56 protein-coding genes (1 of these 56 cut by a window edge) are annotated in these 56677 nt (G+C 54.4%); 21 read left to right on the forward strand and 35 right to left on the reverse strand.

Features of this window, described 5'->3' with window-relative positions; genetic code table 11:
* The first annotated feature begins 917 nt into the window (after positions 1 to 917).
* On the forward strand, positions 918 to 1445 hold the full coding sequence (locus CLV58_RS28655) for a LytTR family DNA-binding domain-containing protein (RefSeq protein ID WP_211300856.1): 528 nt from the start codon (positions 918 to 920) through the stop codon (positions 1443 to 1445).
* Between the two features lie 338 nt (positions 1446 to 1783).
* Here CLV58_RS28655 and CLV58_RS12995 read toward each other — a convergent pair whose 3' ends face one another.
* Positions 1784 to 2827 (reverse strand): NAD(P)-dependent alcohol dehydrogenase, encoded by a 1044-nt coding sequence (locus CLV58_RS12995; protein ID WP_106138259.1) that lies wholly within the window; start codon positions 2825 to 2827, stop codon positions 1784 to 1786.
* Between the two features lie 97 nt (positions 2828 to 2924).
* A complete protein-coding gene (locus tag CLV58_RS13000) occupies positions 2925 to 3332 on the reverse strand; it encodes a winged helix-turn-helix transcriptional regulator (protein ID WP_106138260.1) in 408 nt (135 codons plus the stop codon).
* A gap of 197 nt (positions 3333 to 3529) precedes the next feature.
* On the opposite strand from CLV58_RS13000, the gene CLV58_RS13005 reads away from it, so the two are divergent.
* The 4 genes from CLV58_RS13005 to CLV58_RS13020 all read left to right on the forward strand — a co-directional run bounded on the left by CLV58_RS13005 (position 3530) and on the right by CLV58_RS13020 (position 7177).
* Positions 3530 to 4399, forward strand: a complete 870-nt coding sequence (locus CLV58_RS13005) for an SDR family oxidoreductase (protein ID WP_106138261.1) — start codon at positions 3530 to 3532, stop codon at positions 4397 to 4399.
* A gap of 174 nt (positions 4400 to 4573) precedes the next feature.
* Complete coding sequence (gene msrB / locus CLV58_RS13010; protein ID WP_245882312.1) at positions 4574 to 5020, forward strand: peptide-methionine (R)-S-oxide reductase MsrB; 447 nt, start codon at positions 4574 to 4576, stop codon at positions 5018 to 5020.
* Between the two features lie 151 nt (positions 5021 to 5171).
* On the forward strand, positions 5172 to 5990 hold the full coding sequence (locus tag CLV58_RS13015; RefSeq protein WP_106138263.1) for a helix-turn-helix domain-containing protein: 819 nt from the start codon (positions 5172 to 5174) through the stop codon (positions 5988 to 5990).
* A gap of 56 nt (positions 5991 to 6046) precedes the next feature.
* Complete coding sequence (locus tag CLV58_RS13020; protein WP_106138264.1) at positions 6047 to 7177, forward strand: FAD-dependent oxidoreductase; 1131 nt, start codon at positions 6047 to 6049, stop codon at positions 7175 to 7177.
* A 510-nt stretch (positions 7178 to 7687) separates the two neighbouring features.
* Here the strand turns inward: CLV58_RS13020 and CLV58_RS13025 are convergent.
* From CLV58_RS13025 to CLV58_RS13075, 11 genes are all read right to left on the reverse strand, one after another.
* Complete coding sequence (locus tag CLV58_RS13025) at positions 7688 to 8107, reverse strand: putative toxin-antitoxin system toxin component, PIN family (protein WP_106138265.1); 420 nt, start codon at positions 8105 to 8107, stop codon at positions 7688 to 7690.
* Positions 8094 to 8309 (reverse strand): hypothetical protein, encoded by a 216-nt coding sequence (locus CLV58_RS13030; RefSeq protein WP_106138266.1) that lies wholly within the window; start codon positions 8307 to 8309, stop codon positions 8094 to 8096. The genes CLV58_RS13025 and CLV58_RS13030 overlap by 14 nt, the downstream gene beginning before the upstream one ends.
* A 99-nt stretch (positions 8310 to 8408) precedes the next feature.
* A complete protein-coding gene (locus CLV58_RS13035) occupies positions 8409 to 10652 on the reverse strand; it encodes a xanthine dehydrogenase family protein molybdopterin-binding subunit (RefSeq protein ID WP_106138267.1) in 2244 nt (747 codons plus the stop codon).
* 2 nt (positions 10653 to 10654) lie between these two features.
* Positions 10655 to 11674 carry an FAD binding domain-containing protein gene (locus tag CLV58_RS13040; RefSeq protein WP_106138268.1) on the reverse strand — a complete coding sequence of 340 codons (1020 nt, stop codon included), beginning with the start codon at positions 11672 to 11674 and terminating at the stop codon, positions 10655 to 10657.
* The gene (locus CLV58_RS13045) at positions 11671 to 12306 is read right to left on the reverse strand and encodes a (2Fe-2S)-binding protein (RefSeq protein ID WP_106138269.1); all 636 of its coding nucleotides are present in this window, start codon (positions 12304 to 12306) and stop codon (positions 11671 to 11673) included. Before CLV58_RS13045 ends, CLV58_RS13040 begins: the two co-directional genes overlap by 4 nt.
* Positions 12307 to 12473: 167 nt before the next feature.
* Positions 12474 to 13049: a sugar O-acetyltransferase gene (locus CLV58_RS13050; RefSeq protein ID WP_106138270.1), complete on the reverse strand. Its 576-nt coding sequence runs from the start codon at positions 13047 to 13049 to the stop codon at positions 12474 to 12476.
* A complete protein-coding gene (locus CLV58_RS13055; protein ID WP_245882313.1) occupies positions 13046 to 13486 on the reverse strand; it encodes a putative quinol monooxygenase in 441 nt (146 codons plus the stop codon). The genes CLV58_RS13050 and CLV58_RS13055 overlap by 4 nt, the downstream gene beginning before the upstream one ends.
* A gap of 26 nt (positions 13487 to 13512) precedes the next feature.
* The gene (locus tag CLV58_RS13060; protein ID WP_106138271.1) at positions 13513 to 13968 is read right to left on the reverse strand and encodes a cupin domain-containing protein; all 456 of its coding nucleotides are present in this window, start codon (positions 13966 to 13968) and stop codon (positions 13513 to 13515) included.
* An 82-nt stretch (positions 13969 to 14050) separates the two neighbouring features.
* The gene (locus CLV58_RS13065; RefSeq protein ID WP_106138272.1) at positions 14051 to 16324 is read right to left on the reverse strand and encodes a xanthine dehydrogenase family protein molybdopterin-binding subunit; all 2274 of its coding nucleotides are present in this window, start codon (positions 16322 to 16324) and stop codon (positions 14051 to 14053) included.
* 15 nt (positions 16325 to 16339) lie between these two features.
* Positions 16340 to 16807, reverse strand: a complete 468-nt coding sequence (locus tag CLV58_RS13070; protein ID WP_106138273.1) for a (2Fe-2S)-binding protein — start codon at positions 16805 to 16807, stop codon at positions 16340 to 16342.
* A 350-nt stretch (positions 16808 to 17157) separates the two neighbouring features.
* Positions 17158 to 18144, reverse strand: a complete 987-nt coding sequence (locus CLV58_RS13075; RefSeq protein WP_106138443.1) for an aldo/keto reductase — start codon at positions 18142 to 18144, stop codon at positions 17158 to 17160.
* Positions 18145 to 18331: 187 nt separating this feature from the next.
* Here CLV58_RS13075 and CLV58_RS13080 point away from each other — a divergent pair, with 187 nt between their 5' ends.
* Positions 18332 to 19243 carry a helix-turn-helix domain-containing protein gene (locus CLV58_RS13080; protein WP_106138274.1) on the forward strand — a complete coding sequence of 304 codons (912 nt, stop codon included), beginning with the start codon at positions 18332 to 18334 and terminating at the stop codon, positions 19241 to 19243.
* 166 nt (positions 19244 to 19409) lie between these two features.
* Here CLV58_RS13080 and CLV58_RS13085 read toward each other — a convergent pair whose 3' ends face one another.
* From CLV58_RS13085 to CLV58_RS13095, 3 genes are all read right to left on the reverse strand, one after another.
* A complete protein-coding gene (locus CLV58_RS13085; protein ID WP_106138275.1) occupies positions 19410 to 20384 on the reverse strand; it encodes an aldo/keto reductase in 975 nt (324 codons plus the stop codon).
* 49 nt (positions 20385 to 20433) lie between these two features.
* Positions 20434 to 22176 (reverse strand): cryptochrome/deoxyribodipyrimidine photo-lyase family protein, encoded by a 1743-nt coding sequence (locus CLV58_RS13090; RefSeq protein ID WP_106138276.1) that lies wholly within the window; start codon positions 22174 to 22176, stop codon positions 20434 to 20436.
* Between the two features lie 272 nt (positions 22177 to 22448).
* Positions 22449 to 25397, reverse strand: a complete 2949-nt coding sequence (locus CLV58_RS13095; protein WP_106138277.1) for a glycosyltransferase family 117 protein — start codon at positions 25395 to 25397, stop codon at positions 22449 to 22451.
* A gap of 161 nt (positions 25398 to 25558) precedes the next feature.
* Between CLV58_RS13095 and CLV58_RS13100 the strand changes: the two genes are divergently transcribed.
* Entirely contained in the window at positions 25559 to 26026 is a 468-nt protein-coding gene (locus tag CLV58_RS13100; protein ID WP_106138278.1) for a hypothetical protein, read from the forward strand.
* A 429-nt stretch (positions 26027 to 26455) separates the two neighbouring features.
* Here CLV58_RS13100 and CLV58_RS13110 read toward each other — a convergent pair whose 3' ends face one another.
* The 5 genes from CLV58_RS13110 to CLV58_RS13130 all read right to left on the reverse strand — a co-directional run bounded on the left by CLV58_RS13110 (position 26456) and on the right by CLV58_RS13130 (position 30611).
* The gene (locus tag CLV58_RS13110) at positions 26456 to 27703 is read right to left on the reverse strand and encodes a glycoside hydrolase family 28 protein (protein ID WP_106138280.1); all 1248 of its coding nucleotides are present in this window, start codon (positions 27701 to 27703) and stop codon (positions 26456 to 26458) included.
* Between the two features lie 187 nt (positions 27704 to 27890).
* A complete protein-coding gene (locus tag CLV58_RS13115) occupies positions 27891 to 28148 on the reverse strand; it encodes a hypothetical protein (protein ID WP_106138281.1) in 258 nt (85 codons plus the stop codon).
* Positions 28149 to 28285: 137 nt separating this feature from the next.
* Positions 28286 to 28852 (reverse strand): hypothetical protein, encoded by a 567-nt coding sequence (locus CLV58_RS13120; protein WP_245882314.1) that lies wholly within the window; start codon positions 28850 to 28852, stop codon positions 28286 to 28288.
* Positions 28853 to 29167: 315 nt separating this feature from the next.
* A complete protein-coding gene (locus CLV58_RS13125) occupies positions 29168 to 30046 on the reverse strand; it encodes a bifunctional 5,10-methylenetetrahydrofolate dehydrogenase/5,10-methenyltetrahydrofolate cyclohydrolase (RefSeq protein WP_106138282.1) in 879 nt (292 codons plus the stop codon).
* 73 nt (positions 30047 to 30119) lie between these two features.
* On the reverse strand, positions 30120 to 30611 hold the full coding sequence (locus tag CLV58_RS13130) for a DUF4385 domain-containing protein (RefSeq protein ID WP_106138283.1): 492 nt from the start codon (positions 30609 to 30611) through the stop codon (positions 30120 to 30122).
* 124 nt (positions 30612 to 30735) lie between these two features.
* On the opposite strand from CLV58_RS13130, the gene CLV58_RS13135 reads away from it, so the two are divergent.
* Positions 30736 to 31455 carry a hypothetical protein gene (locus CLV58_RS13135; RefSeq protein WP_146141437.1) on the forward strand — a complete coding sequence of 240 codons (720 nt, stop codon included), beginning with the start codon at positions 30736 to 30738 and terminating at the stop codon, positions 31453 to 31455.
* A 2-nt stretch (positions 31456 to 31457) separates the two neighbouring features.
* Positions 31458 to 31676, forward strand: a complete 219-nt coding sequence (locus tag CLV58_RS13140; RefSeq protein ID WP_106138285.1) for a VF530 family protein — start codon at positions 31458 to 31460, stop codon at positions 31674 to 31676.
* Here CLV58_RS13140 and CLV58_RS13145 read toward each other — a convergent pair.
* Positions 31673 to 32305, reverse strand: a complete 633-nt coding sequence (locus CLV58_RS13145; RefSeq protein WP_106138286.1) for a PNPOx family protein — start codon at positions 32303 to 32305, stop codon at positions 31673 to 31675. The two genes, CLV58_RS13140 and CLV58_RS13145, sit on opposite strands and share 4 nt — an antisense overlap.
* Positions 32306 to 32385: 80 nt before the next feature.
* Here CLV58_RS13145 and CLV58_RS13150 point away from each other — a divergent pair, with 80 nt between their 5' ends.
* A complete protein-coding gene (locus CLV58_RS13150) occupies positions 32386 to 33129 on the forward strand; it encodes an SOS response-associated peptidase (RefSeq protein WP_106138287.1) in 744 nt (247 codons plus the stop codon).
* A 158-nt stretch (positions 33130 to 33287) separates the two neighbouring features.
* Positions 33288 to 35933 (forward strand): TonB-dependent receptor, encoded by a 2646-nt coding sequence (locus CLV58_RS13155; protein WP_106138288.1) that lies wholly within the window; start codon positions 33288 to 33290, stop codon positions 35931 to 35933.
* 125 nt (positions 35934 to 36058) lie between these two features.
* Here the strand turns inward: CLV58_RS13155 and CLV58_RS13160 are convergent, their stop codons facing one another.
* Positions 36059 to 36994, reverse strand: coding sequence for an ROK family protein (locus tag CLV58_RS13160; protein ID WP_106138289.1), 936 nt, complete (start codon positions 36992 to 36994; stop codon positions 36059 to 36061).
* 107 nt (positions 36995 to 37101) lie between these two features.
* On the opposite strand from CLV58_RS13160, the gene CLV58_RS13165 reads away from it, so the two are divergent.
* The 4 genes from CLV58_RS13165 to CLV58_RS13180 all read left to right on the forward strand — a co-directional run bounded on the left by CLV58_RS13165 (position 37102) and on the right by CLV58_RS13180 (position 40174).
* Positions 37102 to 37572 carry a redoxin domain-containing protein gene (locus CLV58_RS13165; RefSeq protein ID WP_106138290.1) on the forward strand — a complete coding sequence of 157 codons (471 nt, stop codon included), beginning with the start codon at positions 37102 to 37104 and terminating at the stop codon, positions 37570 to 37572.
* Between the two features lie 96 nt (positions 37573 to 37668).
* Positions 37669 to 38454 (forward strand): class I SAM-dependent methyltransferase, encoded by a 786-nt coding sequence (locus CLV58_RS13170; protein ID WP_106138291.1) that lies wholly within the window; start codon positions 37669 to 37671, stop codon positions 38452 to 38454.
* Between the two features lie 177 nt (positions 38455 to 38631).
* Positions 38632 to 39225 carry a TetR/AcrR family transcriptional regulator gene (locus CLV58_RS13175; protein WP_106138292.1) on the forward strand — a complete coding sequence of 198 codons (594 nt, stop codon included), beginning with the start codon at positions 38632 to 38634 and terminating at the stop codon, positions 39223 to 39225.
* 88 nt (positions 39226 to 39313) lie between these two features.
* Complete coding sequence (locus tag CLV58_RS13180; protein WP_106138293.1) at positions 39314 to 40174, forward strand: bestrophin-like domain; 861 nt, start codon at positions 39314 to 39316, stop codon at positions 40172 to 40174.
* 41 nt (positions 40175 to 40215) lie between these two features.
* Here the strand turns inward: CLV58_RS13180 and CLV58_RS13185 are convergent, their stop codons facing one another.
* From CLV58_RS13185 to epsC, 3 genes are all read right to left on the reverse strand, one after another.
* Positions 40216 to 41085: a YitT family protein gene (locus tag CLV58_RS13185; RefSeq protein WP_106138294.1), complete on the reverse strand. Its 870-nt coding sequence runs from the start codon at positions 41083 to 41085 to the stop codon at positions 40216 to 40218.
* Between the two features lie 81 nt (positions 41086 to 41166).
* Complete coding sequence (gene cysK, locus CLV58_RS13190; RefSeq protein WP_106138295.1) at positions 41167 to 42075, reverse strand: cysteine synthase A; 909 nt, start codon at positions 42073 to 42075, stop codon at positions 41167 to 41169.
* 154 nt (positions 42076 to 42229) lie between these two features.
* The gene (gene epsC, locus CLV58_RS13195) at positions 42230 to 43075 is read right to left on the reverse strand and encodes a serine O-acetyltransferase EpsC (RefSeq protein WP_106138296.1); all 846 of its coding nucleotides are present in this window, start codon (positions 43073 to 43075) and stop codon (positions 42230 to 42232) included.
* A 209-nt stretch (positions 43076 to 43284) separates the two neighbouring features.
* On the opposite strand from epsC, the gene CLV58_RS13200 reads away from it, so the two are divergent.
* Together CLV58_RS13200 and CLV58_RS13205 are read left to right on the forward strand one after the other, a co-directional pair.
* A complete protein-coding gene (locus tag CLV58_RS13200; RefSeq protein WP_106138297.1) occupies positions 43285 to 44517 on the forward strand; it encodes a PQQ-dependent sugar dehydrogenase in 1233 nt (410 codons plus the stop codon).
* A 495-nt stretch (positions 44518 to 45012) separates the two neighbouring features.
* On the forward strand, positions 45013 to 46005 hold the full coding sequence (locus tag CLV58_RS13205) for a ComEA family DNA-binding protein (RefSeq protein WP_106138298.1): 993 nt from the start codon (positions 45013 to 45015) through the stop codon (positions 46003 to 46005).
* A gap of 80 nt (positions 46006 to 46085) precedes the next feature.
* Here CLV58_RS13205 and CLV58_RS13210 read toward each other — a convergent pair whose 3' ends face one another.
* Positions 46086 to 46886: an LOG family protein gene (locus tag CLV58_RS13210; RefSeq protein WP_106138299.1), complete on the reverse strand. Its 801-nt coding sequence runs from the start codon at positions 46884 to 46886 to the stop codon at positions 46086 to 46088.
* 183 nt (positions 46887 to 47069) lie between these two features.
* On the opposite strand from CLV58_RS13210, the gene rpiB reads away from it, so the two are divergent.
* Positions 47070 to 47504, forward strand: a complete 435-nt coding sequence (rpiB, locus tag CLV58_RS13215; protein ID WP_106138300.1) for a ribose 5-phosphate isomerase B — start codon at positions 47070 to 47072, stop codon at positions 47502 to 47504.
* Between the two features lie 38 nt (positions 47505 to 47542).
* Here rpiB and CLV58_RS13220 read toward each other — a convergent pair whose 3' ends face one another.
* The 3 genes from CLV58_RS13220 to CLV58_RS13230 are packed head-to-tail and all read right to left on the reverse strand — an operon-like array spanning position 47543 to position 50119.
* Entirely contained in the window at positions 47543 to 48769 is a 1227-nt protein-coding gene (locus tag CLV58_RS13220; RefSeq protein ID WP_106138301.1) for a pyridoxal phosphate-dependent aminotransferase, read from the reverse strand.
* A 21-nt stretch (positions 48770 to 48790) separates the two neighbouring features.
* A complete protein-coding gene (locus tag CLV58_RS13225) occupies positions 48791 to 49825 on the reverse strand; it encodes an MBL fold metallo-hydrolase (protein ID WP_106138302.1) in 1035 nt (344 codons plus the stop codon).
* Between the two features lie 54 nt (positions 49826 to 49879).
* Complete coding sequence (locus CLV58_RS13230; RefSeq protein ID WP_106138303.1) at positions 49880 to 50119, reverse strand: hypothetical protein; 240 nt, start codon at positions 50117 to 50119, stop codon at positions 49880 to 49882.
* A gap of 113 nt (positions 50120 to 50232) precedes the next feature.
* On the opposite strand from CLV58_RS13230, the gene CLV58_RS13235 reads away from it, so the two are divergent.
* Positions 50233 to 50646, forward strand: coding sequence for a pyridoxamine 5'-phosphate oxidase family protein (locus tag CLV58_RS13235; protein WP_106138304.1), 414 nt, complete (start codon positions 50233 to 50235; stop codon positions 50644 to 50646).
* Here CLV58_RS13235 and CLV58_RS13240 read toward each other — a convergent pair whose 3' ends face one another.
* Positions 50647 to 51534, reverse strand: coding sequence for an EamA family transporter (locus CLV58_RS13240; RefSeq protein ID WP_106138305.1), 888 nt, complete (start codon positions 51532 to 51534; stop codon positions 50647 to 50649). It lies immediately after the preceding gene.
* Between the two features lie 126 nt (positions 51535 to 51660).
* Between CLV58_RS13240 and CLV58_RS28975 the strand changes: the two genes are divergently transcribed.
* Positions 51661 to 51789, forward strand: a complete 129-nt coding sequence (locus CLV58_RS28975) for a hypothetical protein (RefSeq protein WP_281257908.1) — start codon at positions 51661 to 51663, stop codon at positions 51787 to 51789.
* 16 nt (positions 51790 to 51805) lie between these two features.
* On the opposite strand, the gene CLV58_RS13245 is transcribed toward CLV58_RS28975, so the two are convergent.
* From CLV58_RS13245 to CLV58_RS13260, 4 genes are all read right to left on the reverse strand, one after another.
* A complete protein-coding gene (locus CLV58_RS13245) occupies positions 51806 to 53365 on the reverse strand; it encodes a DEAD/DEAH box helicase (protein WP_106138444.1) in 1560 nt (519 codons plus the stop codon).
* Between the two features lie 266 nt (positions 53366 to 53631).
* The gene (locus tag CLV58_RS13250; RefSeq protein ID WP_106138306.1) at positions 53632 to 54405 is read right to left on the reverse strand and encodes an SDR family NAD(P)-dependent oxidoreductase; all 774 of its coding nucleotides are present in this window, start codon (positions 54403 to 54405) and stop codon (positions 53632 to 53634) included.
* A gap of 156 nt (positions 54406 to 54561) precedes the next feature.
* Entirely contained in the window at positions 54562 to 55377 is an 816-nt protein-coding gene (locus CLV58_RS13255) for a phytanoyl-CoA dioxygenase family protein (RefSeq protein ID WP_106138307.1), read from the reverse strand.
* A gap of 308 nt (positions 55378 to 55685) precedes the next feature.
* Entirely contained in the window at positions 55686 to 56354 is a 669-nt protein-coding gene (locus CLV58_RS13260; protein WP_106138308.1) for a phosphatase PAP2-related protein, read from the reverse strand.
* A 187-nt stretch (positions 56355 to 56541) separates the two neighbouring features.
* Here CLV58_RS13260 and CLV58_RS13265 point away from each other — a divergent pair, with 187 nt between their 5' ends.
* Positions 56542 to 56677, forward strand: the 5' portion of a protein-coding gene (locus CLV58_RS13265; protein ID WP_106138309.1) for a hypothetical protein. 71 nt of this gene lie beyond the right edge of the window; only the first 136 of its 207 coding nucleotides appear in the window; the start codon lies at positions 56542 to 56544; its stop codon lies off the right edge, out of view.

A 56677-nucleotide genomic window follows, 5' to 3' on the forward strand; every position in this document is an offset into this window, starting at 1 on the left:
CTGGCAGGAGTTTTACCAGTCTTGGCGGGGCCAGGCTGATGAGGCTACAGAGGGAGCCCAGCAGCAGCAGGCTCGCCAGCCAGCGTAGCGGGGGCCGGGATCGGAAAGGTTGGGTCATAGCTAGTCGAGTGAATCAGTTTGTAAACTATTTAATTGAATTGTAAATATTTGACAGTCAATTAATATGCGAGAAAGAGTAAACAGCGAGTATCTTATAGACGCGCCATCAATGCACTTTGTAGATGCTGACCAGCTGCTCAGGTTATTCCCCAATACACTCAGCAACCACGAGTTAATATTCAGTAACTTTATTATAATTTAATAAACTTGATAGAGTAAAAAGGCGTCAGATACGATTTTATGTGCTCGAAATACTACTAGTTTGTAGGCTGGTTTAGTTGCTCGTCCCTATTGTCCGCTCCGTTATGTCTCCTTTACCGCTCACGTTTCGAACACGTGGTAGCTGGCCATACATTGCCTTGCTGCTGCTTTTATGTATTTTGGTCTTTCAATTCGTGTCGATTCGACATAATTCAAGTAATAATGCGTTCACTAGCCTTGTTCAGGGAGATATTGGGGCTTATGCGAAAGGGTTACTATATTATATACCCGTCGAATTCATCACAGTCTGTGTTATTCTGGTTGTATTAGTACTATATAAAAAATGGCTACGGCTTGACTCGCTTTATCCTACGGCGGTCAGCTTACTGAAATACGAGATTATATTTTTACCGGCTATTCTGGGATCAATAATATTTGTGTGCCCGATTACTAATGCTGTGAGATACGCCTTTTTATACGTCAACCACTACAGCTGGCGCTCCTATTATCCTGACTTCTTTTTTACGTGGAGGATGTATTTTAACTATTTGTTATCCGTTTTATTTTTTAGCTATGCGTACTTAAATGCGAATCTAATGCTAGACTACATTGACTGGCACCAGGCGATTGATCCGGCTGCTGGTACTGGTTCAAATGAGTCTACCCGCGTTAACGATACTGAACGTGAGGAGAAGTTACCTGTATTGGCTCTGACCGAAGACCAGAAAAACGGGATAGAAAAAGGAACTATTAATTCCGATACTGAGTCGTCGAAACTACCTGTCCTTCAGATCGTAGAGGTTTATGATGGAAAGGGTAGTATTGTTTTACCTGTCGACACTATTGTCTATTTCGATGTACAGGGTAAGGTTTACCGAGCGTACACGGAGCGCAAAGAGTACAAGCTAAGGAAGACAATTCTGGAGCTGGAGCAAGAATTAGATTCGAAAGTATTTTTTCGAATCAGCCGTGGTGTGATTGTAAATACCTCATTTATCGCAAATTATTCTCACTGGGAGTACGACAAATTTATCATACGTTTGAGCAATAGTTCAAAGGAGTTTGTCATGCAACGAAAACGACTTAGTGCACTGAAGGCCTGTCTCTCGGGCAGATACTCATGAAAGCTGTTCGATACTGGTATAAGCTTGCTTGGAATGATTAAAGTACGCAGTTTTTTGACTCGCCTGTCGGTTTTAGCTGAACATCGCTATTGCTAACTGTCTAGTAGAATGCTCTAATTGTCAGATAGATCGGCTTCGAAGATGCATGTAATGGACAAACTGTGTCTTTCACTATAGGTGCCGTCGAGCTTCATTAGCATGTGCGCTGGAGATAGATTATGTCATTTCCTTGCAGAAGAGAAGGAAGAGAAATATGAGAACAAGGAAGAAAGATGAGAGACGAAAGAGTCAAGACCGTATATCGTCTTTTCTCTTTCGTCTCTCATCTTTCCTCCCTGCTACAACGTCTTCATATCGATAACGAACCGGTAGCGAACGTCGCCCTTCAGCATGCGTTCGTAGGCGGTTTCGATGTCCTTCATGTCGATCAGTTCGATGTCGGATGTGATGTTGTGTTCGGCGCAGTAGTCGAGCATTTCCTGCGTTTCGGGTAGTCCGCCGATCATCGAACCGGCCAGGCTCTTGCGGCCCGGAATCAGGCTGAAAGCCGCAATCTCCGAAGGGGTTGGCGGTGCACCGACGCAGATGTGTACGCCGTCTGTTTTTAGCATACCCAGGTACAGGTTGTAGTCGTGGGGAGCCGATACGGAGTCGATGATAAAGTTGAAATAGCCCTGTACACCCTTGAGTTGTTCCGGATCTTTGGTCACGACAAACTTGTGCGCCCCCAGTCGCTTGGCATCTTCTTCTTTGCCGGGTGACGTGCTCAGTACCGTTACTTCGGCACCGAACGAAGCCGCGAATTTCACGGCCATATGGCCCAGACCGCCCAGACCAAGCACGGCTACCTTGTGGCCTTCACCGACGTTCCAGTGACGCAGGGGTGAATAGGTCGTGATGCCGGCACACAGCAGCGGGGCAACGGCGGCCAGATCGAGCCGCTCATCGACGTGCAGCACAAAGGCTTCGTCGACAACGATGACGTTGGAATAGCCCCCGTAGGTCGGCGTTTTGTGGTCCTGCTCCAGACTGTTGTAAGTCTGTGAGTGGCCGTTGAGACAGTACTGCTCCAGACCGTCTTCGCAGTTTTCGCAGTGCCGGCACGAGTCGACCAGACAGCCGACGCCCGCCAGATCACCTACTTTGAATTTGCTGACATCGCTACCGACAGCCGTTACGCGACCGACGATCTCATGGCCGGGTACCATCGGAAAAATCGACCCGCCCCATTCGTCGCGGACCTGATGAAGATCGGAGTGGCAGACACCACAGTATAAAATGTCGAACTGCACATCGTGCGGACCGGGTTCGCGCCGGTCGAAAGAAAACGGACCCAGTGGTGTTTTCGGGTCCTGAGCGGCATAGCCTTTTGCGGCAATCATAGCTGGTTGGGTATTTATGCTGAAATCATATAGTCAACCAGACTTTACGGGTAAGCGTTTAGAATAGCAATGTTATAGAGGATTAACTGGCTGATTGTCAGACTGACAGCGTTTCGGCTTCGGGTGCCGTTTCAGCGGGTCGATCGCTCAGGATGCGCCGACGATGGTTGAGGCCCCAACTTGCCATTTCTTCGATAATCTTTTCTAGGGTTCGCCCGTAATCCGTTAGCTTGTAGGAAACCGTTACGGGCTTGGTGTCGTGTACCGTGCGGATTACCAACTCATTGTCTTCTAGTTCTTTCAGTACCTGTGACAACATCTTGGCCCCGATGCCGTCGACAATGCGCTGCAACTCGCCAAAGCGACATTCGCCCAGGAAGTTCAGCGAACTGATGACGGCAATACGCCATTTACCGCTGACCAGGTCAAGCGTGTCGTAGATAGCACGCAACTGCTCGTGGCAGTGAGGGGTGAAGCGAAATTCGTCGGGATTTTTCTGGCTCATGTGCGGGGTACTTTCTCAGGGGAAACTACTTTACTTTTGGAAAGTAGTTTCAAAAGTAAACCAAAGATAAGTCCTTTGCGTCACTAAATAAAGCGACGCGTTGCTGATCGGCGGAACGGTCTCGGACTGAACGGTCTCGGACCAACACCGATAAAAGCTTCATCGTCGTATCGTCAACTGATTTAACTGCAATAACTATGATTCTTGTAACTGGAGCCACTGGCCAGCTAGGCGGTGCCGTCGTTGAGTTTCTCCTGAAAAAAGTAGCGGCCGATCAGGTTGCCGTATTGGTGCGCGACGCCAGCAAAGCCACCGATCTGCAACATAAAGGGGTTAGCGTGCGGGTGGGCGACTACCACGATTACGCGTCGCTGGTACAGGCGTTTCAGGGCGTCGATACCGTATTGTTAGTGTCGACAAATGACCTTAACGATCGCGTGGGGCAGCACCTGAACGTCATCAATGCCGCCAAAGAAGCGGGCGTAACGCGGTTTGCGTATACGGGCGTAACTATGCAGCACCTCGATCAGTCGCCGTTGAAGGACTTCATGGGTGACCACTTCACGACGGAAGAAAACCTGAAGAACTCGGGTTTGACCTACATTTTCCTGCGCGACGGGCTATACAGCGACGTTCTGCCCCAATTCTTCGGACCGCACGTACTGGAAACGGGTATTTTCCTGCCGGCTGGTCAGGGACGGGTGCCGTTTGCCACGCGGCTGAACATGGCTGAAGCAGCTGCCAACGTACTGGCGGGTGAGGGCCACGATAACCAGATCTACGAACTGGTCAATACGGAAAGCTGGTCGATGGCCGATGCTGCCGTTATACTATCGGAACTGGCGGGTGAGGATGTGGCCTACACCGATGCGCCTAACGAGGTGTTTACCGACGTGATGAAGAAAGCGGGTGTACCCGAAGGAGGGATCGGCTTCGTGATCGGGTTTGCCAACGCCATCGGTAAAAACGATTTCGACATGCCCGGTACGACGCTGGAGCAACTCCTTGGCCGCAAACCGACGTCGCTGAAAGACTACCTGCAAGCTACCTACTTCGCTGGTAAGTAAGCAAGTTTGTCTACTGCTACGCCCTGTAACACAGCCGATTCCCTGTGTTACAGGGCGCTTCGTTGGTTAACCGGAGCAGCAAGCGTTGCGTTGGCTCACCTAACTTTCAGAGGGGGTTTTGGGTTTATAAATAAACAACGTACTGCGATGAACGCAACTGACCCAAAGGAACAAATGGCTGATCAAAGCGCCAACCCGTACTACTCCCGTACGGATCACCACCACCTGGACGTGCCGAACGAAGCGTGGCAAAAAATACTACCGCCCGACCTGTACGCCGTCGCGCGTGAGCAGGCGACGGAACGGCCCTTCACCGGAAAATTCTGGAACAGCGACACGAAAGGAACCTATTACTGTGCCGTATGTGGCAACAAGCTGTTCCGGTCCGACGCCAAGTTTGCCAGCAGTTGTGGGTGGCCCAGCTTTTTCGAAGCCGACCGACCAGAGAGTGTACAATACCATACGGATAATTCATACGGTATGCGCCGGGTCGAGGTTGTCTGTGGGCGTTGTGACTCACACCTGGGCCACATTTTCAACGATGGACCCGCGCCAACTGGTCAGCGTTACTGCATGAACTCGATCTCGCTCGACTTCGAGCCGGATAGCGCTGCGGACTAATCGTCTGGTGAGCACAAGATTGGCCCGGTGTATTCGGGAATTAACCGAGAAGTCGCTGAACTTGCGCCACTGAAGCAAGGTTAGCGACTTTTTTAATGCGAGAGGTACGCAGCCGTCTGTGGCTCACTCATTTACATGGCTATTAGTCACCATGCAGCATCTGGAAGTTGAATCGCCTGAATCGTTGCGAAGCGTTATCAAGTGCTTCTGGTACACCAGCATCGACTTTGCCAAAAATCAGTCGAATTTCGAGGTTATACCGGATGGCTACGCTGAACTGATCTTTCATTTTGGCAGTCATTGCAGTATCGCTACCAGTAACGGCTTGCAGCCCCTGCCGTCCCCGTTTCTGGTAGGGCTGCTCAACCAGCCGGTTTGCTTTCATTCGACAGGCCGGCTGGAAATCATCGGTGTGCGCTGCTTCCCCTGGACCGTATTTGCGTTGCTGGGCCTGCCATCGGACAAGGACGGCGTCCGCACGATCGAGCATCCGGTTGCCCATCTTCAGGCTGCACTGACCGAGTTGATTCAGGCTGGTCAGATCAACGAAGCCCTGGCTACGGTAGCCGCCTATTTTCTGGCTGCACAATCGCCGGTTGACCCAAACGCGGTGTTGCAAAAAGCGGGCGCTGCGATGCGGAACGCCAACGGAACCCTGCCGGTCAGTCAGGTTGCGGCAGCAGCCCACGCGACGGTGCGCACGCTGGAACGCAAGTTTAAACAATCGGCGGGGCACACGGTGAAAGATGTGTCGGCGCTGATGCGTTTCGAGCAGGTACGCGACCAAATTTGGATCGATCCAAACGTCAGCCTGGCCGGGCTGGCCCACGAACTGGGCTATACGGATCAGGCGCATCTGAGCCGCGAATTCAAGCGATACAGCGGCACGACACCTGCCGCCTTCGCGCGCCGAACGAAGAAGGTGAAGCAGACCATCGGCGACGATTTTGTCGTGTTTGTACAAGCCTGACCCAGCCGCATGTCGGAATTTTGTGCTGTAATCAACGTACTAGCCAGCACACAATCATGCTGTTAACCGATAAGGAAGTCGCCATTCTGGGGGCCGGGCCCGTTGGCCTGACATTCGCCAAACTGCTGCAACAGGCAGGCGTAACCGTAACTGTGTACGAACGCGACAAAGACGCGCAGGCCCGCATCTGGGGTGGTACTCTCGACCTGCATGAAAGTTCCGGTCAGAGGGCGCTTGCCAGGGCCGGGCTGCTCGATCATTATTTCGCCAGGGCGATACCGATGGGCCGGATCGTTACCGACGAACAGGGGACCGTACTGTTTTCACGCGGTCCGGCTACCGATAGCCCCGAGATCAACCGTAATGAGTTGCGGACGTTACTGCTGCATAGTCTGGCGGAGGGTACGGTGGTGTGGGACTGCAAATTCACCGAACTCGCCGTCCACGACGGAAAGTGGCAACTGCAGTTTGCCGACGGCCAACGCGCTACAGCTGACCTGGTTATCGGCGCAAACGGTGGTATGTCGGCGGTGCGGCAATACATCACCAATGCCACTGTCGAGTACACCGGCACGGTGTTCATTCAGGGAGAAGTCGCCGATCCGCAACGGGTTTGTCCGGCGTTTTACCAGCTGTGTCAGGGGCATATTCTGATGGCGTCGCACGAGGGAAATCTGTTTGTCGCGAATCCGAATAACAACGATCTGCTGACCTATAACGTCATTCTAGGCGAGTCCGAAGCGTGGGTAAATGAGCACCTCAATTTTCAGGATGGGGACCGTATTGTTCCGTTTCTTGCCGATCGGTTTGCTGACTGGAATGCCGTCTACAAGCAACTGTTCCAGGCCACCGACCGGTTCCGGGCATTGCCGATCAGGAAACTACCGCTGACTACACCTTGGCGGCAGGATCGCCCGCTCCCCATAACCGTTATCGGCGACGCGGCTCATTTGATGCCCCCGTTTGCCGGTCAGGGCGTCAACACCGGACTGGTCGATGCGCTGACACTAGCCGACAAACTCACGAACGGGAAGTCGGATACGATAGAGGCAGCGATCAGCGCGTACGAGCAGGAAATGTTGATCTACGCCACAGCGGCTCAACTTGAGTCAAGTCAGAATGAACTGGCCCTGCGCCACCCTGATTTCTCCTTTCAAAACCTGTTTCACGGCGCACGGAACCAGTGATAGGGCACGTGTCTAAACTCATAGAAAAAGTAAGCGCTTGAACTTGAATTGAACCAACCCCTAAATCCCCTGAAGGGGACTTTGCTCATACGTTGAAAAAGTCCCCTTCAGGGCAGGGCTGTTAAGTTCTAGACCGTCTACCCCCCAGCCCCCCAAAGGGGGAGTATTCCGCCAATGAATTTCACCCCCTTCAGGGGGCGGGGGGTATTGTTAGCCGAAGGAAATTTGGCTTCTAGTAGTATCAAATCAAGAACTTAACAGCCCTGCCCTTTAGGGGATTTAGGGGTCAGGCGATCAATAATCCGTTCTGTTTCGTGAAACTGGTCGTTTTCTCGCTGAAAACTTATCGCCTGAAGAGCGACGAAAAACAAAACTCCTGCCCAATACCATTTTTGAAGGTTCCGGGCAGGAGTAAGTTGAAACAGCACAAGCTAGACCAGTTTTTGCATCACTTTATCGGGAGTGATGGGCAGGTCGCGGATGCGTTGGCCAGTGGCGTTGATTGTCGATTTACTCGGGACCGCCTACAAGATATTCTGCAATTGTTAAAATTCGGGTTTCCCGAAATTGCTGCATATCGAGCAAGTCTTTGTCACCTGTTATAAGATGGGTGGCTCGACCATCAACAGCAAGCGCCAGCAGAAAGTCATCTTTCTCATCACGGCATTCAACTACGACGCTACTGACATCAATAAACTCTGCCCGGTTGCGAAGTTGGTATGTTAGCTCGTTGAGGTCGTCTAGTGAAAAGAATTTTCTGAATTTGGGGCGACACGCAACGTCTATAAATTCTGCGAATAGTCGATCGCTGAAGAGCAGCGTAGCCAACTGCTTGTTCAGCAACTGATCGAGTTTTACGTAGTTGTTTGTCAGCAGGAAGCTAATCCAGAGATTCGTGTCAACAATAAGTCTGGCTTTATTTCCTGGCATGCCATTCAGTTCTAACGGATTCTACTTCCGCCGTGATCTCCTCGAGCGACGGCGCTTCGTCAGAATGGGCACGCAGTTTATTGACAATGTGCTGAAAATTATCACTGCCAGCCTGACGGATGGCGATTAAATCGAGTGCCGCCAAGTCTTCCAGTAGCTGGGTAGCTTTCGGATTCAAGATGTCAATCTGGAGCGTTGTCATAACTTAAATATACCTCTTTTCCTGATATTGGCGATATGAAAAACTCCGCTGCACCTACGTAAAGATAGCTACAGCGGAGTAAAATCGAAACAATGCAGGTTACACCAGCTTCTGCATCACTTTATCGGGGGTGATGGGCAGGTCGCGGATACGTTGGCCGGTGGCGTTGAAGACTGCGTTGGAGACGGCAGCCGCAAAACCGATCAGGGCAATCTCCCCCATCCCTTTGGCACCCATCGGATTGATGTACGGATCGGGTTTGTCGATGACGATGGTTTCCGTATGCGGTACGTCGGCGCTGGTGGCTACGTGGTAGTCGCCGAGGTTGTTGTTGACGTAGCGGCCAAAACGGTGGTCGATGACAGCTTCTTCGGTCAGCGCCATGCCGATGCCGCCGGCTACGCCCCCGATCATCTGACTAGCCGCCGTCTTTGGGCTGACGATCCGGCCGGAGTCGGCCACGCTGACGGCTTTCGACACGCGAACGACGCCCGTAACAGGGTGAACGCGTACCTGTACGAAATGCACGGAGAACGAATACATCGAGTATTTCTCACCCTCCGAGCCGCCTTTCGACTGCTGCGTTTTGTCGATCGTTGTCAGGTTGTTGCTGCGCATCAGATCGGCCACGGCCACTTTCTTGCTGCGGTCGGTTTCCAGGTAGAGCATGCCGTCGGCGAGAGTCAGGTCGTCGGCTTTACTACCGGCTAGGGGAGAGCCGGACTTAGTCGCCAGGTCGGCCAGGGTATTTTTGACCGTCGTACAGACGTCATAGACAGCCGAACCAACCGTCGATGTAATGGTCGAGCCACCCTGCATCGGTGCGTTGGGCAGCGACGTATCGCCATAGTCGACCTTGATGCGGTCGACCGGAACGCCCAATACGTTGTGGGCGATCATTGCCATCGCTGTACCCGTACCCGGCCCAATGTCGGTGACGCCACATTGTACCGTTAGCGAACCGTCGGCGTTTAGAATGGCGCGGGCCGTTGCCTGTCCACGACTGGCGTTGAACGTGCCCGAACTCATGCCGTAGCCAACGAGCCATTCGCCGTCGCGGTTGCTGCCGGGCTGATTGCTGCGTTTGTTCCAGCCGATGGCGTCAGCCCCCCGCTGGTACGCTTCTTTCAGGTTTTTGTCCGAGTAAGGCCGGTTGTGTTCGGGGTCGGTTTCGGTATAGTTACGCAGGCGGAACTCGATTGGGTCTAGGTTGAGCTTGTGGGCCATCTCGTCCATAGCTGATTCGAGCGCAAAAGCACCCGTTGCTTCGCCCGGTCCGCGCATCCAGATGGGTACCCCCCGGTCGAGCGGGACGATTTTGTAACGTGTGCTCACGTTGGGACAGTCGTACATGAACTTCGTCATGTTGACGGTACCTTCCGTAAAGTCTTCGTAACTGGCCGTTTCGCCGGTGGCCGCGTGCGCAATACCGATCAGTTTGCCGTTCGAATCCGCCCCCATATTGATCGTCTGCACCGTGCGGGGGCGGTGTCCCACCAGCGTAAACATCTGCGAGCGCGTCATGACCAGTTTCACCGGCCGACCGATCTTCCGCGCAATGGCGACGACGGCGGTTTCCTGGGGCCACGTGCGCAGGGCCATGCCAAAGCCCCCGCCCATGAATTCGGTATGAACGTGGATGTTGTCGGGACTGATTTTGAACGCCTGCGCAATAGCCCGCTGCGTGGCTTTTACGCCTTGCGTTTTGGCGTAAATCATCAGCTTGTCGTCGCTCTCCCAGTTTGCCAGAATACCGTGCATTTCCATGGGGTTATGCACCTCAATCGGAATGGTGTAATTGGCTTCCAGGGTTATCGGGGCCGTTTTGTAACCATCGGCGGTACCCCGTACGTAGTCGGCAGCGCGTTCGCCTTTGGGCGTTACGCCGTCTGCCAGATGCTTTGCCAGATCGGTGCGGGCTGTTTGCTTCTTGTACGTCGCCTTGACCAGCGAAGCCGCGTAGGTGGCCCGCTCAAACGTGTCGGCCACGACCATCGCAATGGGTTGTCCGTCGAACAGAATCGCGTTCGTGTGCAGAATTCGATATTTTTCGCCACCCGATGGCGGACCCGGTGGGGGACCGTTGCCGTTTCCCTGCGCCGGAGCGTCCCAGCCGGGAATTGGGGGCATATTCTGATGCGTGAACACACCGACGACGCCCGGCGCGTTTTCCGCCTTTTTGGTGTCGATGCTCGCGATCGAACCTTTGGCAATGTCGCTGCTGACGATGACGCAGTAGGTCATGCTGGGCATGGTGAATTCCGCGAAATACTTGGCCCCGCCGGTCACTTTCATCCGCCCGTCGACCCGGTCTATGGGCGGGTTTTTCGTGTCTTTTGTCATGGTCAGGCGGTTTTAGTGGCGATTTTCAAGGCTTCTACAATCGAGTTGGGGGCCAGCGTCAGCTTGAAGTCATTTTCGCCATGGCCTTTCGCTCCCTTCATGGCTAGTGCTGCCGCCTGTTTGAAATTGTCCTCCGTAGCTGGTTTGCCTTTGAGGAACTGCTCGGCTTCGGTAAGTCGCCAGGGTTTGTGGGCCACGCCACCCATCGCCAGCCGAACGTTCTGCATCGTTTTCCCCTTCATGTCGACGCCAGCTCCGACCGACACCAGCGCGAAGGCATACGACGCCCGGTCACGGACTTTGAGGTAGTGCGAGTTTTTGGCGAAGTTGTTCATCGGCAAATCGATCGACATAATCAGTTCGCCCGGTTGCAGCGTATTGTCTTTCTGCGGCATATCGCCCGGCAGGCGGTGAAAGTCGACGAACGGAATCGTGCGGTCACCTTTCGGGCCGGATACGTTTACCGTCGCGTCCAATGCGACGAGGGCGATGCACATATCGCTGGGGTGTACGGCGATACATTTTTCTGACGTGCCGAAAATAGCGTGCATGCGGTTGTACCCACCGATAGCCCCGCAGCCGTTAGGGCCGTTGGGCTGTCCTTTTTCAGGGCCAGCCTGCACGGGGCTACGCTTGTTGCAGGGCATCGAGTTGTCGTAGAAATAGGAGCAACGGGTACGCTGCATCATATTGCCGCCTACCGTCGCCATGTTTCGCAACTGGGCCGATGCCCCCGCATTCAACGCCTGCGACAACAGCGGGAAGTTTTTCTTGACCAGCTCATGCTCGGCTACGGCCGAGTTCTTCGCCATCGCGCCGATCCGCAGACCGGTCGACGTTTTCTCAATCGTTGCCAGCGGTAGCTTGTTGATGTCGACAAGGCGTTCCGGGATGATAACTTCCCGTTTCATCAGGTCGATGAGGTTGGTGCCGCCCGCCAGGAAGTAGGTGCCGCTCTCCTTGGTGACGGCTGAAATCGCGGCCTTGGGGGTCGTAACCCGCGTAAATTGAAACGGATTCATACCTTTTGCCCTCCCTGTTTTACGTCCATAATCGCGTCGACAATGTTGGAATACGCACCACAGCGGCAGATGTTGCCGCTCATGTACTCCCGAATTTCATCGGGACTGTCGGCATGTCCTTCGCGGATGCAGGCTACCGCCGACATGATCTGGCCGGGGGTACAGTAGCCGCATTGAAAGCCGTCGTGTTTAATGAATGCTTCCTGCATCGGGTGCAACTGATCCCCGTCGGCCAGGCCTTCGATCGTCGTTACTTTGCAGCCTTCGGTCGTCATGGCCAGCGTCAGGCACGCGTTGACGCGTGTGCCGTCGACGTGGACGGTGCAGGCACCACACTGCCCGTGATCGCAGCCTTTCTTGGTGCCAGTCAGGTTGAGCTGTTCGCGAAGTAGATCGAGCAGCGTAACGCGGGGTTCGATGTTCAGCTGCTGGGCCGCGCCGTTGATCGTAACCCGAAGCGGCATTTGCTCGAAGCGGGTCGCTATTGTTTCGTGCAGTCCCTTCTCAACGGCCGTTACGGCGGCCGGGGGCGTTATGGCGAAAGCCGCCATGATCGACGACTGCTTGAGGAAATCCCGGCGTGATGCGCCCGAATGTTCCGCTGATTCGTCAGGGTGTTGTTGATCAGCCATAGTGTTGTGTTTGTACCAATCGATTCGTCAGAATAGTCTGCTGGTGTAACGAATTGTTGAACAGGTCGGTTAACCGTAGTCGAGGAAACGTAGTTACTGGCCCTTGCCGTGTGTTCCCGATGGTTCTGCGTACGTGGGTTTAGCTGATGCCCCTTGCGCATTGGCCCTTACAATGTTTTGACTACCCTGGCCGGGACACCAGCCACCACGGTATTGGGTGGTACGTCGCGGCTAACGACGGACCCGGCGGCTACGATGGCGTTCTCGCCGATGGTAATGCCCGGCAGGATGGTCGCTCCGGCACCAATCCATGCGTTGCGCCTGATGACAACGGGTTGCAGCAGCAGTGTCTTGCGGTCGGCGGGGTCCAGCGGATGATTTTCCGACGTCAGATTGACGTGGGGCCCAATCTGTACGTCGTCCTCGATGGTGATGCCGCCAATGTCGAGGAACGAACAGGCGTGGTTGATGAATACGTTTTTGCCCAGCCGGATAAAGCGACCGAAGTTGGTATGGAAGGGTGGGAAGATGGTCGTCGATGGGTCGATCGCTGTACCGATTATGTCGCTCAGTCGGCTTCGTACCTGATCGAGTTCGGTGGCCTGCGCGTTCATCGCAACGCAAAGCCGGATTGTGCGCGCTACGAGTGTGCTAAAGTGGGCGTACAGCGGGTCATCCTTACGAAAGGGTTCACCTGTCCGTAACTGCTGAAGAACAGCGTCTTCGTTGAGTTGATCGCTCATTTTTTGTCGTCCAGCTTTTTGAAGAGTAGCGGCATCGTGGCTGGGTCGAGTGCGGTCATCTCCACCAGTTTCAGCGACTTGACCATGGGCAGCGTCGCGGTTTTGTAGTGTTGAAAGTGGGGCGACTTGATGTGCGCTTCGTACGCGGCCCGGCTGGCGTAGATCTCCAGTAGCCGTATACTGGTCGGACTGTCTTTCCGGTACATGGGGAAGATACAAATGACGCCCGGCTCCAGCCGTACCGACGCGGCCGCTTCTTCCGTCAGAATGGCTTTGTAGTTTTCCAGCTCCGCCGGAACAATTTCGATTTCAGCGATACGTACCATCCTGTCCGGCTGCTGGGCCGACGCGGTGCCTTGACCGATCAGTAGTAACGGCAGGGTCAAGAAAGGAAGAATTGGTTTGATTGCGCTCATACGGCTACGGAAACGGTCCATGATGGGTGGGTTTTTGTCGTGACCAGTTATGGTTTGCCCGAATAGTCGGCATCCGTTACCCGCCCGAACCAGCTGGTTTTGCCCTTCTGCATAGGGGTGGTGGCGATGTACGTAACGCCACTCGTGGGGGTAGCACCATGCCAGTGCTCGACACCCGGCTGGCACCGGATGACATCTCCTTTTCGCACGATCTGCCGGGGCTTGCCCCGCTCCTGATAATAGCCAACGCCGTTGGTGTAAAGTAGAATCTGACCACCCGGATGGGAATGCCAGTGCAACCGGGCGTCCGGAGCGAACGTCGCCATCGTCGTGCTGAAGCTGAACGAGCTATCGGCCGGACTTAACTCGTTGAGCCAGATTGTGCCGACCTGATGATCGGTTTTGGCTTGCTCACCCCTGGAAAATAAAGGTGCATTTTGTCCCATGACGGAAATCGACAGGGCGGTTCCTGTCAATAGTATGACCAGGTTACGAATAAGCATGTTTATGGAAGGGCCGTCGGTTGGACGACCCGCTGTGATCGGGTGAAACAAACGATAGCGTGCAGCAACTGGTTTGCACCGATTAACCCTGGGTACGCTTCTCTGGATCGGGTTTGAACGGTTGGTTGTAGTGACGCCTGCCGGTGTTTTTGTACAGGGCATTGGCGACGGCTCCGAATACCGGTGGGAACGGTGGTTCGCCCAGTCCGGTTGGGTCGAGGTCGTTTTCGACAAAGTGAACATCGACCGTTTTGGGCGCTTCGTTGTGCCGGATCATCCGGTACGTATCGAAGTTGGTTTGCTCGGGTGCCCCGTTTTTGAGGGTCAGGGCACCGTAGAACGCATTGCCGATGCCGTCGACAACCGCGCCCTGCACCATATTTTTAGCCGCGTCGGGGTTGACGACGATACCGCAGTCCATCGCACTGAACACGCGTTCGACGTAGGGTTGCCCGTCCCGTGTCACCATGTCGACGACGTGGGCTGCGTAGGAGTTATGGCAGAAATAAGCCGCGACACCCCGGCTGTATTGCTCGTGACCCGGCGTGGCGACGCCCGCTTTTCCCCAGTTCGACTTGTCGCGCACCAGTTCCAGCACACCCGCGTAGCGGTCAGGATCGTACTCGTTGTTGGTGCCGACCGGCTTTTCTTTGGCCCGTTTTAACAGGTCGAGCCGGAAGGCAATAGGGTCTTTCCCCATGGCTTCGGCCACCTCGTCCAGAAACGACTGTTCGGCGGCTGCGTTGAAGTTGGAGCGCGGAGCCCGGAACGCACCGATGGTAATGTTGGAGGGGATTTCCCAGCCTTCGGCCAGGTAGTTGTCGATGGCCCCGGCCGGAAACCGGTTGGCGTGTATCGGATGCTCGGGAATACCGCCCCCCTTTACGTGAAAGGCGATCAGACTTTTGTCGGCATCCAGCGCTGCGCGGTAGGTGGCCGTGTACATCGGTCGGTAGATGCCGTAGGTCATGTCGTCCTCACGGGTGTAGATCAGTTTGACCGGGGCGTTGGCCTTTTTCGAGACAAGCGCGGCTTCGTAGAGGTACTGACCATACGCCCGGCGACCAAAGCCACCGCCCATGCGCGTCATCTGAATGTCGATTTTGTCGGCGGGGAGATTCAGGAGTTTAGACAGCGTTGGTTCTACCCAGCCCGGTGCCTGCAACGGCCCAACCAGCAACGCTTTTTCAGCCGTAACGTGCGCGAAAAAATTCATCGGCTCCATGCAGTTGTGGGCCAGGAAGGGGGCGTTGTACGTCCGCTCAATCACCTGAGCCGCGTTTTTGAAAGCCGTTTCGGGGTCGCCGTCTTTGCGGAGTTGCTGCGCCGGTTGGTTGGCGTATTGGGCCATTTTATCAAGCTGCGCCGTGGTACTCTCCAGGCCACCCGGCACGGTAACCGCCCGTTTGCCGCTCCGCCCGGCCATCGTATCGGTCGTGTCGCCGGCAGGTTCCCACTGCGCTACGAGCTTTTTACGGGCATTCATCACTTCCCAGGTGGTTTTGCCCACCACAACCAGCAGATCGTTGAACGTGCGGGTGTCGAAACCACCCTGCTCAAAGCCGTTTTCGTACAGATTCAGGTTGAACACATTGGTAATTCCCGGCATCTTGAGCGCCTGTGCCGCATCGAACGATTTCAGTTTCATGCCAAAGGCGGGCGGGTGCTGAATCATGGCGACGAGCGTACCGGCCGGTTTGTAATCCAGACCGAATAGCGGTTTTCCCGTGACGATCTTCTTGCCCTCGACGTTCCGCTTCGACTGGCGTACGATCGTGAAATCCTTCGGCGCTTTCAGTTTCACCCCTTTTGGGATGGGAAGCGTAGCCGCCTTGCCCGCCATCTCCCCGTAAGTCGCCGATTTTCCACTCGTATGATGCAGAACCCCCGCTTTGGTCGTGATTTCTTCGGCTGGTACGTTCCAGGTCTGGGCAGCTGCGTCGCGCAATAGCTGCCGGGCGGTGGCTCCGGCTTCGCGGAGCGGTTTCCAGTACATCCTGACCGAGTTGCTGCCGCCGGTAAACTGCGGACCCAACTTCGCGTTGTCGTGCGGACCCATTTCTACGACTACGTTTTTCCAGTCGACGTCCAGTTCCTCGGCGACCATCATTGGCAGCGACGTCATTACGTTCTGACCGAATTCGGGATTGGGACACAGGAGTTTCACCACGTTATCGGCGGTGATCTGAATGTAGCCGTTGAGTTGCGCCCATTGCTCGGGTACGTTCAGCGCCTGAAGTTTATCGGCTGCGTTGACACTCGATAACCAGCTTACACTGAGCATCAGGCCACCACCGGAGAGCAGCGATGTTTTTAGAAAGGAGCGCCGGTCGTATGTAGTCTTCGTACTTTTCATGGTCGAGGAGGGTGTTTACTTCGTCGCGGCTGTCTTGATGGCTTCTTTGATGCGCAGGTACGTTCCGCAGCGGCAGATGTTGCCGCTCATAGCCGCGTCGATGTCGCCGTCGGTGGGTTTAGGATTCGTCTTCAGCAGCGAGGCCGCGCTCATGATCTGCCCCGCCTGACAATAGCCGCACTGAGCTACGTCGTGGTCGAGCCAGGCCTGCTGTACGGGATGCAGGTTACCCGAACCGGCAGCCGTGGATAAACCTTCGATGGTCGTGACGGCCTGTTTGCCGACGACCGATACCGGTAGCTGGCAGGAGCGTACTGCCGTGCCATCGAGGTGAATCGTGCAGGCCCCGCACTGAGCAATGCCACAGCCATATTTGGTGCCGGTCAGGTTCAGATGGTCGCGCAACACCCACAACATCGGCGTTGTCGGATCGGCGCTTACCTGCCTGACTTTACCGTTTATTTTTAGATTGTACGTAGCCATTAGCGTTAGGGTTTGTCCTTGTTTTATAAGTCGTTAGGCCGTAGGAAATACTGATTACCCCCAACCCCCTAAAGGGGGCTAAAGCTTGTGGATTCTCAATCTTAGCCCCCTTTAGGGGGTTGGGCTGTTAAGTTCTGTTCCGCCCTACCCCCCAGCCCCCTAAAGGGGGAGCATTCCACAAATGAAGTTCACCCCCTTTAGGCCGGGCCGACGTTTCGGGGCTGGGGGGTAGATGGACCGAAGGTAATTTGGCTACCGTCAGCGTCAATTTAAGAACTTAACAGCCCTGCCCTTTAGGGGGTTGAGGGTAATGCGAAATTCATAATACGAAACAGTATAAGTCTAGCCCGTTACAGACCGGTTGCCTGTTCCATCTGCTTAGTGTACCGCGTGCCAGCGACCTGGATGTTGCTCGACGCTTCTTCGATGTCGCGCAGTTCGTCGGCGCTTAGGTTGATGGCAGCGGCACCGTTGTTTTCGGTAAGTCGACTGATTTTGGTGGTGCCGGGAATGGGTACGATCCAGGGCTTCTGAGCCAGTATCCAGGCCAGGGCAATCTGGGCCGTGGTAGCGTTGTGCGCTTCGGCAAACCGATTCAGCAGGTCGAGCAGAGCCTGATTGGCGGCACGGGCTTCTTCGGTGTAACGGGGCAATGTGTTGCGGATATCGCCCTCGGCAAACTGGGTAGCCTGGTCGATTTTACCCGTCAGGAATCCTCTCCCCAGCGGGCTGTAAGCTACTAGTCCGATACCCAACTCTTCGATAGTCGGGATGATGTCCCGTTCATGCTGCCGGGTCCAGATGGAGTATTCGCTTTGCAGGGCCGTTACCGGTTGCACGGCATGCGCTTTACGAATGGTTTGCGCCCCCGCTTCCGAGAGTCCGAAATGCTTGACTTTCCCCTCAGCGATCAGATCGTTGACCGTACCCGCAACCTCTTCGATCGGCACGTTCGGGTCGACGCGGTGCTGATAAAACAAGTCGATCGCGTCGACCCGAAGCCGTTTCAAGGAAGCGTCGGCCACCCGGCGGATGTTGTCGGGCCGGCTGTTGACACCCATCATTTTCCCATCCTGAATGTTAAACCCAAATTTGGTGGCGATCACGACCTTGTCTTTGTAGGGAGCCAAGGCTTCGCCGACCAATTCTTCGTTGATAAAAGGGCCGTAAACTTCGGCGGTGTCAAAGAAGGTGACGCCCTGCTCGACGGCTGCCTGAATAACCGGAACCATATCGGCAGCCGATTTAGCGGGCCCGTAGCCAAAGCTCATGCCCATGCAGCCCAGCCCGATGGCCGATACTTCCAAACCACTGTTTCCTAGTATGCGCGTTTGCATTACGTACTGCTTTTGGTGAATGTTCGTCACCCTAACCAGGTGAATACGATACAAAGGTCAGCACTGCGCGTCGGCCGGGTCGTATACGAATTACGGGACTGTCTACCACTATTACCGATTCGGCTCGTTTATCGCTCAGAACCAGGGTGAAGCCGGTACCTTCGTATCGGTTTAGGCAGATAGGCATATGGAAACGATGATTCGGTTTGAGTCGGTGGGGCAGTACAGTGCATTCAACAACAACGAAACGCGGCATCCGCTGGTGAACATCGTCGACCTGTCGAAGGCAGCTCCGCGACAGGGAAGCCGTATGTATTTCGGCTGCTATACCGTTTTTCTGAAGGAGGTAAAATGTGGAGACCTGGTCTATGGCCGACACACGTACGATTATCAGGAAGGTACGCTGGTGTTTATGGCACCGGGGCAGGTAGCGGGGGTAAACAGCAATGGCGAGTTATATCAGCCCAAAGGATATGTGCTGGTATTTCACCCGGACTTACTGCTGGGTACGCCACTTAAATCGGCGATTCATGACTACTCGTTTTTCGGGTACCAGTCGAATGAAGCACTCCACTTATCGGAACGTGAGCGGCAACTTGTGCTGGATTGCTTCGCCAAGATTGAGTATGAACTACAGCAAGCCATCGATAAGCATAGCAAGAAACTGATCGTTGCCAACATCGAACTGTTTCTGGAGTACTGCATGCGTTTCTACGACCGACAGTTCATCACCCGCGACCATGTGCATCAGGGGATTCTGACCCGTCTCGAAACGCTGCTTAGCCGTTATTTCGTGTCGGATGCGCCCCAAACCGTTGGCTTGCCGTCGGTGGCGTACTGCGCCGATCAGTTGAATCTATCGCCTAACTACCTGGGGGATCTGGTCAAGCGAGAAACAGGTCGATCGGCGCACGACTACATTCAATCGAAACTGATTGACGTCGCCAAGGAGAAAATTTTCGACCGGAGCAAAACGGTCAACGAGATTGCGTACGAATTAGGATTTAAGTACCCGCAACACTTCAGCCGGGTATTCAAACAGCGGGTCGGTCATTCGCCGAACAAATACCGCCGGGCTGCCGAATTGGGGCTGAATTGATAGCTATTCTTTTCTATTCAGTTTTTGTCATTCCGACGGCAGGAGGAATCTTCGCCGGGCCGCTAGTGCGGTAGGAACTAAGGACTATTACTTTATCGAAGATTCCTCCTACGGTCGGAATGACAAAAATCTAGCGTCTTTCTTCTTTTCTCTTTCCTCAAAAGAATCAAATCCCCGCAACGGCATGCGGCTTATACAGTTCTTCCAGTTGCTGCACCTCGTCGTCGGAAAGTCTGACTGACAGCGCCCCGACGGCGTCTTCGAGGTGACCGGGTTTGCTGGCACCGATAATCGGGGCCGTAATGACCGGCTTCTGTAGCATCCACGCCAACGCAATTTGTGACGCCGGAACCCCGCGCGCTTCGGCCAGTTGAGTAACGCGGTCGGCAATGGCAAAGTCCTCGTCGCTGTACATCGATCTGCCGAAAGCGTCGGTCTCGGCCCGTTTGGTTTCGTTTCGGTCTTTGGTCCGCTTGCCTGTTAGCAGGCCCCGCGCCAGTGGCGACCACGGAATAACGGCGATCTTCTGATCTTCGCAGAACGGCAGCATCTCGCGCTCCTCCTCCCGGTACACCAGGTTATACTGCGGCTGCATCGACACGAAGCGCGTCCAGCCGTGCAGGTCGGCGGTGTACTGCGCTTTGGCAAACTGCCACGCAGCCATCGACGACGCACCAATGTACCGCGCCTTCCCCGCCTTCACGACATCGTGCAGTGCCTCCATCGTTTCCTCGATGGGGGTGTTGGTATCCCAGCGGTGAATCTGGTAGAGGTCGACGTAGTCGGTGCCCAGTCGTTTCAGGCTCGCGTCGATAGCGCTCATTATGTGCTTTCGCGACAGACCTTTGTCGTTGGGGCCGGGTCCCATCGGGTTGAACACCTTGGTTGCCAGCACAATCTCGTCGCGGCTCGCAAAGTCGCGCAGGGCGCGGCCGGTTACTTCTTCGCTGGCTCCGTTGGCGTAGATGTCGGCCGTGTCGAAGAACGTGATACCCAAATCCAGCGCTTTCTTGAAAAACGGACGGCTGGCGTCTTCTTCCAGCGCCCAGGGCCAGCGCTCGGTGGGTTTGCCGTATGTCATGCAACCCAGACACAGTTTCGACACGGTTATACCCGTATTCCCAAATCGTACGTATTCCATGTAGTTGGCTAGTTTATTAACTGATTAACCAACTGGGGTGAGGTACGGTTTAGGGTTTGCCGGGGACAGGGGTCGTGTCTGCGAGCGAGAGTAGAAGATCGGGCTGGTTCCGATGGCCCTTCGGCTCAACGGCTGACTGTTTAACCTTACTTGGTTTCCGTTTCGTCGGCTTCGCCTGGCGTGATGCGGGCAAGGTATGTTTGCTCAGGATACGCTCCTGCTCCGCCTGGCCGGTTTCCGTATGGCGGGGCTGATGCAGCAACTGCCGGGCGTGACGGGCTGTTTGTACCGTGTCGATAATCGGTGCGGGGTAATCGGCACCGACCTGAAAATGCGCCATTGCCTGCTCCAGGGGCGGCATTGTCCAGGGCTGGTGGATGTAGGCCTGCGGACAATTGGCCAGTTCCGGTACCCACTGCCGGATAAAAATGCCGTCGGGGTCATGCTCTTGTGACTGCTTGACGGGGTTGTAAATCCGAACCGTGTTGGTCCCCGTCATACCCGACTGCATCTGAATCTGCGCGTAGTGAATACCCGGTTCGAAATCGGTGTATAGCTGCGCCAGGTGCCAGCCGCCCGCCTGCCAGTGCTGAAACAGATGGTGGGTCAGAAAGGAGGTGAGCATGGCCCGCATCCGAAAGTTGATATAGCCCGTTGCCTGCAAGCAGCGCATGCAGGCATCGACAAGTGGGTACCCCGTTCGACCATCCCGCCAGGCGGCATAGTGCGCGGCATTGACGTTTTTCTCGATAGCGTCGAACGCCCGGTTAATGTTGGCAAACTCCATCCGGTCTTCATTCTCAAACTTCTGGATGAAGTGGCAGTGCCAGCGCAGCCGCGACGCGAAGGCTGTCAACTGCCGACCAATACCGGGCAGGGGTGGGTACTGGGCATATCCATGCTGGGCGACTCCACGCTGGGCATATCCATGCTGGGCCTGATAAGCCTGCCGGATACTTAGGCAACCCCAGGCCAGGTACGGCGACAGGCGGCTGCAACCCCGGCGACTTTCAAGGGGCTTGGAGATCGACTGCGCGTACAGGGCAATGCGTTCGTTCAGGAAACTGGTCAGGTAACGGTGTGCATTGCGTTCGCCACCGGGTTGAAAGAACGGGTTTGGTTGTTGCCAGTCGGTGGGTAGATCAGGGCCGCGTTCGCGGTCGTACCAGTCCGTGTCGATGGGGGCGGGATACCAGTTCGTCAGGTCGGGCTGTTGCTGGGGAGCCTGCATGGTCTGCTGCCAGTCGGCCGTCCAGGTGTCCCGATTTTGCAGCCCCCGAATCACCCCATTGCTTTGAAACTCCTGCCAGTCGATACCCCGTTGCTGACAGAATCGGGTCACGGCTTTGTCGCGGTCGTAGGTTAGCCGAATGCCGGTTTCTTCGTGCGAATAGAGCGTACGAATGGTAAACTGCGTGTGCAGCGCCGTCAGTACGTCGATGACTTCGCGCTGAAAAATCCAGATAACCGGGGCTCCGGTCGGCGGGACCAGAACGGGCTCATCGTCGAAGCTGAACGGTAGCCATTCGTGGACCAGGGCTTCAATAGCTGGTTTGGGGGGAATGCTGGCAAGCTGCTGATTCAGGTCGACCAGCGACTCATACACGAAACGCCAGTGCCGGGTATCGTAGTTCGGATCGGCAATCAGTGATGGTTCGAAGCAGTAGATCAACAGCAACGGGCGCGCCGGTGCAGTCCGCCCGGCCGTTATAGCCGCCTGGAGGGGTGCATGATCCCGCAAGCGCAGATCGCGTTTAAACCACAGTATATCCAGACCGAGTTCGTTTGCCATAGAACCGATAAACTGGTTGTGGAGGCAAATGGATTTGAGCACCAGGGCAAAAAATAGGTCAACACAGCGTCACGAAGAACGCAGAGACGAGTTAGTGGCAATTCGTTAGTTATCAGTTGATTGGAAAATCTGTGTTCTCTGTGACTCTGTGTTGAGTTCTTTTTTATCGGCAACAACGCTGCGGTAAAGTCGGCACTACGAATCGACCAGCCACCAAACGCAAACGGCCCGAATCTCCATGATTCGGGCCGTTTGCACTCGTTAATTCAAAATCAACCGAAGGCGTTGATGTGCTTCTGGAAGATCGCTTCGAATTTGCTGGCAGCGGCCGTTTGCTTGGCTTCCTTACAGGCTTCGATAATCGTTTGCAGCGTGTACAGTTCCGAGTTGGCACTGCCGAACTGATGACCACTCTTGGCGTAGGTCAGCACCTGATCGGCCCGCGTTGCCATCGTGTCGGCAATTTCCAGCGCCCGCTTTGGCTCACCCAGCTCAAACAGGAACCGGACGTAGTTCGACGAGATCTGATCGTACGGAATGCTCTTGTCCGGGATCGTCTTCAGCGAATAATTAATGACTTCCAGCGCCTTAGCTTTCTTGCCTTCCCGTAGCAACTGATCGGCCAGACGGAAGAACGCGATCCGGGCCGATATGATCGGCGTGCGGTACGTTTCATCGTAATAAACGTTCGGGTTGTCGAACTCGCGGAAGAACGACTTCTTCATCATGTTGGTGTACATAATGTCGGAGTTGACATACCCATCCGACGCACCCGGTACGCCAACCGGCATCAGGCGGTAGGCATAGCCTTCCAGCTGCATGTGGTCTTTCAGGTTCAGGTAGTTGTCGTTCGCCAGCGTGCTGGAGAAGTAGATCGGCCGTTTCCAGTTGTTGGTGGCGATCATGTCGAGCATAATCAGGTCTGGCTTGTACAGGTCCTTCTTGCCGATCGTCCATTGCAGCGTGTCACCAATCATCGGTTTCAGCATAGCCGGAACGAAATTGGCTTTGTCGACTTCGGCCTTGTTGATGGGCAGGAACAGTACCGACGAGGGTAGCACACTCGTCAGATCACCCGTCGACAGGGGTACCTGAATGGCGGGACTGTTGGTCTGCACCAGGCTGATGTACTGTTTCAGGTCGATGCCGTTTTTCACGCCCGGCACTTCGTAGAACGGAATGACGTCGTTTTTGCCTTTGTTGAAGTTGTCGAACGTCAGCGAGATTGGCAGCGCGTCCGATTCGTAGGTCTTACGCTTCATCTGCTGAATGTACCACTCCGTACCAAGCAGGCTGAGGTTACACACCCGCACGTCGCGCCGGAACCCTTCGACTTCCTGGACGTACCAGAGTGGGAACGTATCGTTGTCGCCACCGGTAAACAGAATCGCGTTGGGTGCGCAGGAGTTGAGCAGGTTTTTGGCGAAATCGACCGACTGGTAGCGGTTGTTCCGGTCGTGGTTGTCCCAGCTTTTGGCCCCCATCATCAGCGGCACCAGCAGACATAGACCCGCAACGAGTCCGTTACGGGTGGTGTCGGACTTGACGTACTGACGCAGTCCTTCGGCAATACCCATCACGCCCAGCCCCAGCCAGATCGCGAAGAAATAGAACGAACCGACGTAGATGTAATCCCGTTCGCGGGGCTCCGACGGGGGTGAGTTCAGGAACACCTGTAGTGCAATACCTGTGAAAACGAACAGCAGCAGCACGATCAGGAAGTCGCGCCGACGGCGGAAATACTGGAACACGATACCGAACAGGCCCAGCAAAAACGGCAGCATGTAGAAGTTGTCGCGCGCCTTGTTCTTGACCAGCAGGTCGGGGGCACCATCGTTTGTCGACCAGGGGAGCAGATAGCCCGCGCCCTCTTCGTCACTTTCCCGGCCGGTGAAGTTCCACATCAGGTAGCGCCACCACATATGCCCCAACTGGTAGTCGAACAGAAATTTCAGGTTGTCGCCCATCGTTGGTTTCTGCCCTTCGGCCAGGCCGAGCATCTGCCGATACAACTGTGGGTGATTCTGCTGCGAGCTGTACACGCGGGGAAACAGCATCTCATCGCCGGGGGCGTATACGTACTCCGGCTGGTAGTCGAAGATCACGTATTTATTACCTTCTTTTTTCCAGACGGGCGCGCCTTTCTTGCTGTCGATGGGTCGCGACGTAAAGACCGGACCGTAGAGCAGTGAACGGCTACCGTACTGTTCCCGGCGCAGGTACGACAGGAAGTTCAGCGCGTCGCTGGGATCGTTTTCGTTGATGGGCGGGTTGAAGTCTGCCCGGACCAGCACCTGCATGTACGAGGCATAACCGATCAGTACGAACGCCAGCGCCAGCAGCGAGGTGTTGAGCATGACGCGTTTCTGCCGTGCCGACCAGATGATACCGTACACGACGGCCCCAATAAAGATAACCGTGAAGGCAATGGTACCCGAGTTGAAGGGTAGCCCCAGCGTGTTGACGAAGAACCGTTCAACGACAAACGCCATTCCCGGCAGACCCGGAATGATCCCCGAGTTGATGATACCCAGCACCACCATCCCGATACCGAACGCGATAGTCCCGCCCCAGAACGTTGGTTTAGCCGTCTTCTTGAAGTAGTAAATCAGCGCCAGCGCAGGCAGCGTAACGAGGTTCAGCAAGTGGACACCGATTGACAGACCCGTCAGATAGGCAATGAAAATTAGCCAGCGGTTGGCCGCAGCAGGGTCTTCCACGCGTTCCCAGCGGAAAGCGGCCCACACGACAATCGCGGTAAAGAACGACGATGTGCCGTAGACTTCGGCTTCAACGGCTGAGTACCAGAAGGTGTCGGAGAAGGTATAGGCCAGTGCGCCGACGGCGCCTGAACCCAGCACCAGCAGCGTGTCGGCCGTGGTGTACTCGCTTTCGGGTTTGCCCAGCAGCTTCTGCGCGAGCATCGTAATGGTCCAGCACAGAAACAGGATTGTCGCAGCACTGGCCGTTACCGAGACCATGTTGATCCAGTAGGCCACGTTGGTCAGGTCGCCCAGCGAGAGCAGGGAGAAAATGCGGCCGGTGAGGAGGAAGAACGGGGCACCGGGTGGGTGAGGAACCTGTAGTTTGAAGGCACACGCAATGAATTCACCGCAGTCCCAGAAGCTGGCAGTCCGCTCGACAGTCATCGCAAACGTAATGAGCGCGACGACAAACGTGAACCAGCCGGTGAGGGTGTTCAGGCGTTTAAATGATTGCATAGAGGTGACGATGCTTTTGTGTAAGTAGCCTCAAAAATACGAAAAGACGGCCCTGCCGGGACAGGGTAGGCTGTTAAAGTTTGTTAAGGTTGCAACGCTTTGATACCGCTTGTAAAACCGTAAACGCGTATATTGGTCGAGGTATCTGCTCCAGTTCAGTCATGAAAATAGTGCTATTACTCGCCGTTCTGATCTGGGCGCTGCCGGAGGGCCCCGTGTGCGCCCAATGGCGTTTGCTGGTCAAAAGCCAGGACGTCTTTAAGCTGTCTGAACCAACTGCTCCCGACGCACTTGCCAACCCGATCACGCTGATCGAGCCGCGTGGCGAACTAAGCAAGTACCTGATTGTCCGGTACGCACATAGCAAACGCGCGCTGGTACGCAAGAGTAGCGTATGGGGCTTTGCCGATAGTACAAACGCCATCTGGCGGGTCTACAAAAACGATTTGTGCCGGGTAACGCGCTACAACGATACCTGGGTTGAATACGGAATTTATCGGAGTAAAAATAATCGGAACGGCCCAACGGTCTGGTACGAGCCGGGTTTCAGCCGTGGGCTGGACGGTAAAATCTGGAACCGCTGGTCGGAAGCCATGGCCGATGCACTGCCGGGGCATATCGTACGATAGTTTAGTAGAGAATATACATTCTTCGGCGCAAGTAGCTGCTTTTGTGATTTTGTAAACTGTTGGAAACTAATAGTTTAGCACTTGATTGTAAAGAAACTATGTCATCGATCCGGCGAAGTTGCGACGAACGTGAACTGGAACGTCAATTAAACGAATGGTTCTTGGAAAAGGTAGAGCAGAGCAGGCTTGTGATTCGGGCCGATGATACAACTTACGTTGACAAAGTGGGCGTTTATGTAGAGACTCTCATGCGCCGATTAGGGGACGGTGTGAAGTTCGATCAATTGGCACAGGAATACTCGGGTCTGACGAGAGACGACTGGGGGGCTTGTCTGGCGTTTGAAGCGTTACGAAGTCAGCGGATAATTTGACGCGATTTACTGAATCTTACGCACGTACCATTGACAAACATACCTGAGTTCTTAGCTGTTAGAACCCCGTCCCCGTAACATTCTGGGTAATGACCGGTTGTCCGCTTGCTGCCTGAATCCGGCAGGCACTCATCGTCACATTACGGGCGTTTTGCAGGATAAGCCCTGTTTGTGCGCTGATCTGAACCGAGGAAAACGTCAGGTTTTGCAGCAGGCTGTTGGTCAGTCCAACCAGACTGCCGGCGCTTTTTGCCCCGGTCGCCGTCAGCTGACTAATCGTAACGTTGCCAATGGCGGGGATATCCGTTGGGTAGTTGTCGTTGGCGTTTAACGCATACGCCAGGTCGATAACCAACGGACTGGTCACGTCGGTCATCGTGATCTTGCTGTACGCCAGATTCTGAACAGACCCGCCGAGTCCGGTTTGGGACTTGATCCGAATGCCGTTGGTCGTACCGGTAAACGTGCAGTTGCTTACCGCCACGTCGGCCACCCCGCTTGACGTTTCGCTACCCACTGATAGGCCATGCCCGTGCAGAAACCGGCAGTTGCTGATCTGAATATCCCGGCAGGACTGTACGAGTTGCCCGTTGCTGCGTCCGCCTTTGATGGCGATGTTATCGTCGCCGGTGTCGATGGTGCAGTTGTCAATAACGACGTGCGTACAGTTGGCTGGGTCGATGCCGTCGGTATTGGGTGAAGTCGCGGGGGCGGTGATCGTCAGGTTTTTGAGGGTGACGTTCTGGCACAAGTAGGGGACAAGGTGAAACGAGGGCGAGTTGGTCAACGTCAGCCCGTCGACGGTGAGATCGGTCGAGCGGGTGATGTAAATCAGGCGTGGGCGATTCAGCGTCTTGCCGCTGTCCAGATAGCGCTGCCACCAGACGGCCCCGTTGCCGTCGATAGTACCCTGTCCGGTCAGGGATACGTTCGTCAGCGAGTCGCCATTGATCAGGTTGCTAAACTTACCGCTGTAGTCGGCCGCGTCGGTGCTGGCCAGCAGCGTGGCCCCGGCCGATAGCTGAAGCGTAACCCGGCTGCGAAGCGTGATCGGGCTGATGAGGTACGTACCAGCGGGTATGATTAGCGTACCGCCCCCGGCCGCTCCGCAGGAGTCGATAGCCCGTTGCAGCGGCTTCGTCTGATTGGTAGTGCCGTCGCCGATCAGCGTCAGCGTACCCGCCGGTGGGGCAGGGGTGACGGTCGACGTAGCCGGTCGGCAAGCCACAGTGGTAAGTAGAAAGACCAGCGCAGGTAGTACACGTTTGTAGCCTGAGTGTCGGCCGTTGGCGAGTGGAATCAGCATGTAGATAGATCGAAAATACAACGCGGCAAAGTATTGTCTACGGCTGTTCATCGAATGAACTGTCGATTAAATCATCCCGACAGTATCATAACGGCGACGGGCCGGCTGCTCCAGCCGGCCCGTCAGAATCAACGTATTTCGCCCCGTGCGGCCTTGAGCGTATTCTGCATCGGGGGGCCGATTGTCGTCAGGCCGCGCGTTGCCAGTCGTACACCTTTGCCTGAACGATTCTATCCGGCTTCTGGGTCGACATAGCGATTTGCTGGATGCGTCGGACAGTTGCCGGGGCAAACAATTGCTCCCCTGTAACCCGATTCACACGAGCCGGTACGTTTTCAAAGACAAACAACGCTCCGTTTGCATTAAGGAGATACCGGGTGACGGTATCCGTAACTTCTTCGACGTAATAATCGAACGCTTTCTGACGTTTAGGTTGTTCGCTCACAGTATATGGTAAGAACAGGTGGGCTTAGCAATGTGACTATGTAGCTATTTAGCCACAGACTATCTACATGTAAAAAGGTAGCATTAAACTGTCCGATCTTAAAAGCGGAACAGGAAGCCGGTTGCCGAAGAGCAGCCCTACTGATTACCAGAAGAAAGTTTTTGCTGCATGGCTTTTACAAAGTCAATCGAAACGCCAGCTATATCGGCAATTTTATCAGCGCTAAAATCGCTTTTAGATAATAAGTTCGTAACGAACTTGATTTGTTCTTTTTCCTGAGCAACCATGTAAGCTACATCTCGCTCCTGACTTACAAATTTGCTGATGCTGTCCATAGTAAGGTCTTTCAGTTTTTTCTCTAATTTACGCAACTGTGCTAATACCCGCAATTGTCTGAAGTGCTTCTCCAATGAAAAACTACCAGTAGCTGTTACCTCGATGCGCTGAACAATTTTTTGAAGTGCTTTTTCTGGATTATCGTCTTTGAAATTAGCCAATACCCCCAGTACTACTTCCTCAGGACGTGTTGATCTCAAGAAGAGGTTATAATCCAACTCGGCAAACGAAATCAATGGAAAGTCGAATTTCATCCGCGTGCTGTTCAGTCGAGTAGCCATTTGTGGCTTAGTTGTTCCTAAGTAGATGAGGTACTGTTCAACGGGTAGAGCATACCTGCGTTCAAGCATAATGTAATATTCTGCCATGCGATAGACCATCTTAGGTTCGTCAGCAACCTGAAACTCATCTGTAGGACATACGTTTTACCTTTATCATCGGTTAGTTTCTTTAGTACGTCAGGCTTTCGCTCTTTAGTGTGCTGGATGTCGTCAGGTAACTCCTCAGATTCTATAGCCGTAATTCCGAGAATGTTTTGCATTAAACTCGGAATTACGGCTTCGATATTTTCCTTGAATATTTTATCGTATTGGCTGACTTGTCTACGCATATAGTGAAACTGCTACAGACGGTGGGACTCGCACTGAGCACCGCCGTTTAGTCAACTAGTTTAAGAGGTAGTATCAATACACTTCGCCCCGTGCGGCCTTGAGCGTATTCTGCATCAGGGAGCAGATCGTCATCAGGCCGACGCCACCGGGAACGGGTGTGATGTAGCTGGCTTTGGGTGCCACTTCGTCGAACTTAACGTCTCCTTTCAGCGAGAAGCCGCTTTTCTTGCTGGCATCGGGTACGCGCTCCAGACCTACGTCGATCACAACGGCACCAGCCTTCACCATGTCACCGGTGACAAATTCGGGCTTACCGAGGGCGGCTACCAGGATATCGGCCGTGCGGCAGATCTCGGCCAGGTTTGTCGTACGCGAGTGGGTGAGCGTTACGGTGCAGTTGCCGGGGTAGGTGTTGCGCTGCATCAGAATCGACATGGGCAGGCCCACGATCTGACTCCGGCCGACAACGACGCAGTGCTTACCACTCGTTTCGATATTGTACCGTTTCAGCATTTCGAGGACGCCCTGTGGGGTTGCCGATACGTAAGCGGGCAGACCCTTCGCCATCCGGCCGATGTTGATCGGGTGGAAACCGTCGACGTCTTTTGCCGGTGCAATGGTTTCCATGACGCGATCGGGGTTGATGTGGCCGGGGAGGGGTAACTGCACGATCAGGCCATCCATATCCGGATCGTTGTTGACATTCTGCACGGCTGCCAGTAGTTCGTCTTCGGTAACGGTTGGCTCGAACCGGATCAGCGTCGATTTCATGCCTACCTCTTCGCAGTTTTTCATCTTCGACGCGACATATGTTTCCGACGCGCCGTTGGTACCGACCAGAATGGCCACGAGGTGCGGAATTTTGCCGCCCTGCTCCCGGATCTGTGCGACCTCTGCCGCGATTTCCTGTTTGATTTGTGCCGAAAGAACCTTCCCGTCGAGGAGTTGCATAAAATCAGTTTAAAGTTTGTCGTTTGAGGTTCAAAGCTAAAAAACCTCGATCCAGGGCAAAATTACGGAAAGATCAGCCGTACTGTGTCTGCCAGTCTTTTTTCATCCGTTTGTAATCCGGGTCTTCGCGGGCCCGCAGGTAAACGCCGTAAAAAATCCGTGCCGACTCCGCCTTGACCGGGTCTTCCTCGCGGGGCAACTGATCGCGACCGTGAGCACCCGAGCGGCCTTTTTGATCGTCGGGGACGGGGCCGTCGTATTTTTGGCCGGTTCGGTGATTGGCGTAACGCCTTGCTCGGGTAAAGCCCATTTGCAAAAACTTGCGAGCCATGTCCATACCGACGAAGTCCCCCTGCTCTTTGTACTCCAGAAATAGCTGGTAAATTTTCTCCGACGATTCGCGGGCAATGTCGGGCGTCCGGAAACGCCAGTGCGGAACGATTTCGGACTTATATGGCTGAACAAGTAAAACGCCCTGCTCGCCTTTCCCGACGCGGTACAGTTCGGGTTGCTCCCGCAGATTTAACATGCGGTAGTCAAGGGTGTAGTCGAAGGGGGTTGGCATACGGGAATCGGGTCGAGGTGATTGTACGTACTAAACTGACGGCGCTGAATGTGGTTAATCAGTACGGTACCAAACAAGGCCGTCGCTGGCCGATACCCCGATCAAGTCCCAATCTGTATTCCGAATGATCCGTTCTGTACTCGTCTTAAGTGGCTGTTTGCTAAGTCTGTTTGGCGTGCCTGAACAGGGAATGGCGCAGGGGTCGGCGGATAGCAGCAAAAACGAACGACCCCAAAAAGCCCGCTTCATTGCCGAACTCGATCAGCGATTTTTCTATTTTAAAGACCGTCGGCAACCTTTATTTTCCAATTCGACGAATGTATGGGGTGGCCGGGCCGGGTTTCTATTGCCGAGTAATATCAAAGTCGGCGCTGGCTATTATTTTTCCAACCATGACGTTGACGAGCCCTGGGACGGCCTTCAATCCATTCGCCGACGCTTTCATTACGGAACGGCGTATGTTGAGCCGTATTTCTATCGGCGAAAATACTGGGAGCTGAGTGCCCCGATCGAAGTCGGTATCGGCTCCGTGACCTATCAGTTTTTCGGAGAAGATGATACCCCGACACGAACGGCGCGGACGACTATCGTACCGCTCAGCGTAGGCGTATCGGTGTCGCTGAAGTCGCCGGCTTTTTTCGGATTCAAGCCCCTGCGCTGGTTTGGCGTAAATTTGATCACGGGTTATCGCTACACCCTGTATGACGAAGCCCCGACACAACTTACGACCCTGAACGGGCTGTATTATTCGATAAGTCCTGCTATTTTTCTGGATCGTATCTACGCTGACTATGAGATCTGGCGTAAGAAACAACGCCAGAAAAAAGCCAAACGAGCAAACTGACAATGAGTGAACAAGTAAACAATCCGCTGCACGGTAAAACGCTGGAGGCCATATTGACCGAACTGGTCGAGCAGTATGGCTGGGCTGAACTGAGTAAGCGTATCGCCATCAACTGCTTCAAAAACGATCCCAGCATTAAATCGAGTCTGGTATTTCTGCGCCGGACCCCCTGGGCCCGGCAGCAGGTCGAAACGCTGTACGTAAAAAGCCGGAAAAGCTAGGGGGCCAGCCACACCATTTTCGATACGGGTTCGTACTGGAAGCGGGCGCGGGTTTGCCCCTGTTTGCTCAGTTTCAGATATTCCATGCACAACACCCGGCATTCGATGGCGGCAAAATTCAGCCGGGCCGCTGCTCGGTCGTCGGCGTTGATGTCGCCTTCGTTGATATGGTCGGGGAAGCCGGGGTAAGGATGCTCCTGCACGCTGCCGGGCATAGGCTCCGACAGATACAGACGGACGCTACCATCGTGTACCTTCTGCCACTGTTCGTCCGCCAGATAGTCGTCGGTGTGCAGGCGGGTTTCAACGGTTAGCCGAAACTGGGTTTGTTCCTGCTCATTCCAGAACAGGAGCATCGCCTGCGGAAACTCTTCGAGTTGCAACACTTTCTCCGTGCGGGCATCCGTGTGAAACCAGACGTATTTGTGCGCGACATCAACGTCACGTAATACCACGATACGGGCGTCGGCACCCCGGTTCGTACAGGTGGCAACGGTCATGTTGCGAAACGCAGCTGTGGCCGAATCGTGGGTGTGAATGCTTTGATCGAGTTGTTGCCAGCAGGTTTTTTCCAGTTCAGACAGACTCGGTGTAGTGACGTTGGTAGGCGTCGAATGGGTAGATGACATGAGGGGACGGGTTTGTGACCGACGCTGCCATAACCGCCCGTCTGTTTTGTTTGTTTACCCTGTGACAACCCGAAACCTGTATGTGCTTTCATAAATCACTGGCCGTCACGGCACCGGAACTGGAAGAGCGGTTTAGCGCCACCGTCCCGGAATCGGCCGATTTCAAACCCGTCTACCATACCAACGCCTATCAGTTACCGCACTGGCCCATTCTGACTCATCAGCACCCTGATCGATTCGAGATGATGCGCTGGGGACTGGTTCCGCATTGGGCGAAAACCAGCGATAGTGCAGCTGAACTGCGGGCCGTGACGATCAATGCCCGCTCCGAGACGATCTACGAAAAGCCCTCGTTCCGGTCGGCTGCGCGGGCTGGTAACCGCTGCCTGATTCCCGTAACGGGTTTTTTTGAATGGCATACTGAAGGACGGGCAAAATACCCGTTTTATATTACCCCCACTGATCGGAAAATCATTTCAATTGCGGGGCTATGGGACGAGTGGGCCGACCCTGATACGGGTGAAGTAACCCGAACTTATACACTGTTGACGACCGATGCCAACCCGCTGCTGGCCGCCATTCACAACAGTAAAAAGCGAATGCCCTGTCTGCTGACGCCCGGCGATGAGCAGAAGTGGCTGCACGACGGACTGACCGAGAAGCAGGCACTGACCCTACTGGCGGATCAGTATACCGACACGAAGCTGCACAGCTACAGCATCAGCAAACGCATTACCTCGCGCTCCGAACCCACCGATGTGCCGGCTGTGCTGGAACCGTACACTTATCCTGAACTGGCTAGGCAAGCCAATCTGTTTGCGTAACCCGCGTTGTCCGTTCGTCCGGGTCTGTTTCCGCTTGTGTAGTATTCAAGCCGGAACGCCGATTTAAGCGACCTTTGAGGTCGCTTTGCTGTCATTTTTCAGACATGACCTCCATGTATGTCTTTTTGACAGGCAACGATACAACCGCTATCAACGCAATGAAACACGTTTTACCGCTCCTGCTTACGGGAGTTTGTCTGGCCGTCGGGGCGCAGGCGCAACAACCCACAACCGCCAGTCCGGCACCGGCTACCAGCACGGCTCCCCGCAGCACTGCCCGCCTGACCGGCACCATCGTCGATTCTACGTCGGGAAAACCCGTTGAATTTGCCAGTATCGCGCTGATCGATCCGCAGACGAAGAAGCCGCTCGATGGGACGGTGGCCAACGAAAAGGGCCAGTTTACGATTGAAAAGTTACCCTCGGGACCGTTCAACCTGCTGATTTCGTTTGTCGGCTATCGCAACAAAACCATCGCCAATGTCCGGGCCGACCGCCAGGGCGACACGAACCTGGGCCTGATCCGGCTGATGGCTGATGTGCGTACGCTGAAGGAAGTCAACGTCGTCGGGCAGGCCGCTATCGTCGAAGAAAAAGTCGATCGGATTGTTTACAACGCTGACCGGGACATTACGAACAAGGGGGGCGATGCCAGCGACGTGATGCGTAAGGTGCCTCTGCTGACGGTCGACATGGATGGAAACGTCAGTCTGCGTGGCAGCAGCAACGTGCGGGTGCTGATTAACAACAAGCCCAGCACCATCGTTGCCAGCAGTGTCGCCGACGCGTTGAAGCAGATCCCTGCCGATATGATCAAAACCGTTGAGGTGATTACCAGCCCGTCGGCAAAATATGATGCTGAAGGCTCGGCCGGGATTATCAACATCGTCACCAAAAAATCGAACCTGGCCGGGTTTACACTCAATCTCGATTCGGGCGTGGGCAACCGGGGCGCTAACCTGGGGCTGAACGGTAACCTCAGAACGGGGAAAATGGGCTTCAGCCTGAGTGGTTTCGGCCGGGGTAATTACAACGTGCGGGGCAAGTTCGACAATAGGCAGCAGACGTTCGGCACCAACGGCACCACGACGCAGCAGACCGCCGATACGCGTAACAACGGTCTGTTCGGGCAATACACGCTGGGCTGGGATTACGACATCAGCAAGACCAGCGCCATTACGGCCAGCCTGCGCTACGGTGCCCGTAACAACTACCAGTACCAGGACAATTTCATCACGCGTACGGTCAGTAGTCAGGGGTATTTCCCATCGCTCAATTCCCGCAACGTACTGACGTCCGATCTGTCGGGTACGGTCGACGCGAACCTCGATTACACGAAGACATACAACCGTAGCGACGGCCGACCCCAACAGGAATTCAGTACGTCGGTGCAGTACAGCCGGAACAACCGCACCAACGACTTTACGGCCGACATTCTGAATCCGTCCGACAACTTCGGCAGCATTGCCGCCCGGCAGCAGAATCTTAACCAGAGCCACAACCAGGAGACAACCATCCGGGCCGATTACCAGACCCCGATCGGTACCAATCAACTGCTGGAGTTCGGCGGGAAAGGTATCTTCCGGCAGGTCGAAAGTGCGTACCAGTATAACCTGGCTACGGGACCGACGGGTGGTTTCGTCACCGATCTAAGCCGCCCGGCCAACACGCTGAACTACGATCAGAACATTGCCGCCGGCTACGTGTCGTACACGCTGACGACCAAAAACAAGTACACGATCAAAGCCGGTACACGCTACGAATACACGACCATCCGGGCGTTCTTCGACCAGTCGCAGGGGGGGGAACAGGCCGGCCAGCAACTGCCTATCCCTGACTACGGGAATCTGGTACCCAGCATCAACATATCGAAGCAGCTGAAAGGGGGTAAAACGATCAAACTGGCGTATAACCGCCGGTTGCAGCGGCCGGGTATTCAGTTTCTGAACCCCAACCCCAACGCGTCGAACCCGCTGAACATCGTGCAGGGCAACCCGCTGCTGTCGCCCGAACTGACCGATAATTTCGAACTGGGTAGCAGCACCTACATCAAGTCGGTGTACATCAACGCAACCCTGTTCGCCCGTACGACCAACAACTCGATCACGAGCGTACGGGATACCAATATTACGGCCATCGGTACCGTCGTTAGCCCGGCTCTCGGGCAGGCGCTGCGGACAACGTATTTCAACATTGGTAAGGAAGACGCCTACGGGATTAACCTGTTCGGTAACGCGACCCTGTTTTCGAAATGGCAGATCGGCGGTGGCGTCGACGCCTACTATTCGTACCTGACTAACAACAGTGCGAACGACGTCTACCGGGCTACCAACTCCGGCTTTGTCATCTCCGGCCGGCTGTTTACCAACCTGACGCTGAAGAACGGCTGGGGTGTACAGGGCTTTGCTTTCGCACGGGGCAAGCAGGTGCAGTTGCAGGGGTATCAGGGGGGCTTCGGCTTTTACAGCCTGGGCGTGAAGAAAGACCTGAAAAACAAGCGGGCGAGCTTCGGCATTGCTGGCGAAAACTTCTTCAACTACCCACTCAACATCCGGTCGGAGTCGAGTTCGGTGCTGTTTGCCCAACAGAGCGTAACGAGCCTGTACAACGCTGGTATCCGGGTTAACTTCAGCTACAAGTTCGGCAAACTCAGCTTCGACCAGCAGCCGCAACGGCAGCGCAACCGGGGCGGTAACGACGACCTGAAGGACGAAGGTGGTAACGACGCCAACGGTGGTGGCGGAGGGCAGCCGGCACCCGCTGGTGGTGGAAGCCGTCCGGCAGGAGGTGCTCGACCGAAGTAGGGTGTAGCCCGGACCTGGAGGTCCAGGCTACACATTCAAACGAAGAGCCCCGGACCTGTGCTGGTCCGGGGCTCTTCGTTTGATACAGAAAACTGTAAACCGAATACCGAAAACCGTATGCCGTTTTACAGCATCGACGCGCCGAATACGCCGGCGCTGTCGCCAAGTTTCGGTTTCAGGAAACGGGTGTTTACTTCGCCACTGTTGAAGATGTATTTCTTGATACGCTCGACGCCTTCGGTATACAGCAGGTCGATGTTGCCAAGTCCACCCCCCAGCACGATCGCGTCGGGGTCGAGGACGTTGATGATCATAGACATCGACTTGGCGAAATATTCCAGCAGCCGGTTGACGGTCTGACTGGCGAACAGATCGGAACCGGTATGGTAGCGCTCCATGATTTCGGGCAGCAGTCGCTCGACGCCACTGATCTGATGGTAGTACCGTTGCAGCGCCGGGCCCGAAATAACCTGTTCGACACAACCGCGCTTGCCACAGTAGCAGGGGTAACCGTTTTCTTCGATGACGTTGTGGCCCCACTCGCCCCCGATGCCTTGCAGGCCATTGAGCACAACGGGTTGCCCATCGCGCCCGCGTACGACGATACCACCACCTACGCCCGTACCCATGATGACACCGAATATGGTTTCGTAATCGGGTACGACGTCGGGAACGATGCCCATGGTGGCTTCAGACAGCACAAAACAGTTGGCGTCGTTCGCTACTTCGACCGGTATGCCCAGCAGTCTGGCAAGGTCCTGCTTCATCGGCTTGCCATTCAGTACGGTCGTATTGCAATTTTTCATCGTCTTCCGAACCGGGTCGAACGTGCCGGGCGTACCGAAGCCGATGCGGTCTGGTTGCAGACCCGTTTCGGCTTTTACCTGCTCGATCAGCGTTTTTGCCTGATTCAGAATATGGTCGTAGCCCTTGCTGGCTTCGGTGTCGATGCGTTTGCGAATAACTACACTATCGAGTGAGGGAAGTGTGCCGGTTTCGGTTTGGAGAACGGCACACTCAATTTTGGTGCCGCCCAGATCAATGCCCCAGTAAGACTGCATAAACGGGAATGGGTAGTAAGGGACCACGAAGTACGATTTAATTAACCAATGAACGTACTTTTGCGGCCATAAATAATTGATTTTTCATTTAAAATGTACTCGTGAGTATGCTTACCCCCGGCCAGCCCGCTCCGTCATTTTCACTCTACAATACCGAAAAACAGCTGGTTTCGCTCGGTGATTTCGCCGGTAAAAACCTGATTATGTTGTTCTTTCCGATGGCATTTACCAGTACCTGCACGGCCGAACTATGCCAGATGCGCGACGATATTGCTACTTACGCTGGAATGAACGCCGAAGTCGTGGGCATTTCGGTCGACTCGCCCTATACACTGGCTAAGTTTCGTGATGAGCAGCGCCTGCCGTTCGATCTGCTGTCGGACTTCAACAAGGAGGCATCACGGGCTTACGACACGATCTACGAAACCTACGCGCTCGGTCTGAAGGGGGTTAGCAAGCGGTCGGCATTTGTTATCGACGGGCAGGGAATCGTTCGCTACGCTGAAGTGCTCGACAACGCAAAAGACGTCCCCAACTTCACCAATATCCAGACGACATTAAACACATTGATTGAGTGATAGAATGATTGAATGATTGAATAAGCTGGCGCATCCAGTATTCAATCATTCAATCATTCTATCATTCTATCACTCAACCACTCAACCACTCAACCTTTGGCCTGGTATCACGATTTTTTTCATGGGTTGCCGCAACTGGCCTGGAAAGCCGCGCAAACCGACGAGCAGACACAGCTCGACCTGGAGCTTATTGTCGAGACGCTTGATTTTGGCCCCGGCGACCGGCTGCTCGACGTATTCTGTGGCTATGGCCGTCATGCCCTGCCACTGGCGCGAATGGGCGCGCACCTGACAGGCATCGACATCGCACCCGACTATATTGCAGAACTACAAAGCGCGGCCCGGCAGCAAAAACTGCCCGTCGTTGCGGTAGAAGGCGATGTACTGACGGTGCCGCTCACCGATATTCAGGCAGGCGCAGGCCCGGCCGGACAGTTCGACGCGGCTTACTGTCTGGGCAACAGCTTCAGCTTTTTCCCCCGTCCTGATCTGCAAAATTTTCTGGGCCGACTGGCGACGGTACTGCGACCCGGTGGCCGGTTGCTGGTGCACTCGCAGATGGTGGCCGAGTCAGTACTGCCAGACTATCAGCCGCGCAACTGGCAACCCATCGAACTGGCCGACGGGTCGACGCTACTGTTTATGGTGGAGAATACGTATCATCCGCTCGATGGCCGTATCGACTCGCAGTTGACTTATGTGTACGGCACCGAAACCCAGGTCCGGACCGCGCAGCACTATGTCTACACCCTGGCGGATTTAAGTCAGCTATTCAATGCGGCCGGTCTGCCACTGATCGACGCATTCGGCACCGAGCAGGGCGACCCGTACACGGTTGGTGATGCAGATGCCTGGCTGCTTGCCGAGAAAGTAGCGGATTAACCGGGGTAAGCGGTTATTGTCATCTTCACCCAACTCATGTGTACCGATTTATGGTGGCAAGTGTAGCCGTGGTTTAACTTTTCGTAGAAAGTGGGAACGTACGTAGGTATTGGTTTCGTAAATGCGTAGTTTTCAGGCACATTAACACCGTTAACCGTACACGGAAAACCTACTGATATGGAAACTCTGGAACGTAAACCGCGCTCGCATGAGCATGTCAGGGCGGGAATTATCAGCACGGCGAGGAAAATAGCGCGTCAGGAAGGCTGGCAGGCGGTATCGATTCGCAAGATTGCCGACGCAATCGAATACAGCGCGCCTGTCGTGTACGAGTATTTCGATGGTAAAGAGGTGCTGCTCAATGCCATTCGCGACGAAGGGTTTACGTACCTGAACGAGCAGTATCACCGAATTATGAAGCTGTATCGGGACCCGGAAAAGCGGCTCTACGAAATCTCGCTCATTCAGTGGGATTTTGCCCTGCATCAGCCCGAACTATACCAGGTGATGTATAACCTGGAGGGCGCGTACTGTTCGGTACCCGTTTACCAGTCGGATGCGCTACAGGCCGTCAGTGATACGATTTGCGAGATTATCTTTTCCTTTATTCCCAAGGCGAAAGAGAGCATCCGCCGGCTGTATTTCGAATGGTGGGCGTTGTCGCACGGGATGATCGCGCTGGCAATGACCATGCAGGATGTGCAACCGCTGGAACAGTCCGAACAAACCTACCGCGAGTCGATGCGGCAGTTCGTGCGTCGTCTTCGCTAAGGTGTCACTTTTTTTCAAAACAGTTTACTCGTAATGTTGGTAGTAAAACAGCGACGGCCACTTTGGTCGTCGCTGTTTTTTTTGTGTCATGCAACAGTCAACGGATGCCAGCGCGGTTCATCTGGTCAATGACGATCTCTTATTTATGCGTTGGGTATATGATTTACCAACCTGGCTGTTTGGATTGCTTACAGTAGGCATTTTTGTTGTTCTGGCCTTGATCGGCCTGCGTCTTACCCACAACCGATTAAGCCATAGTTCGATGGCTACGCTGATCGACAACGGAACGGTGGGCTGGTTCTTTTCCGGCGTTTCGTTGCTATATGGTCTGCTGCTGGGCTTGCTGACGGTGGCTACCTGGACCAGCTTCACGCAGGCGAGCAGCCTGGCGTCGCAGGAAGCCTCGATCATTGCGGTACTCTACCGCGATCTGTCGGGTTATCCGCAGCCGGAGCGTCAGGCACTACAGGGCGATATCAAGCAGTACACAACGTTTATCATCGAGAAAGCCTGGCCTGCGCAGAAGAAGGGCTACATCTACGAAACTGACTTGCTGACGCACTTTCAGGCCAAGCTGTTGCCGTTTGAACCGCGTACGAACGCGCAACAGACATTACACGGCGAAACGATAGCCACGTTCAACCGGCTGGTCGAAACCCGGCGGCTACGTATCGAATCGGTGAAGGGCAGCGTACCCAGCGTATTGTGGAGCGTCGTATTACTGGGAGCTATAGCAACGATCGTTTTCTCGTATCTGTTCGTCGTTGGCAGTTACCGGCTTCACGCCATACTGACCGGAATCCTGGCCGGTATGGTGGGCCTGCTGGTTTTTCTCATCGCTGCGCTCGACCATCCCTACTGGGGCGAAGTCAGCGTCTCGACCGATGCCTACCAACTAGTACTCGACCGAGTGATCAACAACAAGCTGTATCTTCGGCCCGTCGAATGAGTCAGTTTGGCTGGGTTTGGGTCACCCAGGTCGCCCGCTTATTAGTGCATCGGCAGCATCTTGATTTTTCCCCCGGTTACGTCGTCGACGCTGTGCTGAATGATGAAGGCTTTCTCGTCGATACCATACACGAGCGTCCGTAGTCGACTGATTTCCAGTCGGGTCAAGACGACGTACAGGACGCAGGTTTCCTGGGCACTCGGTCCTTTCTTCCCGTATCCCTGCTGGCCGGTCAGCACCGTCAGTCCCCAGCCATTGTCAATGATTTGTCGCTGAACAGCTTCGTGTTCCGCAGATACGATCAGTACGGCCGTGTATTCTTCCACCCCGTGCAGAATAAAATCGATGGTTTTCGACGCTGCGAAGTACGTAATCATCGAATACAGTGCCAGATTGATGCTCAGGAAAAACGCTGCGGCACCGAAAATCAACACGTTCATCACCAGAATCACGTCGCTGACTTTCAGGATGGGGCGGCTGCGGCTGATAAGCAGGGCGGCAATCTCAGTGCCGTCCAGCACGGCCCCCCCGCGAATCGCCATGCCGATACCAGCCCCGATGAAAAAACCACCGAAGACCGAAGTCAGCAGTAAGTCGCGGGTTACGTCAGGATAAGGAATGACGAGTAATGACAGCGACAGTCCGGCAATGGCCAGTGTGCTGCGTATGGCAAATAGCCGCCCGAATCGTCGGTACCCCAGTGCAATGAAGGGTAAGTTGATGATCAGTAGCAGGATGGCGAGCGGAATGTGTAATAGCTGGGCGAGTAGCATCGAAATGCCCGTGACGCCCCCATCGATGAAGTGACTCGACAACAGAAAGCCTTTCAGCCCCATGCCGGCACTGAGTACACCGGCAACGATGAAAAGGGTGTCTTTAACGAGTCGAAAGGCTGCACTGTTTTTAGACATAGAGAGGAAGGGTAATCGTTAATGCACAGTATACAATTTTTCGCGGTCCTGTTCAAACGGGACCGCGAACAAAACAATGGGCTAGTACAGGCCGTCGACCGACAGGTACCGCTCGCCCGTGTCGTAGCAGAAGGTCAGAATGCGGCTGCCAAGGCGGAACTGCGACAGCTTTTTAGCCACGGCCGCCAGCGACGCGCCCGACGATATGCCGACGAAAATACCTTCTTCGCGCGCTGCGCGTCCGGCCCAGGTGAAGGCTTCCTCTTTGCTGACACTGATGGTTCCGTCGATGGTGTCGGTGTGCAGGTTTTTCGGAATGAAGCCGGCACCGATCCCCTGGATGGGGTGTGGGCCGGGCATCCCGCCACTGATGACGGGCGACAGTTCCGGCTCGACGGCAAAGGTGTGCATGCTGGGAAAATGCTCTTTCAACACTTCCGACACGCCCGTGATATGGCCACCCGTTCCGACACCGGTAATGAGGGCGTCGAAACCCTGTGGGAAGTCAGCCAGAATCTCGCGGGCGGTTGTTGCCCGGTGAACTGCGATATTGGCCGCATTGTCGAACTGCTGTGGCATCCACGCGTTTGACGTTGCAGCCAGTAACGCATGCGCCCGCTCGATGGCTCCCTTCATACCCTGTTCGCGGGGGCTGAGGTCGAACTGCGCACCATAGGCCGCCATGATCTTACGTCGTTCGATACTCATCGACTCCGGCATGACCAGAATCAGTTTATAGCCTTTGACGGCTGCGACCATCGCCAGACCAATGCCGGTGTTGCCCGACGTTGGTTCGATGATCGTACTACCCGGCTTCAGCAAGCCCTTTGCTTCGGCATCTTCGATCATTGCCAGGGCAATGCGGTCTTTGATGCTGGCACCGGGATTGGCCCGTTCCAGCTTCATCCAGACGTCGTGATTGGGAAATAATCGGCTTAGCCGTACATGGGGCGTCTGCCCGATTGTGTCGAGGATACTGTTTACTTTCATAAGAATGTCGGTCTACGGTTTTCAGTGTGCGGTTTACGGCGGCCACGCGGTGGTCGCCACCGTGGCGCGGTCCGTCGCAAGGTGGTTGGCACATAACTAATTGCTGTTCGGTAGCCACCGTAAACGGAAAACCGAATACCGTAAACCAGCGAAGCTAAATAACAAAATTGATCGGTTCGGGGGAGTCCAGCGACTTGAGCCGAATGTCGGTCTGATGCTGGTGAAAAACCAGCGAATGAGGTTCTACGCTCTGGGTTAGCCAAACGTTACCGCCGATGATCGAATCGTGGCCGACGATGGTGTAGCCGCCCAGAATAGTCGCGTTGGCGTAAATCACCACGTTGTTTTCAATCGTCGGATGCCGCTTTTTCTGCGCCATCGACTTGGCCACATAGGTAGCGCCCAGCGTCACACCCTGATAAATCTTGACATTGTCGCCAATAACCGTCGTTTCGCCGATAACGACCCCCGTGCCGTGGTCGATAAAAAACGACCGGCCAATTTGCGCGCCGGGGTGGATGTCGATGCCCGTCTGACCGTGCGCGTATTCGGTAAGCATACGCGGCAACAGTGGTACGTTCAGTCGTAGCAGCTCGTGCGCAATCCGATAGACGGCAATGGCGTAGAAGCCGGGATAAACAGCCACTACTTCTTCGACGCCAACGGCTGCCGGGTCGTTGTCGGCAATGGCGTGGGCATCAAACAGCAGGTTGTCGTAGATGGCGGGTAGCTTATCGAATAACTGTGCAGTCAGCGATTCCGGCGTGTTGGGCAAGTGGTTCGCCAACGGGCATAGCAGATTGACGAGCTGGTCGTTGAGCGATTGATAGGATTCCTCGATGTGCTGTGACAGTGCCTGACAGTCCTGCGTGACGGGAAACAGCAGGCGCATCAGTTGGTCGATAAACTGACCGGCAGCCGGCCGGGAAGGGAGTTTGTAGCGGTATTGAGAACGCTGAGCCAGTAAATGATCGAGGAAAGGGGCGTTGGCAACCGTCATGTCTGAATCCGGAAGAGCTAAGATGAATAGTGGAAAACCTACCCCGCCCTGAGGAACGCAACCAACACCGGAGAAGGGTGCTGCTGCGTCTACCGGGCGGTCGAGCCGGTAATTGTCATGCTTTTTCAACTCTATATGCCCACGTTAAGTTCGGCCCCCCAGTTTGGCTTTGGCTTTGCAAGTGTTACGACAACTCATCGTTATCGATCATGTTTAGTAAAGCAATTACCTCCCTAGTAGTTTGTTTATTGGCCACCGCCGGCTTTGCCTGGTTGGCGAATAAATTTATCAGTCCAGCCGAAGCGACCGGCTCGGAGCAGGTCGAGCAGGCATCCCTGCTGCCTTCATTTAGAAAAGAAAGTGCGCCCTCCGCCATAAAAGCCGTTGACGCTTATCCGAAACTCACGTTCGACGCACCTGTTGAATATACGTACGCGCAGGATGGTACCAACCGGGTGTTCGTTGTCGAACAGGCCGGTCGTATCCGTACGTTTGATAACAGCGCCAATGCAACGTCGGCACCGGTCTATCTGGACATTCGCAAAAAAGTAGCCTACGGTGGAGAGATGGGCCTGTTAGGGCTGGCGTTTCACCCGAAATTTCGCGAAAACGGCTATTTCTACGTCAACTACACGAAAAGTAACCCACGCGAAACCATCGTCAGCCGTTTTAAGGCTTCGTCGCCGTCCGCCACGAGTGTCGACCCGGCTACCGAAGTCGTGTTACTTCGTTTCAACCAACCTTACTCGAATCACAACGGGGGAAAAGTGCTGTTTGGACCCGATGGCTATCTGTACATCGCAACGGGCGATGGCGGCAGCGGGGGCGACCCGCAAAACAACGGACAGAACCGCAACAGCTGGCTGGGGAAAGTGCTGCGCATCGACGTTAACGGCACCGAAAAAGGCCACTACGGAATTCCGGCCGACAACCCATTTGCGCAGGACGGCAATGGTCGCCCGGAGGTATTTGCGTACGGACTACGGAACCCGTGGCGCATTAGCTTCGACGATCGGAACCGGCTGTGGGCGGGTGACGTCGGACAGAACGAGATCGAAGAAATCGATATTATTACGAAGGGTGGAAACTATGGCTGGCGTATCGAGGAAGGCCGTGAGCCGTACAAGGAGCCGGATGGGAAAAAGCCCGTTGATTTGATTGAACCAATCTGGCAGTACAAACATGATAATGGTAACGTGTCAGTCACGGGCGGGAATGTATATCGGGGGAGCGCTGTCCCGTCGCTGAAAGGCAAGTACATCTACGCTGACTACGCTAGTGGTCGTGTCTGGGCGCTGGATGCCGACGGGAAAAGAGCGACGAACAGAGAGATTATTCCCCGCGCCGGGTCGATCTCCGCATTCGGCGAGGACCAGAAAAAAGAACTCTATCTCTGCGATTTAGCTGCCGGTAAAATCCTGAAGCTATCGTCTGAACTGTGATTTATGATGATCGGTATGATTACGCTGATTGTCTTGAACTGTGATTTTTTTGATCGACATGATTGCGCTGATTGTCCTGAACTGTGATTTATTTTGATTGCGCTGATTGTCCTGAACTGTAATTTTTGTGATTGACTTGATTGCGCTGATTTCATAGAATCATAGTCTATCAGCGTAATCAGCGTGAATCACAGTTTAGACAGTCTTGAACTGTGATTTTTTTGTTATAGATGTGATACACTGTGATTGAGATCAGCGCAATCACAGTGTATCACAGTTCGGATAGCCTGATCATTGATCGGCGTTATCGTTCTGATTTCACAGAATCATAGTCTATCAACATAATCAGTACAAATCACAGTTCAAGACAGTTACAGTTACAGTTCAAGACAGTTACAGTTCAGACGACGGCCGCTCACTAGAAAATAAATGCATGATCGTGTTTACATTCGTATGTTCCTAACTAGTTGTTAGCTACATAATACCGTTCACACCATGCTTCGTAAATTGCAGTCGCTTGTCAGCGACTATTTCCGCGTTTCCTACCATGAGGGGCGCGGCATTCTTGTCCTTATCGCTTTCGTTGTTATTGCACTGCTCACGGGTGTTCTCTACAAGCGGTTCGTGCCTGTCCGACCAGTCGACACGTCCGTTACCGATCAAAAAAAACTGGATAGTCTGCTACGTCTAATGCAGGACGAGGAGGCTAATAAGCCGCAGTACGGTAAAAACGACACCCGCGACCGTACCGACGCTGAACGATTCAACGAGCCCAAACGACGAACGGGTGAGCGATTTGCCTTCAACCCAAACACAGTCAGTGTTGCCGACTGGCAGCGGCTGGGGCTTCCTCAATGGTTGGCCGAACGGATCGATAAATACCGCAGCAAGGGCGGACAGTTTCGGCAGAAAGCGGATCTGCTGAAGATTTACAATTTTCCACCGGCGTTGTATTCGGAACTGGAGCCCTACATTACGCTGCCCGCCAGCGCACCGGAAAATGGCAGGCGTCCGTTTGCCGACCGACCTGCCGCTTATAGTTATACGTCGGGGAATCGGTATCCCGAACGACCACATGTGGAACGTCCCGTCCTGCAACCGTTCGACATCAATACGGCCGATAGTAGTCAACTGGTGGCGCTCAATGGTATTGGCCCCACGTCGGCCGGCCGAATCCTGAAATTTCGAAATGCCTTGGGCGGGTTCGTATCAACGAATCAATTTGCCGATATATACGGGCTGGATTCGGTGGGGCGGGTCGAGCTGATGCGGCTGGGGCAGATTCGATCGGCTCCACGCCGTATTCCGATCAACACGGCGAGTGCAGCCGACCTCGACCGCCACCCGTTCCTCTCGCGTCGGCAGGCAGAAGTCATTGTCCGCTACCGGGAGCAACACGGGGCTTTCACCTCCGCTGAATCCCTGAAGCCGATCCGCATTCTCGATGCCCAGACGATCGAGAAAATCGCACCGTATCTGGAGTTTTAAAGAGCGAAAGAATGAAAGAGTGAAAGAGTGAAAGAGCGATTGGCTAGTCTAATCGCTCTTTCATTCTTTCGCTCTTTGAATTAGAAATTCGGCTTCAGCATGTATTTGCTGTAGAAGTCGTCGATGGCTTTCACGGCGTCTTCCGGGTTGTCGACAATTGTGATGAGCTTCATGTCTTCCGGGTTGATGTTGTGCTCCTGAGCCAGCATGACGTCAGTGATCCAGTCGATCAGCCCCTGCCAGTACGACCGGCCGACAAGCACGATCGGGAAGCGAGCGATTTTCTTGGTCTGAATGAGCGTGATGGCTTCAAACAGTTCATCGAGTGTTCCCATACCACCGGGCATCACGACGAAGCCCTGCGCGTACTTGACGAACATCACTTTACGGACAAAGAAAAAGTCGAAATTAATGCTCTTGTCGGCGTCGATGTAGATGTTGCTATGCTGCTCGAACGGAAGCTTGATATTCAGCCCGACTGACTTGCCGCCCTGCTCGTAGGCCCCTTTGTTGCCGGCTTCCATGATGCCGGGGCCACCGCCCGTTATAACACCGTAGCCGTGCCGTACCAGTTTGGCAGCAATGTCTTCGGTCATTTTGTAATACGGGTTGTCGGGCTTGGTGCGGGCCGATCCAAAAATCGACACACAGGGGCCAATCTTTGCCAATTTGTCGAAGCCCTCGACGAACTCGGCCATCACTTTGAAGATGACCCACGAGTCAGCTGTTTTGATTTCGTTCCAGTTATGGTCCTGAAACGCTTCCTTGATCCGTTGCTCGTCGGCGGTGAGTAGTAGTTCGTCGCGTTTGGGTAAATCCTGGGTTATGCGTTCTGTGCTCTGTGTTTCTGAGCGATGCACATTTTCTTTCGTTCCTTCCATACTTATTCTAAAAGGCAGTGGAGTGACTGACTGGCACGTAATCAATTGAAAACTAGTATCCTTTGCAACGTATGAGGTCTGTCTGTCAGCCATGCCAGTCAGATTTATTGCAAAGGGGATCGTAATAACGAATAATTTTGTGAAAACGTTTTGTTTTCGCGCTCTAATACGAGTCTGTTGCCCATGCCTACATCCATTGCTATCGGTGCCGATCACGCCGGATTTGCGTACAAGGAAGCCATCAAGACCTGGCTAATCGATCACGACTATACGGTAGAGGATTTCGGTACCTATTCCGCCGATTCTGCCGACTATGCTGACTTCGCGCACCCCGTTGCTACGGCGGTGGAAACCGGAACGGCGGAGCGGGGTATTTTGGTCTGCGGAAGCGGGGAGGGCGTGTCGATGACGGCCAATAAGCATCAGGGTATACGGGCGGCACTCGTCTGGCGCGCCGATCTGGCCCAGGTAACCCGGCAGCACAACGACGCCAATGTGCTATGCCTGCCCGAACGGTTCGTCGACCTTGACACCGCATTCGCCTGCGTTGAGGCTTTCCTGAACACCGAATTTGAAGGCGGTCGCCACCAACGCCGGGTCGACAAAATGAGCTGTTAGTACTGTAGAGACCGGCGCATCGGTCTCTACACTGTCCGTTACAACCGTCTGCTTTCCAGAAATGCTTCGATGCGATCCATCGCAATCGTCAGCTCATCGACGGAGGGCAGGCAGACGATGCGGAAGTGACCGTCGTTGGGAAAATTAAAGCCCGTTCCGGCGACAACCAGCACTTTCTGTTCCGTCAGTAGATCGTAAACAAACTCGTTGTCGTCGGCAATGCGGAACTGGCTCAGGTCGATTTTGGGGAAGACGTACAGGGCGCCCTTGGGTTTGACGCACGACACCCCCGGAATGGCGATCAGCCGGTTATACGCCAGCATGATCTGTTTGTGAAGCCGTCCGGCGGGCATCACCAGATCGTTGATACTCTGATACCCACCCAGGGCCGTCTGAATAGCGTACTGCGTCGGAACGTTGGCGCAGAGCCGTAGACTGGCCAGTAGCGTCAGTCCTTCGATATAGGATTTAGCCTGTTGCCGCGCCCCGCTCAGAATCAGCCAGCCGCCCCGGAAACCGGCAGCGCGGTAGTTCTTCGACAGGCCACCCATCGAAATACACAAGGTGTCGTGCACGAAACGGGCCATGTGGTGATGCGTGGCTCCGTCGTATAGAATCCGGTCGTAAATCTCGTCGGCGAAGACAATCAGCCGGTTTTGTTCGGCGATACGGGCAATGCCTTCCAATACGGCTGGTGTGTAGACGGCCCCCGTCGGGTTATTCGGGTTAATAACAACGACGGCCCGCGTACGATCCGTAATCTTGCTTTCGATATCGGCAAGATCGGGGTTCCAGTCGGCCGATTCATCGCAACGGTAATGGACGGGTTTACCACCGCAAAGCGCGACCGACGTTGTCCAGAGTGGGTAGTCGGGGGAGGGGACCAGTACTTCGTCGCCCTCGTTAATGAGCGCCTGCATCGACAGCAGAATCAGTTCGCTGACCCCATTGCCGATGTATACGTCGTTGATGGTTACGCCCGGCAGGCCCAGCGTCTGCGTATAGTGCATGACCGCTTTCCGGGCCGCGAACAGACCCCGCGAGTCGGAATAACCCTGCGCGTTGCGGATGTTCAGGATGATGTCGTGAACGATCTCGTCGGGCGCGTCGAAGCCAAACGGTGCCGGGTTGCCAATGTTCAGACTGATGATCTTGTAACCCTGACTCTCCAGCTCCAGCGCTTTCTCGTAGACCGGGCCGCGTATGTCGTATTTCAGATGCGTCAGTCGTTCACTCTTGCGTATTTCCCGGTCGGTGCGTTCCATGCCGCAAAACTACGGAAAGCCTTACTTAAACACCAGCGGCCGACCTTCCTGCGGCACGATGAACCGATTCGGCGGGATGTTGCGATTCTGTAACGCCTGCTTCAGGTCGGTCGCCGGTTCGTATAAACCATCGTCACCCTGTTGGAATGTACCGAAGTGAATGCCGACGGCCTGTGGAGTTTTCAGGTCGAGCATCGTTTGTACGGCCCCTGCCGGCGACATATGTACCGGAGCCATGAACCACTCCGGTCGGTATGAGCCGATGGGCAGCAGCGCCAGCTTGATCGTACCCGCCGGGCCGGCCTGCTCACCGATTCGCTTGTAATGCGGTCCGTAGCCACTGTCGCCACAAAAGAAGGTTGTACCAAACGAGGTATGAAGCAGGTAGCCGGCCCAGAGCGTCCGGTCGCGGTCGAACAGACCCCGGTTGCTGAAGTGCTGGGCCTGCGTGCAGGTCAGCGACAGCTTATCGTTAACACGTAGCGTGTCATTCCAGTCGAGTTCTTTGCTAATGCGTCCACCCGCTCTTTTCGGGAGGTAGGATACCCCCAATGGCGTCACGAACAGCGGATTATGCGCCTTGACCAGCTTCTTGATCGTCGGTAAGTCGAGGTGGTCGTAATGAGCATGGCTAAGCAGGACAACGTCGATCGGCGGTAACTCCTCGAATCGTAGTCCCGCCGGGCGTTTGCGTTTGATACCCAGCCAGGCTGTCGGCCCTACGCGTTCCGACCAAACGGGATCGGTCAGAATGTTCAGCCCATTGGTCTGAATCAGGAAAGTAGAGTGATTGACAAACGTCAGCACCAGACTGTCCCCTTCGACGCGGTTTTTGGGCTTGCTGCCCACATACGCGTCGGGCTGTTCGGGCCACGGTCCCTTGTCGCGGTGCAGTAACCATTCCAGCACACTCCCCGTCGACCGCTCTTTCTGACCGGGATTGATAAATTTTTTGCCATTGAAATGGTCTGTTTTGGGACCACTGTACCGAGGGGCACAACCCGGAAGCTGAACGAGTACAAGGCAGGCAAAAACTAGTAAAAAGCTGCGGGACATAGGTATATCGTGACCGAACAAGGAAATGACGTTATCACAACCGCAGATCAGGAGTCATGGTTTGTCGGGCCGGGTTCGCAAAGGGTTTGGACGTTGAATAGGCTTATCAGACTTATGTATTTGTCGTCCATCTCCGAGTGATGGATTAGCTGGGTTGGCGTAATAAATAGCTTTAGCCCGACGGATGAGCTTCAAGGCTGCATCAAGTCGTTCCTGCGGTGTTTTCGACCACCAGTATTCCTTATCGTACTTCGGAATATCGTCGGGATTACTGGCTTTGTAAATCCTGTCCATGATTGTATAACGGATTGTAAAGCTAAGTCGGGCCAGACCAACTTATCGAAAATTGATCGTTTATCAAACCATATGGTGCTACAGCTACTTATACGGGCTCGATAAACACCTGTATGGAAACGAAGGAAAAGCTTAGTCCCGACGAATTTAACAAAATCAAACAAAACATTCAGGACATCAAACTGGCGTTGCTGACCACGCAATTGCCCGATGGAAGCCTGCGCAGCCGACCCATGCTAACCCGGCAGCTCGACCCCGACGGAACGATGTGGTTTTATACCCGCGAGAACTCCGATAAGGTCGCCCAGATCCGGCAGCATCCGGCCGTTGCCCTGGGTTACGCCAGCGCGGAAAAACAGGTGACGGTCAGTACGTCGGGAACGGCAGAAGTCGTGAAAGATCAGGCGAAAGTCGATGAACTGTGGGATGAAAACGTACAGCAGTGGTTTCCCGAAGGCAAAGACGATCCGAACGTGGTTTTGCTTCGAATCACGACGCTGGCGGGCGAATGCTGGTCGAACGACTAATCAGCCCAGTAGCGTAATGAGCGCAGCTCCACCGACCATAACAAGGGCACCGAGCAGTTTGCGTAGTATATGCTGTTCCTGAAAAAAATGGTAGCCGAGCCCCACACTGACTAGTGCCGATAACTGAAACAAGGCCAGCGCATAGCCAACGGGCACTCGCGACAACACAAGATTACTGGTAAACTGTGTTAGTCCAACCATAGCACACAAGCCTAAAAACAGACGCTTATGGCTGGCTAACGTGGTCAGCTGGGATCGCCAGTTGTGGCGTATCGTCAGGGTAATCCAGCCAAGCGTAACTAGAAAACTCAACCCGCACCAGTAGAAGAAAGCGATGAACGGCGTCGAGGTGAGTATCGCTTTTTTCAGGAAAACTCCGTCAGCCGCTGAAAAAACCAATGCCATCAAACGCAATCTGACCGCCGGTTGCTGCACAACGGTCCACGACAGACGCTCCTGCCGATTGGCTACAACGACATAACTACCCACGATAAGCAGCACTACGCCGACAATGCCCCACCAACGGGGAATCTCGTGCAACACCACGACGCCCAGTAGTAAGCCAACGACTGATTTGTAAGCGTTGATGGGCCCTAAGACCGACAGATCGCCAATACGCAGCGCCCGCACAAGAAACACGTTGCCCAAAACGGCGAACAGGCTGGTCAGGACCATGTTCAGCCAGAATGACGTCGGCAGATCGATAAACCGGAGCTGCGGCCAACCTAGCAGGCAGGCTACTGTCAACAGGCCAAACGTTGCGCCGGTGACAAACAGTGGGTCGACGGCGCGGTGGGTAAGCTGTTTCTGAAAGACGTTAGCCAGTGGATTGGCGACGATCCGAATGAGAACAGCGAGACTAGTAAGCGATATAAACACAGGCTCCATCGACGCAGCTAGACAGGATTTCTCTCGACAAAGTAATTAGTTTACGCCTGATGTGAATCTTGAAAGCCAATCTCTGTCACCCGCGTCTTCCTTTGATACCCTGTGTCTGTGTCTTCACCGCCACCCATGCGTCAGCTATCCGTAACCTGCCGGGGAGGTGTCTGTGAAGACACAGACACAGATGTTGCCAACAAAAACACCGGTACGACGAGTACGCACTGGTGCCGATTTATCAGTAAGAAGCCCCGGCTCTAAGAGCCGGGGCCTGACATTAGTAATTTTTATCGTTGCTGAAGTCGAGATAGCGGCTGTTGCCCGTACCCCGGCTTTGCTTTTCGGCACCATCACGACTCGGACGTTCCGACTGAGCGGGTCGGCTGTCACGCCGATTGCTGCCCTGCGGCTGACCGCCGGAACGACTATCGCGCCGATCGTTCGACTGGCTGTTCCGGTTAGCACGCTCCGGGCGACCCTGATCTGGGCGACCCTGTTCCGAGCGACCCTGACCCGACGGCCGGTTGTTCGACTGCGCGCGTGGCCCGGCTGCGTTTCCTGACCGGTTTTCCTGTCCCCGGCTCTGTTGACCGTTGGGTCGGTTACCATTCCGAGACTGCTGCGGGCGCTGACCGCCATTTCGGCCGCCTTGTCCCCGCTGCTGTGGCGCTTTCGGCGTAACCGTCGATGCATCGATCTCCAGCACGTACGGATGATCGCCAATCACAGGAACGGTTTTGCCAATCAGCTTGTGAATATCGCGCAGGTATTCGGTTTCTTCGGCGTCGCAGAACGACAGTGCGATACCATCATGTCCCGCCCGGCCCGTCCGTCCAATGCGGTGAACGTAGGTTTCGGGAATGTTTGGCAGTTCGTAGTTGATTACGTGCGACAGTTCGTCGACGTCGATACCGCGTGCCGCAATGTCGGTAGCCACCAACACGCGGGTGTCGCGGCTTTTGAAGTTCGTCAGGGCGCGTTGCCGGGCGTTCTGCGACTTGTTGCCGTGAATGGCTTCCGCCTGAATACCGGCTTTGACCAGATCTTTTGCGACGCGGTCGGCTCCGTGCTTTGTCCGGGCAAACACCAACACCGATTTGATAGCCTGGTCGGCCAGAATGTGCGTCAGCAGTTTGCGTTTATCGTCTTTGCTGACAAAGTACATCGCCTGCTGAATCGTATCGGCGGTCGACGAAACGGGCGTTACCTCCACTTTCGCGGGGTTGTTCAGGATCGTATCCGCCAGTTTGGCTACGTCGGGTGGCATGGTGGCCGAGAAAAACAGTGACTGCCGCCGTTCCGGTAATTTGGCAATGACTCGTTTTACGTCGTGGATAAAGCCCATGTCGAGCATCCGGTCAGCCTCATCGAGAACGAAATACTGCACGTCGCGCAGGTTGACGATGCCCTGATTCATCAGGTCGAGTAACCGACCCGGTGTCGCAATCAGAATGTCGATACCCGACCGCAGCGTGTTGACCTGACTATGTTGCGAGACACCACCGAAGATGACGGTGTGTTTCATGTTTAGGTGGCGACCGTACGCGGCAAAGCTTTCGTCGATTTGAATCGCCAGCTCCCGCGTCGGGGTCAGTACCAGCGTTTTGATGCGACGCGGCCCGTTCGGTTGTTTAGCCTTGTCGGCGGCAAGCAGTTGAAGAATGGGAATGGCAAATGCGGCCGTTTTACCCGTGCCGGTCTGTGCGCAGCCGAGTAAATCCCGGCGGTTGAGCAACAGGGGGATTGCCTGCTGCTGAATGGGTGTGGGCGATGAATACCCTTCTTCGGCCAGTGCCTTCAGAATGGGATCAACAAGTGATAAGTCAGAAAATTGCATGAAAAAATTGGACGTCGGCAGGCTGGGTGACATACCCGCTTTGGGTACTAAACATCATCGGCATCCAACGTCGGGAAGATGAATTATGAGTGTATAACCCGGTGGGGGCAAAGAAAGTGCCACAATGGTCGATGACCGATTTTTGTAGAGACGCAATCCGTTGCGTCTCCCCGCCGGACGGTTAGGCTACTAAATAGCTTTTGCTGATGCTTGCTGAGACGCAACGGCTGGGTTGGACCATGGTGGTCGCCAGTGCGATCGCGTCTCTACTCGTAAATGCTGCCTGCCGTCGATTCGACCAGACCCTTGGGCATCAGCCAGGCCATGAACTTGCCCAGCTTGTTCAAAACGCCCGTGACCAGCTCAGCCTGACCCGACAGCGTTGCTGCGACAGCCTGCTGAGCGACTTCCGTTGGTGTCATGTTTACTTTCTCGGCCGCTTTACGACCTTTTTCGCCAATCTGCGCCCGGTCGACAAAGTTGGTGTCGGTGGCACCCGGACAGACACAGGTAACGCTGACGCCCGTCTTCTTTAGTTCCAGCCGCAAGCCACGGCTGAATTGCAGCACAAACGATTTGGATGCTGCATATAGACTCAGCCGGGGAATGGCCTGATAAGCGGCTGAACTACCGATATTAAGAATATACGCGCGGGACTGCTGCCTGAGCTGTGGTAAAAACAGATACGTAAGCTCGACAAGGGCGTTCATGTTGACCTGCATCATGGCGAGGTGCTCGCTTAGCGTATGCTGCTCGAACAGGCCACTCAGGCCATACCCCGCGTTGTTGACCAGTAATTGAACGGTATACTGCTTTTGCCGACACCAGTCGAATACCTGCTGGGCTGCACCAGCTTGGGCCAGATCGACCGGCAGCGTGTCCGTTTTGACGCCGTAAGTCGACGCCAGTTGCTGTGCTTCTTTCGTCAGCAGGTCAGCCGACCGGGCGACCAATAGCAGGTCGAACTTGCGCCGGGCCAGTTCGTTGGCGATGGCCAGACCGATTCCCTTGCTGGCACCGGTAATAAGGGCGTAAGGCATGGTTGAGTTGTAGGGTTGGAGAGTTGTAGCGTTATAAAGTTGCTGACGCGTCTGACCGGCTAGTGTTGCAAGGCGTTAAAAGCAAAGAGTTGCAAGGCTGTACGTTACACCGGAGGCAACTTTACAACCTTACAACTCTATGACTTTGCAACTCAATTAAATATTAACCTTCGAAATAAAGCGGTGGTAGAACGGCGTTTTGCTGTGCTCGTTTTTCGGCATGTACTTACCCGTCACAACCGGCACATACATCACCCGCCGACGGCTTGCTTCGCCGACATAAGGCGACTGCTGCGCCCGGTGCCAAAGCCGGCCATCGTGTACCGACAGGTCACCCGCATTGATGTCGAAGCCGATCTCGTTCTTGTCGGGATCATTGTCGACAAAATACTTTTTGCGGAACAGCATTTTCAGAATGCCCTGCTTGTGCGTACCCGGAATCACGCGCAGCCCACCGTTTTCGTAAGGCGTCGCGTTGAGGTGGATACCCACGTTCAGCATCGGCATGATGCGCTGACCCAGGAAGATGTCGCGCGGGCTGTCTGTGTGCCAGCCCATCTGCGAGAACTTGCTGTTGGGGGTCCGAACGTAGTGGTTCAGAATCAGCCCGTCTTTCTCGATCTCGGCGATGCGTCCTTCATAGGGTTGCAGCAGGTCAACGGCTGCCTGTAGACGGGGGTCCTGCAAAAATTCATGCAGTGCAGAACTGTGCTGCGAGAGGAAGCACATCCGCTGAATCATCGCATTGCCGTCCTCATCCTGACCAAACTTCAGCGGAACGCCATTGACTTTGTCGCGACCTTCAGCCAGCCACTCCTTTTCAATGCGCTCGGTTTCACTGATAAATAAGTTTACCGTTTCGGGGTTAATGAAATTCCGGAAAACGATCACACCGTGCTTATTGAAAAACTGACGTTGTTCAGGGGTGATCGATTCGCCCAATGTGAAGGGCGGTAAGTCAATTTTGCTCATATCGGTGGTTTACAATTCGGGGTCTCCGCGTTCGATGCCAACCGTTACTGCGCACTGCCATGCAGGCGCAGTTCAATGGTTTTATAAAGCCCCAAATCTACAAAATTTACAATTTTAGGAATACCTGGACTCAATTTAATTAATACACGTTTAACGATTTTTTTTGGTCCATAGAGCACTCATTTAGACCCGTCATACGTATAATTTACTATCAATCAACGGGTTGTTGGTGCTTTTTGGCGAAATGGTTGTTTTATACAATTTGTCCAAAATCGATGCGTAACCCGTAAATTTTCAATTGTTTTCAATCAGTCCGGTCGCGTATCCACCTGATTCCAGCCCGACAGGGCTATTTTCTTGCCCAACCAGTAGAGCGGATAGGTGAAGACAAAAGCACCGATTACGTCGATCGTATAATGCACATGCTGTACCAGCAGTAGTCCCCCAACGATCAGTGAGCCAATGAGGCCGAACAGCCGGTCGCCGGGTCGGCGCAGGCACAGAAACATCAGAAACAGCGTCGATGTGTGACCGGAGTAAAACAGATCTTTCGTGATATACGATTTGCCGTAAAACGCGTTACTGATCGGGTCGATTAGTGGGATTAACCCGACTGGCGGATTCAGCGGTACCAGGTTGATACTCAACATGCGCGACAGACTGACAATCAGATAGCCGTAAATAAACAGCATAAAAATGGCTGGGCTGCGTCGGGCGCGGATAACGAGTATGATGGCAGTGGCCCAGATCAGCAGAAAGATGGCGATCGACACGTCGTGCGGGGGCAACTGATTGAGTACCCAGTCGTTTAGTACGGGGCCGGTATGCTTTTCAATTGTTTGAAAGAAAAGCGGAAACGTCAACAAGAGCGTGATAACGCCGATGACTCCAAGAATGAATTTCCAGCGGAATATCGATGACTGCCAGGCGACTCGCCAGGCTAAATCACCCGTCGGGTCAGGTGTGAGTATGCCCATGTAATGCTAGTACAAAAGGGGCGCAAAGGTACAAACGGACGCGTGACGAAGCTAGTTAATCTACAAACGGCCGTATATCCTTATCAATGGTTGCTCGATAAAGTGTATGTGATATTTGTTGGTTAGGTATAATATAAATGTAGTAGTCGTTTTCTATTTTTGCCACACAGGTAAACGACACGATACCATGGCTAACCGCAAAAAACAGTTAATCCGGATCATCTTCGACGTTCTGGATGGCATGAACCAGCATGTTTTACTTAACGTAGACCGGTCTATGGCAGCCGCCGATCCCGACGAAGCCGTCGATATGGCCTTTGACG

Source organism: Spirosoma oryzae (assembly GCF_003002825.1).
Lineage (GTDB): Bacteria > Bacteroidota > Bacteroidia > Cytophagales > Spirosomataceae > Spirosoma > Spirosoma oryzae.

Bases quoted from the DNA above. Each gene is read 5' to 3' on its own strand.
- CLV58_RS28655 (WP_211300856.1), top strand. From the start codon at position 918: ATGCTAGACTACATTGACTGGCACCAGGCGATTGATCCGGCTGCTGGT.
- CLV58_RS12995 (WP_106138259.1), bottom strand. From the start codon at position 2,827: ATGATTGCCGCAAAAGGCTATGCCGCTCAGGACCCGAAAACACCACTG.
- CLV58_RS13000 (WP_106138260.1), bottom strand. From the start codon at position 3,332: ATGAGCCAGAAAAATCCCGACGAATTTCGCTTCACCCCTCACTGCCAC.
- CLV58_RS13005 (WP_106138261.1), top strand. From the start codon at position 3,530: ATGATTCTTGTAACTGGAGCCACTGGCCAGCTAGGCGGTGCCGTCGTT.
- msrB (WP_245882312.1), top strand. From the start codon at position 4,574: ATGGCTGATCAAAGCGCCAACCCGTACTACTCCCGTACGGATCACCAC.
- CLV58_RS13015 (WP_106138263.1), top strand. From the start codon at position 5,172: ATGCAGCATCTGGAAGTTGAATCGCCTGAATCGTTGCGAAGCGTTATC.
- CLV58_RS13020 (WP_106138264.1), top strand. From the start codon at position 6,047: ATGCTGTTAACCGATAAGGAAGTCGCCATTCTGGGGGCCGGGCCCGTT.
- CLV58_RS13025 (WP_106138265.1), bottom strand. From the start codon at position 8,107: ATGCCAGGAAATAAAGCCAGACTTATTGTTGACACGAATCTCTGGATT.
- CLV58_RS13030 (WP_106138266.1), bottom strand. From the start codon at position 8,309: ATGACAACGCTCCAGATTGACATCTTGAATCCGAAAGCTACCCAGCTA.
- CLV58_RS13035 (WP_106138267.1), bottom strand. From the start codon at position 10,652: ATGACAAAAGACACGAAAAACCCGCCCATAGACCGGGTCGACGGGCGG.
- CLV58_RS13040 (WP_106138268.1), bottom strand. From the start codon at position 11,674: ATGAATCCGTTTCAATTTACGCGGGTTACGACCCCCAAGGCCGCGATT.
- CLV58_RS13045 (WP_106138269.1), bottom strand. From the start codon at position 12,306: ATGGCTGATCAACAACACCCTGACGAATCAGCGGAACATTCGGGCGCA.
- CLV58_RS13050 (WP_106138270.1), bottom strand. From the start codon at position 13,049: ATGAGCGATCAACTCAACGAAGACGCTGTTCTTCAGCAGTTACGGACA.
- CLV58_RS13055 (WP_245882313.1), bottom strand. From the start codon at position 13,486: ATGGACCGTTTCCGTAGCCGTATGAGCGCAATCAAACCAATTCTTCCT.
- CLV58_RS13060 (WP_106138271.1), bottom strand. From the start codon at position 13,968: ATGCTTATTCGTAACCTGGTCATACTATTGACAGGAACCGCCCTGTCG.
- CLV58_RS13065 (WP_106138272.1), bottom strand. From the start codon at position 16,324: ATGAAAAGTACGAAGACTACATACGACCGGCGCTCCTTTCTAAAAACA.
- CLV58_RS13070 (WP_106138273.1), bottom strand. From the start codon at position 16,807: ATGGCTACGTACAATCTAAAAATAAACGGTAAAGTCAGGCAGGTAAGC.
- CLV58_RS13075 (WP_106138443.1), bottom strand. From the start codon at position 18,144: ATGCAAACGCGCATACTAGGAAACAGTGGTTTGGAAGTATCGGCCATC.
- CLV58_RS13080 (WP_106138274.1), top strand. From the start codon at position 18,332: ATGGAAACGATGATTCGGTTTGAGTCGGTGGGGCAGTACAGTGCATTC.
- CLV58_RS13085 (WP_106138275.1), bottom strand. From the start codon at position 20,384: ATGGAATACGTACGATTTGGGAATACGGGTATAACCGTGTCGAAACTG.
- CLV58_RS13090 (WP_106138276.1), bottom strand. From the start codon at position 22,176: ATGGCAAACGAACTCGGTCTGGATATACTGTGGTTTAAACGCGATCTG.
- CLV58_RS13095 (WP_106138277.1), bottom strand. From the start codon at position 25,397: ATGCAATCATTTAAACGCCTGAACACCCTCACCGGCTGGTTCACGTTT.
- CLV58_RS13100 (WP_106138278.1), top strand. From the start codon at position 25,559: ATGAAAATAGTGCTATTACTCGCCGTTCTGATCTGGGCGCTGCCGGAG.
- CLV58_RS13110 (WP_106138280.1), bottom strand. From the start codon at position 27,703: ATGCTGATTCCACTCGCCAACGGCCGACACTCAGGCTACAAACGTGTA.
- CLV58_RS13120 (WP_245882314.1), bottom strand. From the start codon at position 28,852: ATGGCAGAATATTACATTATGCTTGAACGCAGGTATGCTCTACCCGTT.
- CLV58_RS13125 (WP_106138282.1), bottom strand. From the start codon at position 30,046: ATGCAACTCCTCGACGGGAAGGTTCTTTCGGCACAAATCAAACAGGAA.
- CLV58_RS13130 (WP_106138283.1), bottom strand. From the start codon at position 30,611: ATGCCAACCCCCTTCGACTACACCCTTGACTACCGCATGTTAAATCTG.
- CLV58_RS13135 (WP_146141437.1), top strand. From the start codon at position 30,736: ATGATCCGTTCTGTACTCGTCTTAAGTGGCTGTTTGCTAAGTCTGTTT.
- CLV58_RS13140 (WP_106138285.1), top strand. From the start codon at position 31,458: ATGAGTGAACAAGTAAACAATCCGCTGCACGGTAAAACGCTGGAGGCC.
- CLV58_RS13145 (WP_106138286.1), bottom strand. From the start codon at position 32,305: ATGTCATCTACCCATTCGACGCCTACCAACGTCACTACACCGAGTCTG.
- CLV58_RS13150 (WP_106138287.1), top strand. From the start codon at position 32,386: ATGTGCTTTCATAAATCACTGGCCGTCACGGCACCGGAACTGGAAGAG.
- CLV58_RS13155 (WP_106138288.1), top strand. From the start codon at position 33,288: ATGAAACACGTTTTACCGCTCCTGCTTACGGGAGTTTGTCTGGCCGTC.
- CLV58_RS13160 (WP_106138289.1), bottom strand. From the start codon at position 36,994: ATGCAGTCTTACTGGGGCATTGATCTGGGCGGCACCAAAATTGAGTGT.
- CLV58_RS13165 (WP_106138290.1), top strand. From the start codon at position 37,102: ATGCTTACCCCCGGCCAGCCCGCTCCGTCATTTTCACTCTACAATACC.
- CLV58_RS13175 (WP_106138292.1), top strand. From the start codon at position 38,632: ATGGAAACTCTGGAACGTAAACCGCGCTCGCATGAGCATGTCAGGGCG.
- CLV58_RS13180 (WP_106138293.1), top strand. From the start codon at position 39,314: ATGCAACAGTCAACGGATGCCAGCGCGGTTCATCTGGTCAATGACGAT.
- CLV58_RS13185 (WP_106138294.1), bottom strand. From the start codon at position 41,085: ATGTCTAAAAACAGTGCAGCCTTTCGACTCGTTAAAGACACCCTTTTC.
- cysK (WP_106138295.1), bottom strand. From the start codon at position 42,075: ATGAAAGTAAACAGTATCCTCGACACAATCGGGCAGACGCCCCATGTA.
- epsC (WP_106138296.1), bottom strand. From the start codon at position 43,075: ATGACGGTTGCCAACGCCCCTTTCCTCGATCATTTACTGGCTCAGCGT.
- CLV58_RS13200 (WP_106138297.1), top strand. From the start codon at position 43,285: ATGTTTAGTAAAGCAATTACCTCCCTAGTAGTTTGTTTATTGGCCACC.
- CLV58_RS13205 (WP_106138298.1), top strand. From the start codon at position 45,013: ATGCTTCGTAAATTGCAGTCGCTTGTCAGCGACTATTTCCGCGTTTCC.
- CLV58_RS13210 (WP_106138299.1), bottom strand. From the start codon at position 46,886: ATGGAAGGAACGAAAGAAAATGTGCATCGCTCAGAAACACAGAGCACA.
- rpiB (WP_106138300.1), top strand. From the start codon at position 47,070: ATGCCTACATCCATTGCTATCGGTGCCGATCACGCCGGATTTGCGTAC.
- CLV58_RS13220 (WP_106138301.1), bottom strand. From the start codon at position 48,769: ATGGAACGCACCGACCGGGAAATACGCAAGAGTGAACGACTGACGCAT.
- CLV58_RS13225 (WP_106138302.1), bottom strand. From the start codon at position 49,825: ATGTCCCGCAGCTTTTTACTAGTTTTTGCCTGCCTTGTACTCGTTCAG.
- CLV58_RS13230 (WP_106138303.1), bottom strand. From the start codon at position 50,119: ATGGACAGGATTTACAAAGCCAGTAATCCCGACGATATTCCGAAGTAC.
- CLV58_RS13235 (WP_106138304.1), top strand. From the start codon at position 50,233: ATGGAAACGAAGGAAAAGCTTAGTCCCGACGAATTTAACAAAATCAAA.
- CLV58_RS13240 (WP_106138305.1), bottom strand. From the start codon at position 51,534: ATGGAGCCTGTGTTTATATCGCTTACTAGTCTCGCTGTTCTCATTCGG.
- CLV58_RS28975 (WP_281257908.1), top strand. From the start codon at position 51,661: ATGCGTCAGCTATCCGTAACCTGCCGGGGAGGTGTCTGTGAAGACACA.
- CLV58_RS13245 (WP_106138444.1), bottom strand. From the start codon at position 53,365: ATGCAATTTTCTGACTTATCACTTGTTGATCCCATTCTGAAGGCACTG.
- CLV58_RS13250 (WP_106138306.1), bottom strand. From the start codon at position 54,405: ATGCCTTACGCCCTTATTACCGGTGCCAGCAAGGGAATCGGTCTGGCC.
- CLV58_RS13255 (WP_106138307.1), bottom strand. From the start codon at position 55,377: ATGAGCAAAATTGACTTACCGCCCTTCACATTGGGCGAATCGATCACC.
- CLV58_RS13260 (WP_106138308.1), bottom strand. From the start codon at position 56,354: ATGGGCATACTCACACCTGACCCGACGGGTGATTTAGCCTGGCGAGTC.